Here is a 55,324-nt window from a genome sequence, read left to right as displayed (position 1 = left end):
GCCCCGCCCGGCGGGGTGCCGGACGGGGCGGGGCGGTTCGCCGAACGGAGGGGTCAGGCGGCCGGCTTGGCGGCGACGGGCTTCGCCTTGCCGCCGAACAGGCCGAAGAACACGGCGAGGGTCGGCACCAGGTAGAGCAGCCAGACCACGAGCTGCAGCACGGTCGGGTCCGGCTGGAAGTTGAACACGCCCTTGAGCAGGGTGCCGTACCAGCTGTCCTTGGGAATGGTGCTGCTGATGTCGAAGGCCACGCTGTGCAGGCCCGGCAGCCAGCCGGCCTCCTGGAGGTCGTGCACGCCGTAGGCGAGCACGCCGGCCGCGACGACCACCAGCATCGCGCCGGTCCAGGTGAAGAACTTGGCCAGGTTGATCTTCAGCGCGCCGCGGTAGAACAGCCAGCCGAGCACCACCGAGGTGAGCAGGCCGAGCGCGGCGCCGATCAGCGGGTTGTAGCCGTCGTTGGTGGCCTGCACCGCCGACCAGATGAACAGCGCGGTCTCCAGGCCCTCGCGGCCGACCGCCAGGAAGCAGGTGACCACCAGGGCCGTGGTGCCCATGGCGATGGCCGCGTCCAGCTTGCCGTGCAGTTCGGTCTTCAGGTGCCGGGCGGTGCGGCGCATCCAGAACACCATCCAGGTGACCAGCCCGACCGAGATGATCGACAGCGAGCCGCCCAGCGCCTCCTGGGCCTCGAAGGTGAGCTGCGAGGAGCCGAACTGCAGCACGGCGCCGAAGACCATGCTGAGCACCACGGCGGATGCGACGCCGATCCACACCGGCGGCAGCTTGTCCCTGCGGCCGGTCTTGACCAGGTAGGCGATCAGGATGCAGACGACCAGGCTGGCTTCGAGGCCTTCGCGCAGGCCGATCAGGTAGTTGCCGAACACGGCACTCTCCTCGGGGGGTTGAACGGGGCGGGGGATCAGCCGAAGAGCGCTTGGCCCCACCACTCCCCGGGCTTGCGGACGCCCGCCGGGCAGGCGAAGTGGGCGGAACCGACGTGCTGGATGTACTCGTTGAGCTTGTCGCCGGCCGCGAGCCGCTGCTGGAGCGGCACGAAGGCCTTGCGGGTGTCGCGCTGGTAGGCGAGGAAGAACAGGCCGGCGTCCAGGCGGCCGAGGCCGTCGGTGCCGTCGGTGAAGGAGAAGCCGCGGCGCAGGATCATCAGGCCGTTGTTGGCGTCCGGGTGGGCCAGGGCGACGTGCGAGCCGGCGGGCATCGCCTTGAGGTCCGGCGCGTCGTGCTCCTTGGCCTTGCCGTAGGGGGCGCCCTCGCCCTTGGTGCGGCCGAAGGTGTCCTCCTGGTCCTTGAGCGAGGCGCGGTCCCAGGTCTCGATGTGCATCCGGATCCGCCGGGCGACCAGGTAGGAGCCGCCGGTCATCCACTCGGGGCCGTCGCCGGGGGCGGCCCAGACGTGCTCGGCCAGCCCGGCGCCGTCGGTGCCCGCGATGTTGTGGGTGCCGTCCTTGAAGCCGAGCAGGTTGCGCGGGGTCTGGGCGTCCGGGGTGGTGGAGGAGGTCTTGCCGAAGCCGAGCTGGGACCAGCGGATGTTCACGGTGCCCATGCCGATCCGGGCCAGGTTGCGGATCGCGTGCACGGCGACCTGCGGGTCGTCGGCGCAGGCCTGGACGCAGAGGTCGCCGCCGCTGCGCAGCGGGTCGAGCTTGTCGCCCTTGAAGTTCGGCAGGTCGATCAGGGCCTCGGGGCGCTTGGCGCGGAGGCCGAAGCGGTCGACGCCGTCCTGGTCGAACAGGGTGGGGCCGAAGCCGATGGTGAGGGTGAGCCGGGAGGCGGGCAGGCCGAGGGCCTCACCGGTGTCGTCCGGCGGCGCCTCGGGCAGGCCGTCGGCGGCGCCGGTGCCGACCTCGCGGCCACCGGTCATCGCGGCGGCGGCCTTGGTCCACTCCTTGAGCATCTTGACCAGCGACTCGCGGGTCGCCTTCTCGGAGACGTCGAAGGCGGCGAAGTGCAGGCGGTCCTGGACCGGGGTGGCGATGCCGGACTGGTTCTCGCCGTAGAAGGGCACCTCGGCGCCGGTCTGGGCGGCCGCCGCCGGGGCGGGGTCGTCCTGCCGGGTGGCGGCGGCGACCGAGCCGACGGCGGCGGCGCCGAGCGCGACGCCCGCGCCGGCCCAGCCGATCACGGCCCGTCGGCTGACGGCGCCCCCGGCGGCAGCGGCCGGGGCGTTCGCGGTGCCCTCGGGGTTCTCGGGGTTCTCGGTGCCCTTGGCGTTCTCGGCGTCCATCGGCGGGCGGATCCTTCTCTGTGCTGACTCGCCGATGCCGTGGCGGCCGCTTCGGGCCGCCACGGCGTCGGTGGGGTGGGGACGGTGCTCGGGTGGGGCCGCGGTCGTTACTTGACGACCACGGCGGCGGCCAGCTTCGACAGCGGCTCGCCCAGCGAGTTGACCGCGTCGGAGAAGGTCTTGCGCTCGGCCTCGGTGACCTTGTCGTAGGAGGTGAAGGTGCCGTCGGCCTGCTTGTACTTGGCGAGCAGGGCCTGGATCGCGGTGAACTCGGAGTCCAGGGTCTTGGCCAGCTCCGGGTCCTTCTCGGCGGCGACCGGCTTCAGCAGCTCGTAGGCCTTCTGCGCGCCCTCGACGTTGGCCTGGAAGTCGGCCAGGTCGGTGTGGCTGTAGCGGTCCTCCTCGCCGGTGATCTTGTTGGTGGCGACCTCGTCCAGCAGCTCCTTGGCGCCGTTGGCCATGCTGGTCGCGGTGATCTCGGCCTCGGGGATCTTCTTCTGCCAGTCCTTGAGGTCGTTGACCAGCTGGTCGGCGAGCTTCTTCTCGTCGTCGCCGATCTTGGCGTCGGCCCAGAGCGACTTCTCCAGCTTGTGCCAGCCGGTCCACTCCTGGCCGGCCTCCAGCTTGTCCTCGCGGGTGTCGGTCTTGGGGTCGACGTCGCCGAAGCTCTCGGCGACCGGCTCGGTGCGCTCCCAGCCGGTGCGCGACGGCGCGTACAGCGACTTGGCCTTCTCCACGTCGCCGGCCTTGATCGCGGCGGCGAAGGCCTCGACGGCCGGGATGGTGGCGTCGGCCTGCTGCTGGGCGTACGTGCGGTACGCGTCGACGGCGGCGGTCAGGCGCGGGTCGGCGGCGGCGGCACTGGCGCCCTCGCCGGTCACGGTGATCTTCTGGCGGATGCCGTCGCCGACCATGCCGGGCTTGCAGGCGATCTCGTAGGAGCCGGCCTTGATCTCGGCGTTGATGGTGGCCTTGGTGCCGGGGCCGATGTTCTCGCGCTCGGTGATGATCTTGTCGCCGGCGCCGTAGACGTAGACCTCGGTGGTCTTGGCGCCCTTGTTGCTGATGTCCAGGACGACGTGGCCGGCCGGGAAGCTGGTCTTGGAGACCTCGCAGGCGGTGTCGGTCGCGTTGATCTTGACCGCGTCCGCGCCGCCCGCCTTGTCGTCCTTCTTCGCCGCACAGCCCGCCAGGGCGGCGGTCGCCACGGCGAGGGTGAGCAGCGCGGCTGCGGTGGAACGGCGACGGGCGGACATGCGGGCTCCAACGGAAAAGGGCATGGGTGTGCCAGGGCGGGGCAGGGCTGAGCACCGGTGGGGGCGTCGAACCAGCGACAACCCCGCCTTAGCTAAGGCATACCTTACGTAAAAACTTTTTTACGTCCATACCCGCCCCCGTCGGAAGCGGGCCGACCGCCCAGCCTGCCCACGCCCCGACCGGGACCCGTCAGCGCCCCGGCGTACGCCGCGCGGCCGCCCGGGCCGTCCACCGGCCCTCGTGTCGGCTGATCCGGATCGGGTGGCCGAAGGTCACGCTGATCAGCTCGGTGGTCATCACCTCGTCCACCGGCCCGGCCGCCACGCACTCCCCGTCCCGCAGCAGCAGGGCGTGGGTGGTGCTCTCCGGCAGCTCCTCCAGGTGGTGGGTGACCAGCACACTGGCCAGCTCCGGGTGCTGGTGGCGCAGCAGGTCCAGACTGTCCAGCAGCAGCTCGCGGGCGGTCAGGTCCAGCCCGGTGGCGGGCTCGTCGAGCAGCAGCAGGCGGGGGCTCGGCATCAGCGCGCGGGCGATCAGGGCCCGGCCGCGCTCGCCCTGGGACAGGGTGGTCCACGCCGACTCGGCGATCGCGCCCATGCCGAGCGTCTCGATCAGCTGCTCGGCCCGCTCCAGCACCTCGGGGCCGGGCTTGCGGTGCAACTCCGGCTCGATGGTGTTGGTGTGCCCGGTGAGCACCACCTCGCGCACGCTCAGCGGCGAGCGCAGCGGGTGCCGGGGGTTGACGTGTCCGAGGTGGGCGCGCAGCTCGCGGATGTCCACCCGGCCGAGCCGGCGGCCGAGCACGTCCACCTCGCCCCGGGTGGGGTGGGAGACCGCGCCGAGCAGGGCGAGCAGGGTCGACTTCCCGGCGCCGTTGGGGCCGAGCAGCGCCCAGTGCTCGCCCGGCTCGATGGCGAGGGTGATCCCGCGCAGCAGGTGGCGGCCGTCACGTACGACGTCCACGTCCTGGGTGCGCAGCAGCGGGCCGTCGAAGGACGGGACGGACGAGCTCATGGGGGCGGACCTCCGAGGTGCGGCGCCGGACAGGGCGCGGGCGAAGCGCCGTACCGGACGGGCCGGCGCCGACCGTCTGCGTGCAGAGTACAACCGTCACCGCACGCGGGTCCGGGCCGTCCGAGGAGTGGACGCTCCAGAACCCTGTCACCCTGCGGGAGTTGGGAGGATGATCTGGGCATTCGGAGGGGACGAGGGGAGCGCCGATGCCGACCGACGGGGAAGCGGCCGAGGACCGGGCGGCCGACACGCTGCACGGGCTGGTCGAACTGCGGGCCGGGCAGGCACCGCAGGCGGTGGCCGTCCGCTGCGGCGATGCCGAGCTGACGTACGGGGAACTGGACGCGCGGGCCGACGCCCTGGCCCGCCACCTGGCGGCGCGCGGCCTGGCCCCCGGCGGCCGGGCGGCGGTGGCCCTGGGCCGCGGCACGCAGGTGTACGTCGCGCTGCTCGCGGTGCTGAAGGCGGGCGCCGCGTACGTGCCGCTGGAGCCGAGCGCGCCGGACGCGCTGCTGCGGCACGTCCTGACCGACGCCGCCCCGGACCTGGTGGTGACCGAGGAGAGCCACCGGGTGCGGCTCGCCGACGCGGGCCCGGCGCGGATCGTCTGCCTGGACACGGCCGACCTCACCGAAGAGCCGTCCGACCCACCGGGGGCACCCGCCGGCCCGACGGACCTCGCCTGCGTCCTCTACACCTCGGGCTCCACCGGCCTGCCCGCCGGGGCCCTGGTCGAGCACCGCAACCTGCTGTCCGCGTACCGGGGTTGGCACGAGGTGTACGGGCTGTCCCCGGCGGACCGGATCCTGCAGACGTCGAGCCTGGAGTTCGACGTCTTCACCGCCGACTGGGTCCGCGCGCTGGGCTCCGGCGCCACCCTGGTGGTCGCCCCGCGCAACCTCACCCTGGACCGCCGGCGGTGACGGCCGCTCGGCGCTGACGACCTGCGCTGACGACCTGCGCTGACGACCGGTCAGCGCAGCGCCTCGAACATCCCGGCCAGCCCGTGGTGCGCGGCCGTGAGCAGCGCCTGCGCGGCGTCCAGCGCCTCGGTGCTCGGCCCGGCGAGAGCGAGGCCGACGGCGGGCTCCGGGTCGTGGCCCGCCGTCGGGATCAACGGCAGGAGGGTGACGTCGAGCCGGGCGCAGCGCGGCCGCAGCCGGTCGAGGTGGTCATGCAGCGCGCCCGGGGCGAGCCGGGCGCCGAGCGGCATCGCGTCCAGGGTGCGGACGAGGTGGCCCGGGCCCCGCACCTGGTCGAGGCGGGCCCGCAGCATGAAGGCCACGGCCGGGCCGGTGAGCCGCAGGTTGATCTCGGTGGGGGCGAGCCGGCGCTGCCGGTCGGTGACGAAGTCCACGTCGTACCAGCCCCGGTAGCCCTCGGCGGCCAGCCGCTCCCCCACCGCGAGGGCGAACCGGCGGGCCGTCCCGGCGGCGCCCCGGGGCACCGCGTCGGGGCCGACGGTGACGCCCTGGTAGCGGGTGCCGGCGACGCGCATGTCGCCGGCGCCCACCGGGTGCACGGCTCCGTCGGGGCCGACCAGCGCGTCGTAGGTGAGGTCGCGCAGCCGGGCGGCCGGGCCCGGGTCGACGTGCTCCTCCAGCAGCAGGCCGCCCCGGGCGGGCAGGAGTTCGGAGCGGACCAGGCGCCGCAGCAGGGCCCGGCCGCCGCCGGCGGCGAACAGGTCGGCCGGCTCCACCACGACGGTGCCGTAGCCGCCGACGCCGTGCGGACTCTTCAGCACGGTGGTCAGCCCCCGGGCGGCGCGGGCGGTCAGCCGGCGGGCCGCCCGGCCCCGGCCGTCCGGGCGTTCCTGCCGGGGGACGACGACGCCCGGGTGGTCGGGGGCGAGTTCGGCGAACAGGTCGTGGGCCGCCGCCTTGGACTCGTAGCGGTGCACCGCGGCCAGTTCGGGGCCCTCGCCCTGGGCGGCGGTGCGGCCCCAGGTGACCACCGGTCGACCGAGGGCGGCGATCCGCGCGGCCAGGGCCGGCCGTTCGGCGAGCGCCCGGGCGACCGTCCGCTCGGGCGCGACGCCGCCGTGCACCTCGACCGGGCCCCACTCCAGCTCCCGGGCCAGCCAGTCGGTCCACTCCGGGCCGACCTCGGCGGGCAGCACCAGCAGTGCCGGTTCGGGGCTGTAGCAGGTGGCCAGGCAGGCGTAGTGGTGTGCCTGCCGCAGCCGTCGGGCGCGCTGGGCGGCGTCCATGCCCGGGGCGAAGAACTGCTCGTTGAAGTCCGCGACGTTGCCCACGTGGACAGCCGCCCGACCGCCGGTCCAGGCCCCCACCCATCCGTCCATGGGGGCGAGCCTAGGGCCTCGTCAGGTCGTGCGTCATGCGTCGGAACGCGATCGGCCATATGCGGCACGGGTGTTGATTTCTGCTCACTTTTGATTTGAACAGGACACAACTTGGCAAAGATATGACCATTCCTCTAGCTCTACCTGACTGATCGCCGTCAATGTCGGTCGCAGCTCTTTTCCCTGCAGCTACCCCGACTGGAGTCCGAGTGAGCCCCACCTCCTCCTCCCGCCGCCCCCTCGCGGCCGGAGCCATCGCGGTCGTCGCCGCCCTCGTCGCCGTCGCCGTCCCCACCGGCACGGCCTCCGCCGCCCCCGGCATGCGCGAGGCCGCGATATCCCAGGCCCGCGCCAACGTCACCCACAACGCGGGGGTGTTCGGCTTCGGCGCCGGCCAGGACCTCGTGGTCAAGGACGTCGTCCTCGACGCCGACGGCACCCAGCACGTCCGCTTCGACCGCACCTACCAGGGCCTGCCGGTGGTCGGCGGTGACCTGGTCGTCCACCAGGACGCCCGCGGCCGGCTCAAGGACTCCTCCCGCGCGGCCGCCCACGACGCCGCCGTCGGGTCCACCGTCCCGAAGGTGCCCGCGCAGGCCGGCGCCTCCGCCGCGCTCACGGCCGCCCCCGGCGTCCAGGACGCCACCAGCACGCCCGAACTGGTCGTCTGGGCCGCCGACGGCACGCCCCGGCTCGCCTGGCGCACCACCGTCGAGGGCACCGGCGAGCACGGCCAGCCGGCCGGCAAGGTGGTCGTCACCGACGCCACCACCGGCGAGCAGATCGAGACCTACGACGCCGAGCACCAGGCCTCCGGCACCGGCCACTCCGAGTACACCGGCGACATCACGATCGACACCACCGCCCAGAGCGGCGGCGGCTACACCCTCAAGGACTCGGTCCGCGGCCACGTCACCAAGGACGCCAACAACGTCGCGGCGAGCGCGCTCAAGGCCGGCTCCGGCACCGCGTTCACCAGCACCACCAACGTCTGGGGCGACGGGAAGAAGTTCTCCACCGACCGCTCCACCGCCGCCGTCGACGCCCACGCCAACACCGCCTGGACGTACGACTACTACAAGAACACCTTCGGCCGGAACGGCATCAAGAACGACGGCAAGGGCGCCACCGTCTTCGTCCACGTCGGCACCAACTGGGACAACGCCCAGTGGTCCGACAGCTGCTTCTGCATGATGACCGGCGACGGCGACGGCAGCACCGACCCCGAGCAGGTCGACCTCGACACCATGGGCCACGAGATGACCCACGGCGTCACCAGCGCCACCGCCAACCTGCGCTACAGCGGCGAGTCCGGCGGCCTCAACGAGTCCACCAGCGACATCTTCGGCACCATGGTGGAGTGGTACGCCAACAACAAGGTGGACACCCCCGACTACCTGTTCAGCGACCAGTCCACCCCGCCGTGGCTGCGCCGCTTCGACAAGCCCTCGCTCGACGGCCGGTCGGCGGACTGCTGGAGCAGCTCGGTCGGCAAGCTCGACGTGCACAACTCCTCGGGCGTCGGCAACCACTGGTTCTACCTGGCCAGCGAGGGCAGCGGCAGCAAGACCATCAACGGCTACACCTACAACAGCCCCACCTGCAACAACTCCACGGTGGCCGGCATCGGCAACCAGAAGGTCGCCAAGATCTGGTACCGCGCGCTGACCGTCTACATGACCTCCACCACCACCTACAAGGGCGCCCGCACCGCCTCCCTGAGCGCGGCCAAGGACCTGTACGGCCTCAACAGCACCGAGTACAAGGCCGTCGCGGCGGCCTGGAGCGGCGTCAACGTCAACTGACGCGCACGGTCCGGCGCGGCGGCCCAGGCGACCTGGGCCGCCGCGCCCCCGGACCTCGCGCCCCCGGACCCCGCTCAGCCGGACGGGGCGGGGGCGGTGCCGGTCAGCAGGGCCTCGCGGACGAGTTGGACGGGGTGCCAGGCGTGGCGCTCCGTCCCGTGGAAGATCTGCTGGCGGCAGGACGCGCCGGTGGCGACGATCACGGTGTCCTCGGGTTCGGCGTTGACGGCGGGGAAGAGCCGGTCGTTCCCCACCGTCATGGACACCTCGTAGTGCTCGCTCTCGAAACCGAAGGAGCCCGCCATCCCGCAGCAGCCGGCGTCCAGTTCGACCACCTCGACGCCGGGGATCCGGTTCAGCAGGGCGATGGTGGCGGCCGTACCGACCTCGGCCTTCTGGTGGCAGTGGCCGTGGTAGAGCAGTCGGCGACCGGCCGGCCAGGCCTCGGGGCTCAGGCGGAGGCGTCCGGCGTCGATCGCCTCGGTGAGCAGTTCCTCCACCTGCCGGACCCGGCCCGCGAGATCCTTGACCACCGGGTCGTCCGGGTGCAGGGCCAGGTGCTCGTCCCGCAGCGTCATCAGGCAGGACGGCTCGCAGCCGGTGACCGGTGAGTCCGGGGCCGCCGTCGCGGCGATGGCCCGGGCGAAGTCGGCCGACTGCCGCTTGGCGTCGTCCAGCAGTCCCTTGGACAGGCTCGCGCGACCGCAGCAGCCCTGCGCCGCCAGCCGGACCCGCCAGCCGGCCAGTTCCAGCAGTTCGACGGCGGCGCGGCCGATGGCCGGCTCGGTGAAGGTGGTGAAGGAGTCGGCCAGGAAGGTCACCTCACCGAGGGGGGCCGACGGGGCCGCGCCCTCGTGCTGCCGGAACCACCGCAGCAGGTTGTCCCGCGCGAAGGCCGGCAGCGGCCTGGCAGCGGTGATCCCCAACCTCCGTTCCAGCAGTCGGCGGACGAGCCGGCTGCGCCCCGGGAGGTTGGAGAGCGGCGCGGTGGCCGAGCCGAGCCGGTTGAGCAGGCGGATGGCGCCGAACACCCGGGATCTGAGCGGCACCCCGTGCAGGTCGTGGTGGTGGGAGAGGGTTTCGGCCTTGAGCGTGGCCATGTCGACGCCGAGCGGGCACTCGCTCTTGCACGCCTTGCACATCAGGCAGAGGTCGAGGATCCCGTGCAGGCGCTCGTCTCCCAGCGCCTGCCGGGGGTCCGGCTCGGAGAGCGCCTTCACCAGGGCGTTGGCGCGGCCGCGGGTGGAGTGCTCCTCCTCCCGGGTGGCCATGTAGGAGGGGCACATCGTGCCGGTGGCGCTCTTGCGGCACAGCCCGATGTTCATGCACCGGTCGGCCGCCCCGCGCATGCCGCCGAGGACCTCGAAGGCGAGCCGGGTGCGCAGTTCGGGCGCGGGCGGCAGGGCCCGGTCCCGCAGGTGGTCCGTCATCGCGGGGGCGTCGACGATCTTGCCGGGATTGAAGAGGTTCCGGGGGTCGAAGAGCCGCTTCGTACCGCGCATCGCCTCGTAGAGGTCCCGCCCGAAGAGCAGCGGATTGAACTCGCTGCGGGCCAGGCCGTCGCCGTGCTCGCTGGAGTTGACACCGCCGTACTCGGTGACCAGGTCCCGGATCTCCTCCGCGACCGCCCGCATGGTCGTCACCTGGGCGGGGTCGGTCAGGTCCACGAAGGGGCGGATGTGCAGGCAGCCGACCGAGCAGTGCCCGTAGAAGCCGGCCGACAGGCCGTGCCGGTCCAGCACCTCCTGGAAGCGGCGGGTGTAGTCGACGAGGTGGACCGGGTCGACGGCGGTGTCCTCGACGAAGGCGAGCGGACGGCGGGTGCCCTCGCCGGCGGCCATCAGCAGGCCCAGGCCGGCCGAGCGGACCTTGAGCAGGGCCTCCTGCTGCTTCGCGGTCACCGCGTGCAGGGTGTGGTAGCCGTGGCCGTGCCGGGCCCACCGGGCGGTGAGCCGCTGGAGCCGGCCGCGCAGTTCGCCCTCGTCGTCCCCGCTGAAGCTGACGAACAGCAGCGCCCCGGGATCGCCGGCCAGGATGCCGCCGAGCGGGGCGTACTCGATCTTCCGCCGGGAGAGTTCGAGGATCGTCCGGTCCATCAGCTCCACCGCGGCGGGTTCGCAGGCGAGGGCGTCCGCGGTCGCGTCGACGGCCCCGGCGACGGAGGTGAAGTGGCCGACGGCGATGACCGTGTGCGCGGGCCTGGGCACCAGGTCGACCAGGGCCCTGGTGGCGATGACGAGGGTGCCCTCCGAGCCGACGACGAACTTCGCGAGGTCGAAGGGGGCGTCCTCCGCGCCCTCGGCGCCCTCGGCGCCCTCGCGGACGAGCCGTTCCAGGCGGTACCCGCCGGAGCGGCGCCAGAACTCCGGTGTTCCCTCGGCGATGGCCCGGGCGTTGGCCCGGACGATCCGCGGGAGTTCGCGGTAGACGGCACCTTCGAGGGTCGGCAGGGCGGCCCGCCGGCGGTGCTCCGCCGCGTCGACCGGGGCGAGGTGGGCCCGACTGGCGTCGGAGAGCACGACGTCGAGCTCCCGGACGTGGTCGATGGTCATCCCGTGGCGCAGCGACCCGCTGCCGCCCGAGTTGTTGCCGATCATGCCACCGATGGTGGCCCGGTTGGCGGTGGAGGTGTCGGGGCCGAACACCAGGCCCGACGGCGCCGCCGCGCGGTTCAGTTGGGCCTGGACGACGCCGGGTTCCACCAGGGCGGTACGGGCCTCGGGGTCCAGTTCCACGATGCGGTTCAGATGGCGGGACAGGTCCAGGACCAGCCCGGGCCCCACGGTCTGCCCCGCCAGGCTGGTGCCCGCGCCGCGCGGCACCAGCGGTACGCCGTGTTCGGCCGCCGCGGCGACCGCGGCCTGGACGTCGTCGGCGTGCCGGGGCAGGACCACGCCGACCGGGGTGATCGCGTACATGCTCGCGTCCCGGGAGTACAGGTGCCGGGTGTAGTCGTCGAAGCGGACCTCGCCGTCGAGGTCGCGGCGGAGCCGGTGCTCCAGCGCGCGGGTGTCGCCGTGGCGGGTGCCGCTCTCGGGTCGGGCGGCGCGCTCGGGGCCGCGGCCGGCCGTCGAGGCGTCGGAACTGCTCGCTGTCATGTCCGGTTGACTCCTGTGTCTGGGGGTGCCGGGGCGTTCACGGGCGACGGAGCACGTCGAGCGCCGCACCGAGGCCGGCCGGGTCGATCGGCACCCCGGCGAGTTCCAGGCCCAGCTGCACCCCGGCGAGGGTGCCGATGAGGGTCAGGTCGTTGAGGTGGCCGAGGTGGCCGATCCGGAAGACCCAGCCGGCGAGCCTGCCCAGACCGGCGCCGAGCGACATGTCGAAGCGCTCCAGGACGAGTTCGCGGAACCGGTCGGCGTCGTGGCCCTCCGGCAGCAGGACCGCGGTGAGCGAGCCGGAGTACTCGCGTTCGTCCGCGCACAGGACCTCCAGGCCCCAGCCGTGGACGGCGGCCCGGGTGGCGGCGGCGTGCCGGGCGTGCCGGGCGTGGACGTTGTCGTGGCCCTCGGCGTCGAGGATCCGCAGGGCCTCGTCCAGGCCGTAGAGCAGGTTGATGGCGGGGGTGTAGGGGAAGGCACCGTTCCGGTTCGCCTCGATGACCGGCGCCCAGCTCCAGAACGACTTGGGCAGCCCGGCGGTGCGCGAAGCGACCAGCGCCTTGCGGCTGACCGCGTTGAACCCCAGCCCGGGCGGCAGCATCAGGCCCTTCTGCGAGCCGGACACCGTGACGTCGACGCCCCACTCGTCGTGGCGGTAGTCGAGGCAGCCGAGCGAGGACACCGCGTCGACCAGCAGCAGCGCCGGGTGGCCCGCCTCGTCCAGGGCCCGGCGCAGTTCCGCGATCCGGCTGGTCACGCCGGTGGAGGTCTCGTTGTGGACGACGCACACCGCCTTGATCGTCCGGTCGGCGTCCTCGGCGAGTCGCTGCGCGAGCACCTCGGGATCGGCACCGTGGCGCCAGTCCCCGGGGACCAGATCCACCTGGAGGCCGAGGTCCTGGGCCATCTCCCGCCAGAGCGCGGCGAACTGTCCGGTCTCGAAGCAGAGCACCCGGTCGCCGGGGCTGAGGGTGTTGACCAGGGCGGCCTCCCAGGCGCCGGTCCCCGAGGCGGGGTAGATCACGACCGGGCCCGAGGTGCCGAACACCGGCCCGATCGACTTGAGCAGACGCAGCGTCAGTGCCGCGAACTCGGGCCCCCGGTGGTCGGTCGTGGGCGCCGCGATCGCCCGCAGCACGGGGTCGGGGACGTTGGTGGGGCCCGGGATCTGGAGGAAGTGGCGGCCGGTACGGAAGGACATACGCGTCGAACCCCCTTAAGGGTTGTGCCGTCTGACGGCACGTCGTATCGTGGAGCGGCATAGTGGAGCGTAGGCGCCACCTTCGAAGGGGGTCAAGGATGCAGAACGTGCTCAACGCGCTGCGGGTACTGGAGGAGGTCGCCGCGCGCCAGCCGATCGGCGTCGCGGAGCTGGCGCGGGCCATGGACCTACCGAAGAGCTCCGTGCAGCGGGCGCTGCTCACCCTGCACACGGCGGGGTGGCTGCGCCAGGCCGGCGGGGCACCCACGCGGTGGCTGGTGACCGCCAAGGCGCTGCAGGTCGGCCGGCAGGCCACCGGTGAACTGGGCCTGCGCGACGCCGCCGTGCCGGTGATGGAGGAACTGCGCCGGCAGACCGGCGAAACGGTCCACCTGGCCGTGCCGGAGGGCGGCCGGGTGATCCTGGTGGAGCGGCTGGAGACCAGCCAGCCGGTGCGGATCGTCCTTCCGCTCGGGCAGGACCTGCCCGCCCACGCCTCCGCCAACGGCAAGGCGGTGCTCGCCGCGAGCCCCGCCGAGGCGCTGGAGAGCTATCTCGCCGAGGGGCTGGCCCGGTACACCGACACGACGATCGTCGAACCACGGCGGCTGCTGGACGAGTTGGCGGAGGTCCGGCGCCGGGGCTACGCGACCAACAGCGGCGAGTGGCGCTCCGACGTCTCAGCGGTCGCCGCGGCGGTCATCGGGGGCCTCGGGCTGCCGGTAGCGAGCATCAGCGTCAACGTCCCCGCCAGCCGGGCCACCGACGAGTCGCGGGCGGAGCACGGAGCCCTGGTCAACGCGGCGGCGAAGCGGCTCGGCGTCGTGCTCGGAGCGCGCGGGTGACGGCGAACTCGGCCTCCCCGAAGCTTTTCTGACGATGCGTCAGGATCGGCACTCCCGATCCGGAGCCCGCACCCCGCCCCCTTGACGGCGGTATCGGCGCATCCCATGCTTGGCGCCTGATGGAACTCGGGTTCCATGATGCGAAAATGTGCGTGCGCCGATCGTCCGTACCCGGGTGGATCGAGCGTTCTCGCCGTCGCGGTCATCGCCGACTGGAGAAAGCGAGACCCACCCGTGTATCGCCAAGTCCCAGACCCGCTCGGACACCCCGCTCTCGCCGCCCTGCTCGCGGCGACCCCCCTCCTCGTCCTCCTGGTCCTGCTCGGCCTGGTGCGACTGAAGTCGCACTGGGCCGCCCTCGCCGGGCTCGCCACCGCCTTCCTGATCGCCACCGCCGGCTACGGCATGCCGCTCGGCCAGGCCGCCGACGGCGCACTGGAGGGAGCCGCCTTCGGACTGTTCCCGATCGTGTGGATCATCCTCGGCGCGGTGTGGATCAACCGCCTCCAACGCGCCTCCGGACACTTCGACGTCATCGGAAGGACCTTCTCGTCCCTCTCCGGCGACATCCGGATCCAGGCCGTGCTGATCGCCTTCTGCTTCGGGGCGATGATCGAGTCCCTCTCGGGATTCGGCACCCCCATCGCGGTCACCTCGCTCATCCTGCTCGGCCTGGGACTGGACCCCCTGAAGGCCGCCGCCGTCGCGGCCTTCGCCAACACGGCGCCGGCGGCCTTCGGTTCGGTGGGAAACCCGATCCAGACCCTGGCCAAGGTCACCTCCCTCCCCGGGGCCGACCTCGGCGCCATGGTCGGCCGCCAGTCCGCCGTCATCGCGGCCCTGGTGCCGTTCGTCCTGCTGCTCCTCCTCGACGGACGCCGGGGGCTCCGGGAGGTGTGGCCGGTGGCCCTGGCCGCCGGAACCGGCTTCGCCGTCGGCCAGTTCCTCTGCTCGAACTACCTCACCTACCAACTCACCGACCTGGTGGCCTCGCTCACCTCGCTCGCCTCGGTCATCGTGCTGCTCAGGATCCGGGCGCGACGGCACGGCCCCGCCGCCGAAACGCGGCCCCGCGTGGAGCGCGCCCCCCGCCGGGACACCCTGCTGGCCTTCCTCCCGTACGCGATCATCACCGCGCTGTTCGCCCTGGTGTCCTACGGCGGGCCCGTCGCCGGCTTCGTGAAGGACCAGGACGTCTCCTTCCCCTGGCCCGGGCTCCACGTGACCAGCCCGAGCGGCCGACCCGTGGCGGTCACCACCTTCGACTTCGGCTGGCTCGGCGCGGCCGGGACCCTGCTCCTCGCCACCGGCGTCCTGACCGCGCTCATCCTGCGGGTGCCGGTACGGCGGGCACTGCGCTGTTACCTGGACGCGCTGCACCAGATCCGCTGGGCGGCCCTGACCATCGCCTGCGTCCTCGCCCTCTCCTACCTGATGAACCTCTCCGGGATGGCCGTCTCCATCGGCACCTGGCTGGCGGGCCTCGGCGGTGCCTTCGCCCTGTTCTCCGGCTTCACCGGCTGGTTCGGCGTGGCCCTCACCGGATCCGACACCTCCTCCAACGCGCTCTTCGGTGCGATGCAGGTCTCCGCCGCCCAGCACATCGGACTGTCCCCCCTCCTGGCCGCCGCGACCACCAGCACCGGCGGCGTCCAGGGCAAGGCCGTCGCGATGCAGAACCTGGTCATCGCCGCCAGCGCGGTCGGGACGTACGGGCGGGAGGGGGAGGTCCTCCGCAAGATCATCGGCTGGAGCCTGGCCGTCCTGGCCGTCCTCTGCCTCCTCGCCTGGCTCCAGTCCACCCCGGTCCTCGGCTGGATGGTGCCGTGAACGAGTCGCCGCCGCGCCGACCGGGCCGGTCGGCGCGGTGGCCCGGCTCGGCGGATCGGCCCAGGCCAGGGGTCAGCCCAGGCCAGGGGTCAGCCCAGGCCAGGGGTCAGCCCAGCCAGGGGTCAGCCCAGCCAGGGGTCAGCCCAGGCGGCGGATCGGCTCGCCGGCCAGGTAGGCCGCGATGTCCTCGACCGCCTCGCCGTAGTAGCGGCGGTAGTTGTCGCGCGACACGTACCCCAGGTGCGGGGTGGCCAGCAGCCGGGGCGCGGTGCGCAGCGGGTGCTCGGCGGGCAGCGGCTCGACGTCGAAGACGTCCACGGCGGCGCCCGCGATCCGGCCCCCGGTGAGCGCGGCCAGCAGCGCGTCCTGGTCGACGATCGCCGCCCGGGAGGTGTTCACCAGGTACGCCTCGGGCTTCATCAGCGCGAGTTCGGCCTCGCCGAGCAGCCCCCGGGTGCGCTCGCCCAGGGCGAGGTGGATCGAGACGAAGTCGGCGCCGCTCAACAGCTCCTCCTTGCCGGCGGCCCGGCGCACGCCGACCTCGGCGGCCCGCTCGTCCGTGAGGTTCTGGCTCCAGGCCAGCACGTCCATGCCGAAGGCCAGTCCGACCCGGGCGACCAGGCCGCCGATCCTCCCCAGGCCCAGCAGCCCGAGCACCCGCCCGTGCAGGTCGGCGCCGACGGTGCTCTGCCAGGGACCGCCCTCGCGCAGCACCGTGCTCTCCGGCACGATGCCGCGGGCCAGGCCGAGCAGCAGCGCCCAGGTCAGCTCGACCGGCGGGGTGGAGGAGCTGGCCGTCCCGCAGACCGTCACGCCGTGCGCCTCGGCGGCCGCGTAGTCGATCACCGAGTTCCGCATGCCCGAGGCGACCAGCAGCCTGAGCCTCGGCAGCCGGGCGAACAGCGAGGCCGGGAACGGCACCCGCTCGCGCAGGGTCACGACGAAGTCGAAGTCGGCCAGCGCCGCGGCGAGTTCGTCCTCCGACCCGAAGTGCTCGGAGAAGGCGGTCACCGCCACCCGGTCGGAGACCGGCGACCAGTCGACGATGCTGGTGGCGACGCCCTGGAAGTCGTCGAGGACGGCGCACCGAAGAGTCCGAAGTGTCATGCCCGCACTCTCCCAGACGCCGACCGGCGCCCGGCGTGCCAGGCCCGGTCCGAGCCGCGGGTCTGCGAGCTTGGCCCCGGGGGTGGACCACCGGCACCGGAGCACGGGGAGGCGCGCGATGGCCAAGCCCCGTCACGCCACGGCGGGCTGCCCGGTCGGCCTGGCCCTCGTCCCGGCGGCGAGCGCCAGGCCGAGCAGGCAGCCCGCCACCAGACCGGCGCCGTGGTTGTTCCGCAGCGCGCACAGGAACAGACCGGCCGCGGGGATGAGCAGCAGGTACCAGGTGCCCTTGAAAGTGAGGCCCAGGGTGTTCCCGCGCAGCAGGCAGGTGACGGCCAGGGCGCCGAGCAGGCCGCAGACGGCCACGGAGTCGCCGCCGCCGCGCGGCGACCAGCCGGCCAGGCTCACCACGTGGGCGAGGACGCCGCTGACGAGGAAGACGGCCAGGGTCCGCCACCACCCGAGGACCGACTCGGCGACGGCGCCGACCACGAGCAGGGCCGGCAGGTTCATCGCGATCTGCGTGATCCCGGAGGACTGCACCAGCAGGGCCGTCCCGGCCCGCCACCACTGCCCGTCGGACAGCGCTCCCGGCTGCCGCATCAGATCCTCGACCAGGGCGGGCACCGCGTACTGGAGCACGGCCATCACCGCCATCACCGCGAACAGTGTGAGGGTGGCCCGGGGCCGGCGCGCCAGGGCGCCCCGGACCACGGCGAGCACCTCGCCCGGCCCGGCGCCCGCCGGGGCTCCTGCTCCCGGGCCGGCTGCGGAGCCGACTCCCTGACCGACGTTGGAGCCGGCCAGTACCAGCGCCTGAAGTCCCACGCTGACCACCACGGCGGCGCTCGCGTACAACCCGATCTCGTGCGGCGACATCGCCGACCCCCGTTCACCCGACCCTGGGCGCTCCCGCCCCGTCGACGCGCCCCATCATCCCGGTCGGGCGGGGCCCCGGACCAGGGAGGGTGATCATGGACTCGGCATGACGGTTGTCACAGTCCCGCCAGGTCCGCCGTCATCTCCGCCCCCGTGGATTCCCCGGGGATTCACACATTCCCGAATCGCTGGCGGTCGGGGCAGTGCAGTGGCGATCATGACGGCATGACCTCCGACACCACCCCCGCCGCCGTCACCGCTGCCGCCGTCACCGCTGCCGCCTCCGGCAGTTGGACGCTCGGCGACCGCACCGTCCACCGGATCGGCCTCGGCACGATGCGCCTGCCGCAGACCGGCCGGGCGCTCGTCCCCGACGCCGTACCGCGCGACCGCGAGCAGGCCGTCCGGGTGCTGCGGCGCGCCGTCGAACTGGGCGTCAACCACCTCGACACCGCCGCCTTCTACTTCTCCCCACTGCGCTCCGCCAACGAGCTGATCAACCGGGCGCTCGCGCCGTACGCCGACGACCTGGTGATCGCCACCAAGGTCGGCCCGGGCCGCGGGCTCGACGGCGAGTGGGTGGAGCACGCCCGCACCCCGGAGCGGCTGCGCGGCCAGGTCGAGGAGAACCTGCGCCAACTCGGCCGCGACCACCTCGACCTGGTGAACCTGCGGATCGTCGGCACCGACTCGATCGCCGAACGCTTCGGCGCCCTCGCCGAGTTGCGGCAGGCCGGGCTGATCCGCCACCTCGGCCTCTCCAACATCCACCCGCACCAGCTCGCCGAGGCACAGGCCGTGGCGCCCGTCGTGTGCGTGCAGAACCCGTACGGCATCGGCGCCTCGCCCGAACAGGACGCCGTGCTGCGGCTCTGCGGCGAGCAGGGCATCGCCTTCGTCCCGTTCTACGCGATCGCCGGAGCCGGGCGGGAGTCCGGCACGGGCGGAGCCGAACCCGCCCAGGTCCGGGCGGTGGCGCAGGCGCGCGGGGTCGGCCCGGCCCAGGTCCGCCTCGCCTGGACGCTCCACCAGGGCCCGCACGTCCTGGCCATCCCCGGCACCGGCGACCTGGCGCACCTGGAGGACAACATCGCCGCCGGGGCGCTGCGCCTCTCCCCGGAGGAGTTGGCACTGCTCCAGGAGGCGCACACGGGCTGATCCGGAACCGGGCAGGGCCGCGACGGCGTCGATCCGGGACGAGCCCAGGATCACCGGCGAGCACGAGAGCACGCACGCCGACACGAACGAAGGAGTCCCGGAGCATGGCCGAGTCCGCCACCCGCTACCTCTACCTGACCCGCCACGGCGAGGCCGCGCCCGACGGCAGCGGGCTCACGGCCGACGGACGCCGACAGGCCGTCCTGCTCGGACGGCGGCTGGCGGACCGCCCCATCGCAGCCGTGCACCACGGACCGCTGCCCCGGGCCGCGCAGAGCGCCCGGCTGATCGCCGAGCAGTTGGGCGGCGGGCGGCCGGGCAACGAGCCGTTGGGCGGCGGCTGGCAGGCCGGCGCGGTCCCGACGGTCTGCGAGGAGGCCGGCGACTACGTGCCGTACGTCCCGGAGCGGCACGAACTGCCCGCCGACAGCGCCGACTACCTGCTGGACTTCCTCGCGCAGTCCACGGCGGAGGAGCGCGCCCGCGGCCCGGAGCTGGCGCGCCGGGCCGTCCAGCGGTTCACCGGTCCGGTGGCGGGCGGCGAGGACCGGCACGAACTGGTCGTCACCCACGCGTTCCTGATCGGCTGGCTGGTCCGGCACGCCCTCAGCGCCCCTGCCTGGCGCTGGCTCGGCCTCAACTCCTGCAACGCGGCGCTGACCGTCATCCGCTACACACCCGGCCGCCCCTCCTACGTGCTGCTCCACAACGACATGCGCCACCTGCCCGACGAACTGTGCTGGACCGGCTTCCCGTCCGAGGCCCGGTGCTGAGGCCCGGTACTGAGGCCAGGCGCTGAGGCCCGTCGACAGGAATATGCAGACCGGTCTATTGTTTTCCGCATGGGAGTCAAGGGTGAGGAAACCCGGGCCCGGCTGATCGCCGGCACCCGGACGCTGATCGAGGCACAGGGCTACTTCGGGACCGGCCTCAACCAGATCGTGGCCGCGACGGGCGCACCGCGCGGCTCGCTCTACTTCCACTTCCCCGAGGGCAAGGACCAACTGGTCGCCGCCTCCCTCGTCCAGGCCGGACAGGAGGTCGAGGACCTGCTCGCCGCGCTGGCCGCCGAGGGCGCCGACAGCGGAGCGCTCACCGAGCGGCTCACCGAGGTCTTCGCCGAGCGACTGGCGGGCTCCGACTACACCAAGGGCTGCCCGATCGCGACCGTCGCCCTGGAGGTCGCCGGCACCAACGAGCCGCTGCGCGCCGTCTGCGCGGAAGTGTACGAGAGCTGGCAGCGCGTGCTGGCCGGCCGGCTGGAGGCCGAGGGCTTCCAGCCGGCCGAGGCCGCGACGGCGGCCGGGCAGGCACTGGCGCTGATGGAGGGCGCGGTCCTGCTCGCGTCGGTCCGGCGCAGCCGCGAGCCGCTGGACCACGCGCTGCACGCCGTCCGCCACCTGCTCGGCGCCAAGCCGGCCGCCCGCACCGCGTAGGGCGTCGCGGGCGGAGCCGCCGCCGACCGGTGCGCGGCTCCGCCCCTTCCGACCCTCCCGATTCCTTGTGCCCGAATCTCCCGTGCCCGAAGTCTCCTCGCGCCCAATAAATATGCAGACCGGTCTACAGATTCCAGCTTCAGGAGTTGCCCCATGCCGCCCCTCCCGCCATCGCCCCGCACCCTCGTCCTCGGCGCCACCGGCTTCCTCGGCCGCTGGCTCGTCCTCGAACTCCTCACCCGCGGCGAGCCCGTGGCCGCCGCCGTGCGCGGCGTCGGCCGCGACACCGAACTACGCCGCTGGCTGCGCACCCACGGCGCCGACGACACCGCGCTGACCACCGTCGCCGCCGACCTCACCCATCCCGGCCTCGGCCTCTCCCCCGAGGACGACGCCCGGCTCACCGAGGTCCGCGACGTCCACAACCTCGCCGCCCGCTACCAGTTCGGCCTCACCCGCGCCCAGGCCGAACCCGCCAACGTCCACGGCGCCCTGCACGCCCTCCACTGGTCCGCCACCCGGCCCCGGCTGCGCCGCCTGGTCCACCTCTCCGGCTACCGCGTCGGCCGCGACCCGCAGCCGCTGTACCCGCCCAGTCCCCGCGCCACCACCGCCGCCTACGCGTGCCTCGGCGCGTACGAGGCCTCCAAGCTGCTCGGCGACGCCGCCGTCCGGGTCACCGCACCCCGACTCGGCGTCCCGCTCACCACCGTCAACCCCAGCAGCGTCATCGGCCACTCGCGGACCGGCGAGGCCGGCCAGTACCTCGGCCTGGCCCAGCTCGTCCGCCAGTTGCACCGCGGCCGCCTGCCGCTGCTGCCCGGCACCCGCCGCACCTTCCTGCCCGTGGTCACCGTCGACCACCTGGCCCGCTTCCTCGCCGCCGTCCCCGCGCACGACAGCGCCACCACCCCCGCGCCCGACGGCTCCGCCCTGATGGCCCACACCGTCCTCGACCCCGCCACCCCCGTGCTCCCGGACCTGATCGCGCTCATCGCCGCCCACCTCGGCGTCCGCCCGCCCCGCGGCCTGGTCCCCGTCGCCATCGTCCGCCGCCTCCCCCGCGCCCTCACCGGCGCCGACCCGGAGACCCTCGGCTTCCTCTCCGAGGACCGCTACGACACCACCTCCGCCGACCGCCTCGCCACCGCCGCCGGCCTCGTCCACCCGCCCCTCGCCCCGGCCCTCCGGCGCTGGGCCGACCGGCTGGTCGCCGAGGACTTCGGCGCCCCGTCCCGGTGAACCACGGCGCGCCGTGCGGGTCCATGACGAGCGCGGAGCGGCCCGGCTGGCCGGTCGGCCGGCCAGCCGGTGGCGAACTGCCGCTGTCAGCCTTGGGGTGAGACTCCATCCGGAAGGCGCCCGTGAGCAGGATCCACCGTCAGCCCTCGTGCACCGGCAGGGTCCGGAGGAAGTCGTCGAGGAGCTCGTTGAAGGCGTCCGGGCATTCCATGTTGGGGTAGTGGCCGGTGCCGTCGACCGTCGCCGTACGGCCGTCGGCGACGCTGCGGACGAGGCGTTCGGCCATGCCGAGGTGGTCGTCGGAGTCGATGCCGCCGTTGATGGCCAGCACCGGGACGCCGATCTTCGCCGCCCGCGCCCAGGTGTCGGTGACGGGCACCTGGTGGTCGGGTTCGGTGGGGGTGTGCTTGGCGAGGGTTCGCCGGGTCATGTCCTTCAACGTGCGCACGATGTCCGGGTCGACGTCGTCGAGGGTGCGGTGCGGGCCGGCCGCGAGCCGGGTGAACGCCGTGATCCAGCCTTCGAGGTCGCCCGCGGCCATGGCGCGGGCCTCCTCGGCCTCGATCTCGCCGAGCCACGGGTCCTCGAACTCGGGTTCGCTGGTGCCGACGCCGCTGACGACCAACGCCTCGACCACGTCCGGGTGTTCGAGCGCGGTGTCGACGGCGATGGCGCCGCCCATCGACAGCCCGACGAGGATCGCGGGGCCGGTGCCGAGGTGGCGCAGCAGGGCCGCGAGGTCGTCGGTGTGCCGGAACGGGCCGGTCGCGTTGGAGGATCCGCCGTGGCCGCGGGCGTCCGGCGCGATCACCCGGTAGTCGGCCGCGAAGGCGGCGATCTGGTCGCTCCACATGCGGTGGTCGAGCAGGCCGCCGTGCACCAGCACCAGGGGTCGGCCCGACCCGATGTCACGGTAGGCGAGGTGGCTGCGGCCGTCGTCGAACGAGAACACGTCAGATGCGTCAGTCATGACAACCAAGTTGTCATCCCCCGCGAGGATTGGCAACCCAGGTGCCATGATGACGGGGTGACCGATACCGATGCCCCGCTCCCGCCCGACGTCCTCGCCCACCGGCTCATGGACGTGTTCGACCTGGTCGGCCCGCTGTACCGGCGGGTGCTCCGCAAGGTGGAACTCGCGGCTCCCATCGAGGGGCTGTCCGTCGGCGTGCGCGCCGTGCTGCTCCTGCTCGCGGAGCACGGGCCCATGACCGTCCCTCAGATGGGCCGCGCACAAGCGCTGAGCAGGCAGTTCGTGCAGCGCATGGTCAACGACGCGGTAGCCCTGGACCTGGTCGAGATCACCCCGAACCCCGCCCACCAGCGGTCCTCGCTGATCCGGCTGACCGACCACGGCAGGGCCGCCGTCTCCGCCGCGAGCGCCCGCGAGCACGCCCTGCTCCGCCAGGTCGGCGGCGAGCTGACCGACGCCGACCTGACCGCCTGCGTGCACGTCCTCACGCAGATGCTCGAACTCTTCGACAACGTCGACGTGAACTGACCCCCGTACCGCGCAGGCGCGGCCCGGACGGCAGGAGAGCGGCCTACCCGAAGACCAGGCTCGTCCAGCGGACGCCGGACCGGCCGTGCAGGTCGCCGCGTTCGGCGCGGTGGAGCAGTCGCAGGCCCCGGGCGGCGGCGAGCGCGACGGTCTCCTCGGGCGGGACGTCGAACATCCGGCGGCCCGGCGGGACGGGGCCGTGGCGCAGGGTCAGGGCGAGGCGCCCGCCCGGGGCCAGCAGCCGACCGAGGGCGGCCATCGCCAACGGCCGCTCGGCGGGGGCGAGATGCATCCAGACGGCGGTCAGCAGGACCAGGTCGAAGCGTTCGGCGCCGGCGCTCAGCCGCGGCAGCTCGGGCAGCGCGTCGGCGACCCAGCGCACGCCGGAGCCCACGTGCAACCGCTCGGCGACGGAACGGAGTTCGGCGGTCGGCTCGACGGCCACCACCGGATGGCCGAGGGCGGCGAGGGCGGCCGCGTCGCGCCCGGTGCCGGCCCCCACGTCGAGGACGGCGGCGGGCGGGGGCGGGTAGCTGTGCAGCAGGTCCGCGTGGACCTCGGCGAAGGTCACGCTCTCGTACTGGACGGCGAGTTCCTCCGCCGCCTCGGCGTAACCGGCGGTGCTCGAAAGCCCGTCCATCCCTTTCACGTCCTCCACCCCGCCCATCCCTTTCACGTCCTCCACCCCGCCCACCCCTTTCACGTCCTCCACCCCGCCCAACTCGTCCACCCCGATCATGCCTTCCGGTCCCGGACGACCACCGCGTCACCGGCCGCCGCCGCGTGGGCGAAGAAGTCCCGCAGCTCCCGCAGGTCGGCGACCACCCGGGACGCCCAGGTCTCGGACCACGGCGTCGGGTACCCGAGGCGCGCGACCGTCCGGGCCAGCACGGTGTCCTGCTGGCGCACGAGTTCGCCGAGCGCCGAGTCGCGCAGGAAGGTGAAGGCGGCCGCGACCTGCGCGGGGCTCAGCACCAGCGGATCGGTCTGCGCGGCGTCGGGTTCACGGCGCTCGCCGCCGTACACGGGCAGGCGGGCGGCCGGGTCGGGGTGCAGGCCGTTCTCGGTGAGGGCCAGTTCCATCAGCCGGGCGGTGCTCCGCACGCCCAGGAGGAGCCCGGCGGAGGCCAGCTGGTCGTAGCGGACGTCCTGCCGGTCGGGGACGAGCTCGCCGAGTTCCGCCGGCGAGCAGGTGTCGACCTCCTGGCCGGGCAGGCGGCGCCAGAAATGATCCACGCTCACCCGGACAGCGTAACGAAAGCGCGGCTCACGCCTCGCCGGGGTGCCAGAGGGGCCACTCCCAGGGGCGATCCGCCCAGTGGACGCGGACCGGATCTCGCGGGTCGAGGTCCGGGAAGAGCTGGCGGATCCGGGGCTCGAACTCCTCGGGGGCGAGCGGCTCCCAGCCGTGGCCCTCGAAGTGGACCAGGCGGTAGCGGCTGTCGGTCCGGAAGTCGGCCACCTCGACCAGGTGCTTGGACGTGCTGTTGGTCTCCATGCCCCCCAGCATGTGGCGCGGCGGCAATCGGCGCCCCTCCAGACCCCTCTTCCGGGTCATGTCCCGGCGTCGGCGCGCTCGTTGAGCACGGGGAAGGCATGACGGGGGATTCGGTGGGGGGTTCGGCGCTGGAAGGACGACAAGATGACTGGGCAGCCCACCGGAGGACAGTGGCAGTGGCCGCAGGACGCGTGGCAGCCACCCCCGGTACCCACCGGGTTCGCGCCGGCCCCCGTTCCGGCGCCCGCACCGGCGTCGCGGCGGTCGCGGAAGGTGTGGGCCGCCGCGACCGTCGGGACCGTCGCCGTCCTCGCCGCCGTCCTGGCGATGTGCGGGCCGGGGTCGGGAGACGAGCTGGACGTGGTGGCCCTGCCGCACGCCTCCCCCTCCGCGTCCGACCCCGCGGCGCCGGACCCGCCCGCGTTCTCCCCGCTCCCCACCACGCCCGCGCCGTCCCCGCTGCCGCCGCCCACGCCACAGGGCGCCGGACCGGCCCTGGCCACGGCCACGGCGGCGGCCGCGCCGAACGAGGACGAGCCGGCCGACGCTCAGCACGCGGCGACCGCGCACCCGAAGCCCGGCCGCACCGCGCACCCCTCGCCGTCGGCCCACGGCGCCTCCCCCGCCGGCGCCACCCCGGCGGCTCCGGCCCCCGGCGCGGCGCTGCCCACCCTCGGCGCGGGCGGCATCTGCGACCAGGCCGAACGCGTCGGCCGCTGGCCCGCGGGCTCGGAGCAGGCCCGCCTCTGCCACAGCATCTACGGCTGAAAAATCGCCTGCGGCACCCGTACCCGCACGACGAGGGCGCCCCGCCGGACCGATCCGGCGGGGCGCCCCAGGCGGTGGAGCCGCGCTACCCGGCCGCCTCCAGGATTCCCTTGTCCAGGCGCGGCGCCAGGACGCGGGCCAGGGTGTCGGTGATGTGGCCGGTGTCGCGGTACAGCACCACACCTTCCAGCACCGCCGGGCAGTCCGGTCCGCTGCCGGGGCACAGCAGCGGGCCCAGGTCCAGAGTGCGGACGCCGTAGCGGGCGGCAAGGCCGCCGTCGAGCATCGGGTCCGGCTCGAAGGCGGTGTCGCGCGGGAAGAAGCAGGCGTCCGAGCGGCCGTCGGATGCGGCGAGGCAGGTCGGGATGTCCTTGCCGGGCATCGGGGTGTCGCCGAGGTAGGCGAGCGGGGCGCCGACGGCGGCGAGGCGGTCCAGGGTGCGGGTCCAGCCCTGGGTGCGTTCCTCCTGGCTGCCGTAGCGGTTGAGGCCGGCCATCAGGACGAGGCGCGGCCTGGGCCCGGAGGTGAGCCGGGTGAGGGTGTTCTCGCGCCAGCGGTCGCACTCCTCGAAGGTGCGGCCGAGGACGTTGTTGCGCACGGTGAGGGTGGCGAGCGGGCAGCCGGGCTTGACCAGGACCTCCAGGGCCCAGTGTCGCTGCTCGGCCATCGCGAGTGCGGAGGATATCCACTGGCCGGCGTGCGAGTCGCCGAGCAGCACGATCCGGTCGGGGCTGTCCTCGGCGCCGAACAGGCAGCGCGGGCTGCTGTCGGCGTTCAGCGGGATCTCGCAGCCCTTGCCGGGCGGGAAGTCCTCCCGGGCGCGGGCCAGCGAGGGGGTCAGGCCGAGCACCCGCGCGCCGGGGGCGAGCAGGGTGGGGCCGGTCGGGGCCCCGGCCGGGGCGGCGGAGGGGGTGTCGGCGGTGCCACCGAGGGCGCGGACCGTGCCGCCGCCGAGGGCGAGGGCGGCGATCAGCGGGATGACGAGCGCGCTGGCGCCGACCGCGAGGCCCCGGCGCGGCGCCGGGCTGCTGCCGTAGCGCAGCGGCTGTTCGACGAGCCGCATGGTGAGCCAGGCGGGCAGCGCGCTGGCTGCGGCGAGGGCGGCCAGGGTGGTCCAGGGCAGGGCGCCGTAGCGGGCCTGGGCGATGGTCAGCACCGGCCAGTGCCAGAGGTACCAGGCGTACGACAGGCGTCCGGCGGCGCGCAGCGGGCGGCTGTCGAGGAGGCGCCCGGCGTCGGTGGCGCCGAGCGCGCGGTGGGCGGGGCCGGCGAGCAGGACGGCGGCGGCGCCGAGGACGGGCACCAGCGCGGCGGTGCCGGGGAAGGGGGTGTTCCGGTCGTAGAGCAGGATCGACGCGAGGACGGCGGCGGCGCCGGCCCAGCCGAGCAGTCGCAGCGACCAGGCCGTCCCGCGCCGCTGCGTGCGGCCGGCCAGCGCGCCGGCGAGCAGCGCCGCGCACGCGCCGGCCGCGAACTCCCAGAGCCGGCTGCCGGTGGAGAAGTAGGCGAGCGGCGCCGAGGTCGCCGTCCACCGGACGCACAGCAGCAACGAGACCGCGCCGATGGCCGTGGTGGCCAGGGTGATCGCGACGGTGCGGCGGCGACCGTGCAGGAAGCGGGCGAGGCCGAGCAGCAGAACGCCCCACAGCAGGTAGAACTGGTTCTCCACGCCGAGTGACCAGAAGTGCTGGAGCGGGCTCGGGGCGTGTTCGGCGGCCAGGTAGTCGGTCTGCTGGCCGACGAAGCGCCAGTTGACGAACTGTCCGGCGGAGGCCATCAGGTCGCGGGCGAGGTCGGTGCCGCGCAGCGGGTCGAGCAGCGCGCCACCGGCGACGGCGGTGGCGACCAGGACGGTGGCGGCGGCGGGCAGGATGCGGCGGGCGCGGCGGGCGGCGAAGTCCCACAGGCCGATCGGGCGGCCGAGCAGCAGTCCGGTGATGAGGAAGCCGGAGATGACGAAGAAGACGTCGACGCCGACGTAGCCGCCGGCGAAGCCGGGAACGGCGGCGTGGTAGGCGAGGACGGAGAGGACGGCGACGCCGCGCAGGCCCTCGATGTCGGGGCGGAAGCCGGTGCGCCGCTGGGTCTGCGGCGGTGCGACGGCTTCTGCGGAGGGGCGCCGCTCGGGCGCGGCCTGCCGGTCCATTCGGACGACGCCGGGCAGCAGCTCGGCCGAGGCGGTGGCGGCAGGGGAGGAAGGGGACGACGACGGTGGTGGTACGGCCGTTGACACGGCGGTGCTCCTCGCAGGGGCAGGCAGCGGGTGGTCGGGACCGCCGGGCCGATGGGGCGGCCGGGCGGCGCATCCGCGCCGGTGGGGCGACGCGCTGGGAAACGCGGTGGATCCGAACGAAGTTGATGGGTCGTCAGACATCGACTTTGACGTCAGGAGTTGATGGAGCGGAATCGACGAGCTGAGTTGACGGAGCGTCAGAAGATCAGCGGATCGGCCCAGCCGGAGGCCAGCAGCCCGCAGAGCAGCAGCACGGCGGTGACGGCGACGGCCTCCGCGTGGCCGAATCCCAGGTCGGACCGGCGCCGCACGGGCGGGGCGACCTCTCCGACGGCGGCCCCGTTGCCACCGCGCAGGAGCGGCCACAGGGACCGGATCAGCGGGATCATGGTGTACGCGGTGAGCGCGAGCAGCGCGGTGAGCGCCCAGTAGGGCTGCCAGCCGTACAGCACGGCCGCGCGCACGAGTCCGGCGATGCCCGCGAGGACGACGAACCCCAGCCAGCCGACGCCGATCCGGGCGACCGCCTTGGCCAGTGAACTGCCGCCCGACACGGCGCCGGTGGGCACCCAGTCGGCACTGCGGCGGCGCAGCGCGTGCGCGATGGCGACCACGTGGCAGAGTCCGCCGAGGAGTTGGACCCGGGTGACCTCGAAGCGCCAGCGGGTGCGGGACATCGCGGGCAGCAGGACGAGCGAGACCCAGATCGGCGGCAGGAACGGCAGCACCTGCCACGGCTGGATCTCACCGGGGGCGAAGAACAGCATGATCAGGGCCGGCAGCGGGACGGCGAAGACGTTCACCGCGCTGGTGACGTAGCCGAGGATGCCGTTCCAGAAGCAGAGCCGGGCGGAGCGAGGGAGCGGTCCGCGGCGGAAGTCCGGGTCGCGGACGAGCGCCAGGGAGCCGAGGCACCAGCGGTACTGCTGGCTGATGAAGGCCGGGAGGCCGGTGGGCGACATGCCCTTGGCGACCAGGGCGGGCACGTACCGGGTGGTCCACCCGGCGCGGGCGAGCGAGAGGCCGGTGTAGAGGTCCTCGCTGTGGTCGATCTCGGCGAAGCCGCCGACGCGCATGAGTGCGGCGCGGCGGTAGAGGGCGTTGGTGCCGCAGCAGACGGTGCCGTCCTGCGCGTCCCGGGAGGGCTGGATCCAGCGGTAGAAGATCTCCTGGGTGGCTCCCGCGGCGCGTTCGAGCCAGGACATGTCGGCGTCCGTGTCGAAGCACTGCGGGCTCTGCACGATGCCGACCTCGGGGTTGTCGAGGTAGGGCACCAGGTGGTGCAGGAAGTCGGGGCGGGGGCAGAAGTCGGCGTCCAGGACGGCGACGATCTCGCCGTTGCCCTCGGCCAGGCCGTGGTTGAGGTTGCCGGCCTTCTTGAACCGGCCGCGGTCGGGGCGGGCCCGGTACTGGAAGCCGTAGGACTCGGCGAGTTCGCGCACCTCGGGGCGGGCGGCGTCGTCGAGGACGATGACGGTCAGCGCGCCGGCCCACTGGACGGCGGCGGTGTGGCGGTAGGCGTTCTCCAGGACGGCCAGCGGCTCGCCGGCGGTCGGCAGCAGCAGGTCGACGCTCGGGTGGCGGGCGGGCTGCCAGGCGCGCATCAGCAGGTCGTGCGAGTCGCGGGTGTAGCGGCGGGCGCGCTGGCCGTCGGTGAGCGAGAGCAGCCAGGTGGCCGCGTTGAGCACGGTGAGCACCAGGAAGGGCCAGAGCAGCGGCCGGCTGAGGGCGAACAGGCCGAGGGTGGCGGTGGCTCCCGCGTAGGAGAGGGTGGCGCAGAGCAGCACCCAGCGGCGCTGCGGGCCGAAGTACCAGTAGAGCTCCTCGTCGTCGGGCGGGCTGGGCAGGCGGAGGTCGGGGTCCGCGGGGATCCGGCGCGGGCCGGCCTCGGGCGCGGGCATGGCGGTGCCATGGAGTACGGGCATGCGGAAGTGGCCCCCCTGGGCATGGGACGGAACGTGGCCGTTCGCCCTCAGCCTCTCACATTGGCCTAGACCAATCATGAACGAGGTATGACATCTCCGCATCGCCCCTGGTCAGTGACTTGACATGGCATCACGTACCGACGAACCGTCAAGCGATCATGGATTCGACCCCGAGCACCGCCGGCCCGCACCCCGTCGGTCAGGCCTCCTCCAGCGACCCGTTCAGCGCCTTCGTCAGCTCCTTCGTCAGCTTCTCGAACCGCAGATCAGGGCGCAGCGGGACACCGAAACGCTCGTCACCGTACGGGAACGGGGTGAAGACCCCGGTCCGGCGGAAGCCGCGCCGCTCGTACCACGCGATCAGGTCGGCGCGCTGCTCGATCACGGTCATCTCCAGCTCGCCCACGCCCCACTCCTCGCCGGCCAGCCGCTCGGCCTCGGCGAGCACGGCCCGGCCGAGGCCGCCGCCCTGGAGCCCGGGGCGCACCGAGAACATGCCGAAGTACGCGCGGTCCCCGCGGTGCTCCAGCTGGCAGCAGGCGACCAACTGGCCGTCCCGCTCGGCGACCAGCAGCACCCCGTCGGAGCGGCCGATGACCTCGGCGACGCCCTCGGCGTCGGTGCGCTGGCCCTCCAGCAGGTCCGCCTCGGTGGTCCAGCCGGCCCGGCTGGCGTCGCCGCGGTAGGCGGACTCGACCAGCTCGACCAGCGCCGGTACGTCGGCGAGGGTGGCGGGGCGGAAGGCGGGCTGCCCGGTGGGCCGGGCGTGGCTGGGGATGGTCTCGGACATGGCGGGTCCTCATTCTGCGTGCGGTGGAACCGCCCGCCGCTCGTGCCTGCGGCGTGGCGCGGGCCGTCCCTGGTGACCGGCCTGCGGGCATCGTGCCACAGCCCGCGAACCGGCCCCGAGACCCGGGACCTGCGGCGACGGCCCCCACAGGCCCGGCCGGCGGGGCGCGGGCCCGGCCGCCGTCCACCCCGGGCACAGCTCCGCCGTCGCGGCCTACGCGCCGCGCCCCGGCGTCAGCGGATGACGGGCAGGACCGCCGTGGTGCCGCGACCGGCCGCCCCCTCGATGAAGGCCACCGGGTCGGCGACCTCGGCGAGCAGGGTGCGGGTGAAGTGCAGGGCGCCGTCGGACGGTGGCGGGCCGCCGATCGCCGCGATCAGGTCGAGCAGGTGGACGGTCGCCTCCATCAGCGCCACCTCGCCGAGCGCGCCGACCGTCACCGAGCCGAGCAGCGGGTGGGCCACCGCGGCGGTGGGCGACAGGTCGGCGATGCCGGCCAGGGCCGCCGGGCCCTCGGCCCCGAACCGGGCGACCAGCTCGGCCGGTTCGGCCGCCGCGGCGGTCTGCTTCGCCGCCTCGGCGACCTGCTCGGCGGCGGTGTGCGCGATCCCGCCCGGCCGGTTGTAGGCCCGCAGGATGCCGACCCCGGTGGTCACCTCGGCTGGGCCGTCCACCAGGGCCCCGCGCAGCCCGGCGAACATCTCCGGCACCGGCGCCACGTGCGCGTACAGATCCCGGACGGTCCAGCCGGGCAACCGGGTGGCGAGCCCCCACGACGCCTCGTCCAGGGCCGCGCCGCGTTCCGCCCAGGAGGCCCAGGCCTCGGCCAGCAGGGCGGGAACATCGTCGGTCTGACGCGTCATCGGTCCTCCTCGGAGCACATGGCAACTGAGTTGTCATCCTACCGGCCGCCGGCCGAGGACGTCCGGAAAGTCGAGGACTGGCCGGTCGGCCCGGCGGATCAGATCCGGGCGCCGAGCATCCGCAGCACCAACTCGCCGTAGCGACCACCGAGTTCATCCGGCGTCTCGGTGGAGCGGTCGGTGAACCAGCGGGAGACGTCGATGCCCAGCGAGGTGACCGCGCGGGCCGCCGTCCGAACCTCGGACACCTGGAAGACACCGGCCCTCACGCCCGCCTCGATCAGCGCGCTGACCTCGCGCTCGATGTCCAGCCGCAGCGCCGCGACCACCGCGTAGGCGTCCTCGGGCAGCGCGTGCAGTTCGTAGTTGACCACCCGGCCGACCGTACGGGCCCGGGCGTGCCAGGCGGTGAACTCCTCGACCAGCCGGCGCATCCGGTCCACCGGGCCGCCCTCGCCGGACGCCGCCGCCCGGACCAGCTCCAGCGTGGCCGCGTGCCCGGCCTGGCTGATCTCCGCCAGCAGCGCGGCCTTGGACTGGTAGTGGATGTACAGCGCCGCCGGGCTCATCCCGGCGGCGGTGGCGATGTCCCGGGTGGTGGTGGCGTGGAAACCGCGCTCCGCGAAGGACTCGACGGCCGCCTGGAGCAGCCGGTACGCCGCCTCGGGGCGGGAGTCGGCGCCGCCGGGCAGGGTGCGCCAGAGGTCGGCGATGGGCGTGCTGGTCATGGCGCCATCCTCCCAGAGAACTCGTACACACATTCCCGCCGCCCGGTCGACGGACTGTTGACAGGCTCCCGCACCGACACCATGCTGAGCAAGCGCTTAGTCAGCCGATGGGCCGGCACACCCGCCGACCAGGCACCCCCGCCGAACCGGCGTCTCCGTCCACCCGGCACCCCCGTCGAACGTTCCGTGCGAAAGGCAGGACCCTCCGTGGCGCACTCCTTCAAGGGCCGGGTGGCCGTCGTCACCGGATCGAGCCGGGGCATCGGCCTCGGCATCGCACGCGAGCTGGTCGCCCGCGGCGCCAAGGTCTGCCTGACCGCCCGCAACCCCGAGCCGCTCGCCGAGGCCGTCCACGACCTGGGCGGGCCGGAGAACGCCATCGCCGTCGCCGGGAAGACCGACGACCCGGTCCACCAGGAGGAGGCCGTCGCCCGCACCCTGGAGGCCTTCGGCCGGCTCGACCACCTGGTCAACAACACCGGCATCAACCCTCTCTACGGCCCGGTCCTCGACACCGACGAGGCCGCCGCCGCCAAGATCCTCGCCGTCAACGTGCTGGCCCCGCTGGCCTGGACCCGCCGCGCGCACGCCGCCTGGATGGGCGAGCACGGCGGCTCGGTGGTCAACGTGGCCTCCGTCGCGGGCATCCGCTCCTCGCTCGGGATCGGCATGTACGGGGTCAGCAAGGCCGCACTGATCCGGCTCACCACCGAACTCGCCGCCGAGCTGGGCGGCCAGGGCATCCGGGTCAACGCCGTCGCCCCCGCCGTGGTCAAGACCAGGTTCGCCGAGGCCCTGTACGAGGGCCGGGAGGAGCAGGTCGCCGCCGCCTACCCGCTCGGCCGGCTCGGCGTGCCCGAGGACGTCGCGGGCGCGGTCGCCTTCCTGCTCTCCGCGGACGCCGCCTGGATCACCGGCCAGACCCTGGTCGTCGACGGCGGCGTCACCCTCGGCGGCGGCCTGTGAGCGGCGCGGCGGACGCGGAGGCAGAGGGCCAGGAGGCCCCGGCAACGGACACAGCGGACACGGACGCTCCGGCGACGGACTTCGCCGGCCAGGGCGTGGTCGTGACCGGCGGCGGGCGCGGCATCGGCGCCGCCCTGGCCCGGGCCTTCGCCGCGGCCGGCGCCCGGGTGGTGGTCAACGACCTGGACGCCGGCGCCGCCCGCGCCGTCGCCGGGGACTGCGGCGGCACCGCCGCCCCCGGGGACGCCGCCTCCCCCGAGGGGCTGGCCGCCCTGGTCGGGCAGGCCCGGGCCGCGCTCGGCGAGATCGACGTGTGGTGCGCCAACGCGGGCGTCGCCCCGGTCGGCGGGGCCGACGCGCCCGCCGCGGCCTGGGCGAGCGCCTGGGAGGTCAACGTCCTCGCCCACGTCCGGGCCGCCGACCTGCTGCTCCCCCGCTGGCTGGAGCGCGGCGGCGGTCGCTTCCTCGCCACGGTCTCCGCCGCCGGGCTGCTCACCATGTTGGGATCGGCCCCGTACGCGGTCACGAAGCACGGCGCGCTCGCCTTCGCCGAATGGCTCTCCGCGACGTACCGCCACCGCGGCGTCCGGGTGCACGCGCTCTGCCCGCAGGGCGTGCGCACCGACATGCTCGCCTCGACCGGTGCGGTCGGCGAGGCACTGCTCGCGCCCACCGCGCTGGACCCGGAGGACGTCGCCGACGCGGCGCTGGCCGGGCTGCGCGAGGGCCGCTTCCTGATCCTGCCGCACCCCGAGGTCGCCGAGTACTACCGGGTCCGGGCCACCGAACCGGACCGCTGGATCAACGGGATGAACCGGCTCCAGCAGGGGCTGGAGAGGAGCGAGGCGCTGTGAGGGCCTGGCAGGTGGAGCGGCTCGGCGAGCCGGGCGAGGTGATGCGGCTGGCCGAGGATGTGCCGCGGCCGGTGGCCGGGCCGGGGCAGCTGCTGGTCCGGGTGCGGGCCGCGGCGGTCAACTTCCCGGACGCGCTGATGGTGCGCGGCCAGTACCAGGTCCGCCCGCCGCTGCCGTTCACGCCCGGCGTGGAGCTGTGCGGCGAGGTGGCGGACGGCGCGCGGCGGGGCGAGCGGCTGATCGGCAACCCGGTGCTGCCGCACGGCGCCTTCGCCGAGTACGCGCTGCTGGACGCGGCCTCCGCCTTCCCCGCGCCCGGGGCGCTGGACGACGCCGAGGCGGCCGCGCTGCACATCGGCTACCAGACCGCGTGGTTCGCCCTGCACCGCCGGGCCCGGCTGGCGGCCGGCGAGACGCTGCTGGTGCACGCGGCGGCGGGCGGCGTGGGCAGCGCGGCGGTCCAGCTGGGCCGGGCCGCCGGGGCCCGGGTGGTCGCCGTGGTCGGCGGCCCCGCCAAGGCGCAGGCGGCCCGGGCGCTCGGCGCCGACCTGGTGGTGGACCGGAAGGCCGGGGACTTCGTCGCCGCCGTCAAGGAGTTCACCGGCGGGCGCGGCGCGGACGTGGTCTTCGACCCGGTCGGCGGGGACGCCTACACCGGCTCCGCCAAGTGCGTCGCCTTCGAGGGCCGGATCGTGGTGGTCGGCTTCGCCGCCGGCCGGATCCCGGCACCGGCGCTCAACCACGCGCTGGTGAAGAACTACGCCATCCTCGGCCTGCACTGGGGCCTCTACAACACCCACGACCCGCAGGCCGTCCGCGCCGCCCACGACGAACTGACCCGGCTCGCCGCCCAAGGGGTGGTCCGCCCCCTGGTGAGCGCCCGGGTGCCGCTCACCGGGGCCGCCGACGCCGTCCAGCTCGTCGCCGACGGGCGCAGCACCGGCCGGATCGCCGTCCTCGGGGACTGACGGCAGGCTCGACGGGAGCGCGGTGCGGTGGTCGGCGGATGTTGCCCTACCGCGCGTACTCCATCTCCGGGAAGCGCGCCGAGGGCCCGTCCAGCAGGTGGTCGTCGTGTCCGCGCAGCCAGCGGTCGAGGAAGGACGCGACGTAGGAGCGGGTGGCGAGCACCGCCCGGTCGGGGCGGATGTCGCCGACGTCGGCGCTCAGCCGCTCCGGGGTGATCGCGCCCTGCCGGGCGAGCTGGGGCAGCAGGGACTGCGCGTCGGTGTAGGAGCCGTGCCGGGAGCCGTTCAGCGTGACGTCGGCGTGCCAGCCGGTGCTGTGCTGCCAGAGGGCGTCCCAGCCGGGCTGCCGGTGGTGGTCCCCGGAGTCCTCGTTGCGGGTGCCCATCAGCAGGAACGGGCGGTCCAGGCCGTCCTGGGCGACGCTGGGCAGGTACACCCCGGTGTGACCGTCGGGGCCGGGGAAGTGCAGTTGGCCGTCCAGGTTGACGCCGGCCGCGATGCGCGGGTCGTCGTGCATGGTCTGGAGGGCGGTGAAGCCGCCCGCCGAGTGGCCGACCATGCCGATCCGGTCGAGGTCCAGCGAGGCGGCGAGACCGGCCGGCAGCCGTGGGTCCAGGCGCAGGCCGCCGAGTTCGTCCAGCACGAAGCGGGTGTCGTCGACCCTGGTCCGCATCGACTCGCGCAGCACCGCGCCGATGTCCAGGCCGGGCTGTCCGACCAGCGCGGGGAACACGGAGGTGGCCAGCTCCCCGTCGGGGAAGGCGACTTCGGAGGCCTCGTAGGTGTGGTCCAGCGTGACCACGACGTAGCCGCGCGAGGCCAGGTCCTCGACCAGCCCGGTGCCCCAGGTGCGCGGGTCGCCGAGGCCGGCCGAGTACAGCACCACCGGGCGCGGGCCGCCGGGCAGGGCGGGGGCGTCGGGCCGGGCGTGGGTGCGGATGCCCGCCCAGTCGGTGCGGCCGGGCGTGGCGCCGTGGTTCGCCTGGCCGATGCTGCCCTCGGTGCCGAAGTGTTCGCCGGCGGCGGGCGCCATGTACCGGGCGCGGTCGGCGCCGGTGGCCGGGCGGGCGGTCGGGTACCAGAGGCTGATCATCAGCTCGCGGCGCTGCCCAGGCTTCCAGGGGTCCTCCCGCCCGGCGTCGGTCAGGTGCAGCGTGGTGGTGCCGATCGGGTACGGCCCGGTGGGCTCCGGCAGCCAGGCCCGGGCCTGCCGCTCGCCGCCGCCGTCCGCCCCAGGCGCCGGTGCTGCCGCCACCACCCCGGGGGCGCCGACCACTCCGAGCACCGCCGTCGCCGCCAGCAGTACCGCCGCCGCGGCCCGTCCCCGCCCGCCCATGATGTCTCTCCTCGTCCCCGTCGACCTGCCGGCCTTCTGATCTGCCGACCTGCTGATCAGGACAGTACGGGCGGGGGCGGGCCGCAGCCGTCATACCCAGGAGCCAACCCGCCCCTGAGTACTCCGGTATGACACCCCTACGGGTGCCGCCGCAGCTCCCGCCGGGCCAGCGAGCGCTTGTGCACCTCGTCCGGGCCGTCGGCCAGCCGCAGGGTGCGGTTGCCGGCCCAGAGCTGCGCGAGCGGGGTGTCCTGGCTGACGCCCGCGGCGCCGTGCGCCTGGACGGCCTTGTCGAGGATCCACTCGACGGTGCGCGGGGTGGCGATCTTGATCGCCTGGATCTCGGTGTGCGCGCCCCGGTTGCCGACGGTGTCCATCAGCCAGGCGGTCTTGAGCACCAGCAACCTCAACTGCTCGATCCTGACCCGGGATTCGGCGATCCAGTCCTGCACCACGCCCTGCTCGGCGAGCGGCCGGCCGAAGGCGACCCGCCCGTTCACCCGGCGGCACATCAGCTCCAGGGCGCGCTCGGCGATGCCGATCGCGCGCATGCAGTGGTGGATCCGGCCGGGTCCGAGCCGGGCCTGGGCGATGGCGAAGCCCGCGCCCTCCTCCCCGATCAGGTTCCCGACCGGGACGCGGACGTCCTCGAACAGCACCTCGGCGTGGCCGCCGTGGTCCGCGTCGTCGTAGCCGAAGACCGTCATGCCGCGCCTGACGGTGACGCCGGGGGTGTCGCGCGGGACGAGCACCATGCTCTGCCGGCGATGCGGTTCGGCGGCCGGGTCGGTCTTGCCCATCACGATGAGGATCCGGCACTGCGGGTTCATCGCCCCGGTGATGTACCACTTGCGGCCGTTGACGACGTACTCGTCGCCGTCGCGCTCGATCCGGGTGGCGATGTTGGTGGCGTCCGAGGAGGCGACCTCGGGCTCGGTCATCGCGAAGGCGGAGCGGATCTCGGCGTCCAGCAGCGGGCGCAGCCAGCGCTCGCGCTGCTCGGCGGTGCCGAACTGGGCGAGCAGTTCCATGTTGCCGGTGTCGGGGGCCGCGCAGTTGAGCGCGGGCGGAGCCAAGTGCGGGCTGCGGCCGGTGATTTCGGCGAGCGGTGCGTACTGGAGGTTGGTCAGGCCGGCGCCGCCCTCCCCGGGGAGGAAGAGGTTCCACAGGCCCTGTTTGCGCGCCTCGGCCTGGAGTTCGGCGACCACGGGCGGGATGCTCCAGGCCTCGCGGGCCGGGTCGGCGAGCTGCTGCGCGAGGGCCGCCTCCGCCGGGTGCACGTGCTGGTCCATGAAGGCCAGCAGCTGCTCGCGGAGTTCGTCGGTGCGGGCGTCGTAGGCGAAGTCCATCGGTCAGTGCTCCTTGAGGGTGCTCAGGCCGTACCGGGCGAGGATCGGGGCCATCTCGCCGGCCCGCTCGAAGCCCGCGCCGAGGGTGCGGCCCTGCTGGTAGCGGTAGTGGATGCCCTCGGCGACGACGGCGAGCTTGAAGGAGGCGAAGGCGACGTACCAGTCCAGGTCGGCGGCCTGGCGGCCGGTCAACTCGGCGTAGTACGCGACCAGTTCGTCCGGCTTCGGGAAGCCGGGGGCGGTCGCGGCGGAGGGGATGATGCCGCCGCCGACGCCGGCGACCTCGGTGTACATCACCAGCAGGCCGACATCGGTGAGCGGGTCGCCGAGGGTGGACATCTCCCAGTCCAGCACGGCGGTGATCGCGTCACCGTCGCCGACCAGCACGTTGTCCAGCCGGTAGTCGCCGTGCACCAGGGCGGGCGCCGGGGAGATCGGCCGCCGCTCGGCGAGCAGGGCGTGCAGCCGCTCCACGTCGGGCAGTTCGCGGCTGCGGGAGTTCGCCAACTGGGTGGACCAGCGCCTCAGTTGGCGCTCCAGGTAGCCGTCGGGGCGGCCGAAGTCCGCGAGGCCGACGTCGGCCGGGTCGATCCGGTGCAGGGCGGCGAGGGTGTCGACCAGCCGTCGCCCGAGCGCGTGGACCCGCTGCTCGCCGAGGGCGGCGAACGGGGCGAGGGCCCGGTGCGCGAGGCCGGGGACGAACTCCATCAGGTACCAGGGGGCGCCGAGCACCTCCGTGCCGGGATCGAGCAGCAGGGTGCGCGGGACGGGCACGTCGGTGTCGCGCAGGGCGGTCATGACGCGGTACTCGCGGCCCATGTCGTGCGCGGTGGCCAGGACGTGTCCGAGCGGCGGGCGGCGCAGCACCCAGCGGCCGGTGCCGTCGGTGAGGACGTAGGTGAGGTTGGAGCGGCCGCCCTCGATGAGGTCGGCCCGCAGCGGGCCCTGGACGAGCCCGGGCAGCTCGCGGTCCAGGTGGGCGCGGAGGCGGGCGAGGTCCAGCCCGGGCGGCTCGGCGGGGGTCTCGGGCATCGGGCAGCTCCTCGGGGTGTGGCCTCGTTGACTAAGCGCTTGCTTAGCATTCAGCCGGACGCCGCCCGCTGTCAATGCCACCCCGCACGCCACGAGCCCTGGAAAGCGCCCTGGGGCCTCTGGGACCACGAGCGCCACGAACACATCCGCGCGCCCGGCTCCTCGAACCGGATCAGGCGCTTCTGCACCATCGCCGCCGAGGCATTCCAGCGGCACCTGGCCTCCGCCACCCCATAACCCAGCGCCCCGCGCCGCAACTGCTCCGCCGGACCGCCACAATGGCGCCATGAGGATGATCCACACCCTGGCCGGCGCCCTGCTGCTCCTGCTCATCGTCGGCAGCATCCTGCGCACGCTGGTCGTCCCGCGCGGGCTGTACTCGGCGCTGGTGCAGCGCCTCTGGCGGGTGCTGCGGACCGTGCTCCGGCTCTACGCGACTCCGTTCCGCGGCTACTACGCGCAGGACCGGGCCCTGACCTGGCTGGCACCGCTGATCCTGCTCGGCATGCTCGGGGTGTGGCTCAGCGGCATGCTGCTCGCCTACACCCTGCTGCTGCACGGCACGTCCGAGCTCAGCTGGTCGGTGGCCATCCGGGAGGCCGGGTCCAGCCTCTTCACCCTCGGCTACGCCAGCGGCGAGCGCCTGCAACTCTCGGCGATCGACTTCATGGCCGCCGCCAGCGGGCCGCTGGTGATCGCCCTCCAGATCGCCTACCTGCCCACCCTCTACGCCGCCTACCAGCGGCGGGAGACCGAGGTGACCCTGCTCCAGTCCCGGGCCGGCGAGCCCGCCTGGGGCCCGGAGCTGCTGGCCCGGCAGTCCCTCGTCGACACCGAGACCGCGCTCCCCCAGCTCTACCGGGACTGGGAGCGGCTGGCCGCCGACATCGGCGAGAGCCACTCCAACTACCCGGTGCTGCTGTCGTTCCGCTCCCCGCAGCCGAACCGCAGCTGGGTGGTCGGCCTGATCGCGGTGCTGGACGCGGCCGCCCTCCACCTGTCGCTCTGCCCGCGCTCGGCCCCGCCCGAGGCCCGCCTGGTGCTGCGCGCGGGCTTCACCGCGCTGCGCGACATCGGCCGCTCCGTGCGGATCGACTTCGACCCGGACCCGGACCCGGACGTCCCGATCCGCCTGACCTACACCGAGTACATCGGCGCCGTCGCCATGATCACGTCCGCCGGTTTCCCCCGCGAGCGCCCGGTCGACGAGGCCTGGCAGCACTTCCACGGCTGGCGCGTCAACTACGAGGCGCTGGCCTACGAACTCGCCCGCCGAGGCGACGCCGTCCCCGCCCTGTGGACCGGGCCGCGCGACTTCCACGCCCCCGTCATCCCTCCGGCCCGCCCCACCGACCGCCGCCCGGGCCCGACCAACCCCACCCTGCCGCCGGTCTGACCTCCGTCGACGGGCGTCAGACCGCGACCGGTGCGCCCGTGGCCAGGGAGTGGTCGGCGCCGGCCAGGATTTCGACCACGCGCAGGCCGAACTCCGCGTCGCAGGGGTGCGGTTGGCCGGTGGCGGCCGAGGCCTGGAGGGCGTCCAGGGCGCGGTGCAGGGCGGCGGCCGGGCCCTCGCCGCGCTCGGGCAGGTGGGCGATGCCGTGCTCGCCGCGCAGTTCCAGGCCGGCGCCACCGGCGCCGACCGGCGCGGTCAGGCTCAGCGCCAGGGTGCTGGAGGCGCCGTCGGCGTGCCGCAGCACCAGGTGGACGGTGTCCAACGGGCCGGCCACCGCCGTGACCTGCGTCGCGTCGCCGAGCACCGGCAGCAGCACCGACAGCGCGTGCGGGCCGACGTCCCACAGCGCGCCCTTCTCCTCGCGCCACGGCGAGGCCGCGTACGGGCTGGTGCTGCCGGGGGCGAACACCGAGCCGAGCCAGTCCGAGCGGCCGGTGAACCAGCCGCCCAGCGCCGCCTGCTGCTCGATCCACGGGATCTGCTCCCCGCCGAAGCGGACGGTGAAGAAGACCACGGAGGCGACCCCGTGGGCCCGGACGGCCTCGGCCACGGCCTGCGCGTCCGGCACGGTCAGCGCGATCGGCTTGTCCAGCAGCAGGTGGCAGCCCGCCTCGGCGGCCCGAACCGCGAGGCCCGCCTGCACGGTCGGCGGCAGCGCGATCGAGACCGCGTCCACCTCGGCGAGCAACTGGTCGAGGTCCGCGTACCCGGGGACGCCGTACGCCCCGCCGAGGGCCGTGGCCGCCTCGGGCCGGCGGGCCCAGACGCCGGTGAACTCCAGCCCGGGGTGCTCGGCGAGGACGGGTGCGTGCACCCGCTCCGCCCAGGGGCCGGCGCCCAGCAGTCCGATCCGCACGATGTCTCCGTTCCTCCGTGGTACTTGAAAAGGTTCAGCCCTGTACGCGGGCCAGCGTGAAGCCGTCGTAGCCCTTGCTGCCGACCGTCTGCACCGACGTGGCGGTGACCCTCGGCTCGGCGGCGATCAGGTCGTGCAGGGCCCGGGTGCCGACCACGGCCGGGTCGGTGCTGTCCGCGTCGGCGACGGCGCCGCCGCGCACCACGTTGTCGACGATGATCAGCGAGCCCGGCCTGGTCAGCTGGAGCGCCCGCCGGAAGTACTCGGGGTTGCTGGGCTTGTCCGCGTCGATGAAGACCAGGTCGAAGGGCTCCACGCCCTGCTCCACCAGCGCGGCCAGCGAGTCGGCGGCCCGGCCGAGCCGCACCTCGGCGACCTTCTCCAGCCCTGCGCGCGCGATGTTTCCCCGGGCGACCTCGGCGTGCTTCGGGTCGATCTCCAGGGTGATCAGGGTGCCGTCCGCGGGCAGCGCCCGGGCGAGCCAGATCGCGCTGTACCCGCCGAGCGTGCCGACCTCCAGGATCCGCCGCGCGCCCTGGGTCAGCGCCAGCAGGTGCAGCAGCTTGCCCTGGTTGGGGGCGACGGCGATCTTCGGCAGCCCGGCCGCGTCGGCGGCGGCGGCCGCGGCGTCCAGCGCCGGGTCGTGCCCCACCAGCTGCTCGGAGAAGTACGCGTCCACGGCATCCCACGTCGACTGGGTCATCGGGCCCTCCAGTTGTGCATGATCGGCAGGTACCCGCCGATGCTACTCCGGGGGCCCGACAGCCCCGCCGTGCTCAGTGCAGACGCCTCGTCACTCCGCTTACTCCGCGACGGGCGCCTTGGCGGCGGTCGCCGCGGCGGCCGCCTCCTCCGCCTCGATCTTGGCGTGGGTCTTGGCGGCCCGGCGCTTCATGAACCAGGCCGAGGCGCCGCCGATCAGCACCGCCGCGGCCAGGCCCGCCCAGGAGAACCGGGACAGCCAGGGCTCGATGCTCTTGCCGACCTTGTAGACCAGCAGTGTCGTGCCGCCGGCCCAGACGATGCCGCCGAGCACGTTGGCGATCAGGAACTTCCAGTACGGCATCTTCAGCGCGCCGGCGAGCGGCCCGGCGAAGATGCGCAGCAGGGCGATGAAGCGGCCGAAGAAGACCGCCCACATCCCCCACTTCTGGAAGGAGCGCTCGGCGGTCGCCAGGTGGGACGGCCCGAAGTGCTTGGGGAACTTCCGTCCGAGCTTCTCGAACAGCGGCTTGCCGCCCTTGCGGCCGATCGAGTAGCCGATCGAGTCGCCGATGATCGCCCCGAGGATCGCGACCACCGCGATCCACTCCGGGCTCACCACACCCTTGACCGCCATCAGGGTGGCCGTGACCAGCGCGATCTCGCCGGGCAGTGGGATGCCCAGCGACTCCAGCCCGATGATCAGGCCGACCAGGGCGTACACCGCGGTCGGTGGGACGCTCTCGATCCAGGCGTCGATGTGCAAGGCCAGTACCTCCGTGGCAGGTCGGAGCCGGCGCGGCCCTCAGCGGTGCCGCACGCCGGTTCCGGCAGTTGTCCGATGGCGGCAACGCGGCCGCTTCCCCATAAGGGCAGCCTAACGTGCCGGGCGGCCTGTCCCCCCGGCCGATCACCCGTGGTTACGACGTGCGGTGGTGCCCCATGGTTCCCGCGTGACCAGCCGTTCTTCAAGATCCGGCAAAGCGAAGTGCGACCACGGACGGCCGCGCGTTCACCCGGCGCACGAGCGGCAGCAGGGCGCGGAGCAGGCCCCGCCCGCCCTCCGGGTACACCTCGCGCACGTCGGTCACCGCCGGGTGCGCGGTGGCCAGCTTGCCGCGCTCGTCCGCGTCCATGCCGAACGGCATCGGCGGGGCCTGGTAGTGCCGGGTCCGCAGCTTGCCCTGGACGGTCCGGGCGCTGAACCAGCGCGGCACCGCGTCCAGCACCATCGACCCGCCGGGGAACCGCTCGGCGCAGGCCGCGATCAGTGCCCGCACCTCCTCCGGCCGCAGGTACATCAGCAGGCCCTCGGCGCAGATCATCACCCCGTGGGCCGGATCCACCTCGTCCATCCAGCCCGGGTCGGTGACCGGGCAGGCGAGGATCCGGCGCCGCTCGTCCGGCGGCAGCAGCCGCTCCCGCAGCGCGGCCGTCTCCGGCAGGTCCACCGACAGCCAGTCCGCCCGGCCGTTGTCGACCCGCCACGCCTGGGTCTCCAGGCCGTCCCCGAGGCCGACCACGGTGCCGCGCGGGCAGCGGGTCAGGAAGTCCGCCACCTCACGGTCGAAGCAGGCCGCCCGCAGCGCCTGCAACTGGCTGACCAGCGCGCCCTCCCCGAAGCGCTCCGCGAACGGGAAGTCGATCCGATCGACCAGCTCGACCGCCTTCGGGTCCTCCAGCACCGTGTCCGGCCGACGTGCCTCCACCGCGCGGTGCCACAGCGTCCACAACGCCGTCTCCGGCACCTCCGCCAACTCCGGCCGCTCCCCGCCGTTCATCGCTCACTCCTTCGGATGTGCTCCGCGCTGGACCTGCTCCGCGCCGGACGTGTTCCGCGCTCGGCGTGCTCCACGCTCGACGTGCTCCACGCTCCGGCCCGAACCCGCCGATTCTGACACCCCGGACGCGGGGACGCTCGGGCCGCCGCGCCGCTCAGCCGATGCTGAACGCGCCGTCCGGCGGGGGCGGGGAGTCGGTGGCGTCGGCGTCCGTGACCGGGGCGGTGCGGCCGACCAGGGCGGCCAGGTCGGCGCCGTCGGTGAGGCGGGCCGGGAAGATGTCGCCGGCCAGCAGCCGGGTGAGCTCGGCGGCCGGGAGCGGCGCCGTCGAACCGGCGAGCAGGATGTTGCCGTACCGGCGGCCGCGCAGCACCGGGGCCTCGGCGACCAGGCAGGTGTACGGGAACACCGCGCCGACCGTCGCGGCCTGGGCCCGGGCGAAGGCCAGCGGCGGGCCGTCGGCCAGGTTGGCGGCGTAGCAGCCGCCGGGGCGCAGGGCGGCGGCGGCCAGCCGCAGGAACTCCACCGAGGTGAGGTGGGCGGGGGTGCGCGAGCCGTGGAAGACGTCCGCGATGACCAGGTCCCGGCTGCCGGGCGGGGTCTCGGCGAGGGCGGCGCGGGCGTCGCCGACGGTCGCGGTGATGTCCGCGCCGGGCCCCTGCCAGGGCAGGTGCTCGGCGACCAGGTCGAGCAGCGGCCCGTCCACCTCGACCACCCGCTGGCGCGAGCCGGGGCGGGTGGCGGCGAGGTAGCGGGGCAGGGTGAGCGCGCCGCCGCCGAGGTGCAGCACGTCCAGCGGCTGCCCGGCGGGGGCGAGGGCGTCGGCGAGGTGGCCGAGCCGCCGGGTGTACTCGAACTCCAGGTGGGTCGGGTCGGCGAGGTCGACGTAGGACTGCGGGGTGCCGTCCAGGGTGAGCAGCCAGCCGCCGTCCCGGTCGAGGTCCGGCATGAGCTTGGCGAAGCCGAGGTCGGTGTGGCGCCCGACCGGCACCGGCTCGTCTGTCACCGGCTCGTCCGTCACCGGCTCGTCCGTCACGCGCTCTCCCCCACGGCCTGGGCGTCCACCGGCCGGACGTCCGCCAGTCGGACGTCGAGGTAGGCGGCGAGCCAGCGGTCCAGTTCGGCGAAGGCCTGGGTGCGGGCGGCCTCGCCCGAGAGCACCAGGTCGTGCATGCCGCCCTCGATCCGGACGATGGTGACGTGCCGGCCCAGTCGCGGGCCCTGGCCGGCGATGTCGTCGGCGCGCAGCACGGCGTCCGCGTGGTGCAGGGCGTTGTGCCACTTGGTGGTCGCGATCGACTTGGTCGACGCCATCAGCAGCACCGGCACGTCGATCCCGAGCCCGTGCCGCAGCTGCCGGTGGCCCTGGTGGATGGCGGCCAGCCAGCCCGCGTACAGCGGGAAGCCCTCGGCGGGCTTGAGGGCGAGGTCGAAGTCCCACTCACCCCGGTGGTCCTTGTGCAGGCTGTGCGTGTAGTGCGGGTTGAGCGTCGACGGCAGCACGCGGGTGGGCGCCAGTCGGCCGATCGCGGTGACGGCCGGGCCGCCGACGGTCCGCACGGCGGGCGCGGCCGGCATCGACAGGAACGGGCTGTTCAGGAACAGCCCCTCCACCAGGCCGCGCCCCGAGCGCCGCCCCGCCCACAGCGCGCCGATCAGCCCGCCGGTGGAGTGCCCGTTCAGCAGCAGCCTCCGGTGCCCATCCACCTCGCGGATGATCCGCACCGCCTCGTCGATCTCCTCGTCGTACTCGGCGAGGTCGCGCACGAAGTTCGGCGACTGGTGCGGGCGCAGGGAGCGGCCGTACTTGCGCAGGTCCAGGGCGTAGAAGGAGAACCCGAGCGCGGCGAAGTGGTCGGCGAGGTTGGTCTGGAAGAAGTAGTCGTTGTACCCGTGGATGTACAGCACGGCCCGCTCCGCCCCCGGCACCAGACGGCGCACCAGCGTCGCGCAGACCTCCCCCTCGGCGTCCGGCCGCAGCGTCAGCTCGGCCGTCTCGTAGGGGGCACCCAGGATGTCTTCCCGAAACTCCATCTGCGCCGCACCCGTCCTCATGCTCGACCTGCCGTCCGTCGCAGGTGCTCTTGATCCAGGACCCCGACAATACCGGCCGGTAGCCCGGGGCTGCCTGTCGGGCGGCGCTCTGCGGGGCACCGGTGTGACCCGGCCGTCCGCGCCTCCTGATCGCTCCCCGTGCGCCTGCTGTGCGCCGGTGGTCATGTGGAACGCTACCCGGACAGATCCAACTCCGGTTATCACGCAGGCGAGTTGAGGAGAACACATGCCGCAGGCCGGCCACACCGATCCGTCGCTGTACCGTTCGGCCGCCGAGGCGATCGCCGCGCCACCGGAGACGCTGGCGTACGTCGCCGGGTTCGACCGGGCCGGGGAGCGGCCGGACGCACTGCTCACCGTGGACACCGATCCGGCCTCGGCGAGCTACGGGAAGGTCCTCAACTTCGCCGAACTGCCGACGCTGGGCGACGAGTTGCACCACTTCGGCTGGAACGCCTGCTCCAGCGCACTGGCGCACGCCTGCCACGAGAACCCCGAGCGGCGCTACCTCCTCCTCCCGGGCCTGCGCTCCTCGCGGCTGCACGTGATGGACACCCGGCCCGACCCCGTCCGGCCGCGCCTCGTCAAGACCGTCGAGGCGGCGGAACTCGCCGCCAAGGCCGGCTACTCGCGCCCGCACACCCTGCACTGCGGGCCGGACGGGGTGTTCCTGTCCTGCCTGGGCAGCGGGGACGGGAACGACGGGCCCGGCGGGGTGGCGCTGCTGGACCACACCACCTTCGAGGTGCTGCGCGCCTGGGAGACGGAGCGCGGGCCGCAGCACTTCGCGTACGACGTCTGGTGGCACCTGGGGACGAACGTGGGGGTGACCAGCGAGTGGGGCACGCCCTGGATGGTGGAGGGCGGGGTCGTCCCGGAGCTGCTGCTGGGCCGCAAGTACGGGCACGCGCTGCACTTCTGGGAGCTGGACTCGGGGCGGCACCTGCAACGGGTCGACCTCGGCGACCAGTACCAGATGGTGCTGGAGCTGCGCCCGGCGCACGATCCGCAGGCGGAGTGGGGCTTCGCCGGGGTGGTGACCAACGTCGAGGACCTGTCCGCCTCGGTCTGGCTCTGGTACCGGGAGGGCCCGGCGTTCACTGCGCGCAAGGTGATCGAGATCCCCGCCGAGCCCGCCAAGACGGAGGACCTGCCGCCCGCGCTGCAACCGTTCGGCGCGGTGCCGCCGCTGATCACGGACATCAACCTGTCGGTGGACGACCGCTGGCTGTACGTGTCCGCGTGGGGCACCGGCGAGCTGTTCCAGTACGACGTGTCGGATCCGTTCCACCCCAGACTCGCCGACTCGGTGCGGCTGGGCGGGGTCGTCGCCCGCACCCCGCACCCGGCCGCGCCGGAGCGCCCGCTGAGCGGCGCCCCGCAGATGGTCGAGATCAGCCGGGACGGGCGCCGACTCTACCTCACCAACTCCCTCTACGGCGCCTGGGACGACCAGTTCTACCCGGACGGCATCGAGCCGTGGATCGTCAAGCTGGACGCCGACACCGAGGCGGGCGGGTTGAGCGTCGACGAGCGCTTCTTCCCGCACGGCGCCGACTTCCGGGGCCTACGGGTGCACCAGACCCACCTCGCGGGCGGCGACGCCTCCTCGGACTCCTACTGCTACCGGTAGGACGTCCAGCGGCCCGTACGGCCGACCGGTAGGACGTACCACTACCGGTAGGCCGTACGGCTAGCGGGCGAACGCCTGGTCGTAGCGGACCTGGGCCAGGGGCAGCCCGGCGGCGAGCAGTTCGGAGCGGACGGAGGCGACCATGCCGGCCGGGCCGCTGACGCAGGCGAGGTGCTCGCGCCAGTCCCCGGCGCCCGCGACGGCGTCGGCGAGCCGGCCTGCGGTGACCGGGGTGAGCGCCAGCCAGGGCTTGTGCAGGCCGAGTTCGGAGAGCGCGGACCAGTCGTAGAGGTCGCCGCGGTCCCGGGCGCCGACGAACAGGTGGACGCGGCGGCTGCGCGGGCGCCGGGCGGCCTGCTGCTCGACGATGGCCTTCATCGGGGCCAGGCCGGTGCCGCCGGCGACCAGCAGCAGGTCGCGGGTGTCGTCCTCGGGCAGCAGGCCGCCGCGCGGCGGGCCGAGGCGCAGCCGGTCGCCGACGGCGGTGCGTTCGACGAGGGCCGCGCTGACCCCGTCCGGCCCGGTGCGCCGGACGTGGAACTCCAACTCGTTGTCGGTGCGCGGCGCGCAGCCCATCGAGTACTGCCGCCAGGTGTGCGGGAGCGTCGGGTGCTCGACCGTGCCGTACTGTCCGGCCCGGTACGGGTAGGGCTCGCCGGTGCGCACGCGCAGGACGGCGAGGTCGGGGCGGCGGCGCTCGTGGCCGGTCACCACGGCGTGCCAGTACGGGGGTTCGGTGAGCGCGGAGTCGGCGCCGGCCGTCATCGCCGCGACGGCGAAGCGCAGCATCCGGACCCAGGCCGCTTCCATCTCCTCGGTCCACCGGGCGGCCGTCCGGTGCCGGATCGCCGCGCACAGGGCCTCCTCGAAGGCCTCGTAGTGGACCGGCCGGACGCCCAGTTTGCGGTGGTCGCGCCCGAGTTGGCGCAGGGTCGAGGCCAGGTCGGCCGGGTGGTGGAGGTGGTCCACCAGGTGGCGGAGGATCCGCTCCAGGTGGGCCTGCTGGAACTCCATCGAGGCGGGGAAGAGCGGACGCAGGTAGGGGCGGCGGCGGAACATCACCGCGTAGAGGTGGTCGATCAGTTCGGAGAGCGGTTCGAGCAGGCCGAGGTCGCGCCGGATCAGCCGTTGGTCGGCGGCGCCGTCGTAGCCGCCTGGCCCGCCGGTGCCGCCGTACGCGCCGGTGCCGACGCCGACGCCGGCCGGATCTGGACCGAACGGCGAGGCGGGGGTGAGGAGTTGGCGGCGTAGCCGCATCGCGTGGTGGCGGGCGATCAGCCGGTCGTACTCGGCGGTGGTGCCGCTGGTGGTGTTTCCGCTGGTGGTGGTGTCCATGACCCGTCCAGTCAATCGCCGCCCGGTTACCGGCGAGAAGGGTCGATGGCCCCGATCGGACCCGGGACCATCGACCCCTTGACGGGAAGACCCGGTGGGAGGGCCCGGCGGGGAGGCCTCGCGGGAGGGCCCGACGGGGAGGCCCGACGGGAAGGCCGGGCAGGGAGGCCCCGCGTCGCTACCGGGCGGGATCGGCCGGGGTCGCCTCGGCGGGCTCGGGGTGGAACTCGGTGGCCGCCCAACTGGCCAGCAGGCGCAGGGATTCGGCGGAGCTGGAGCCGGGCTCGGCGTGGTAGGTGACGAGCACCTGGTCGACGTCCCCGGCCGGGCGCAGCGTCTCGTACTGGAGGTTGAGCCGGCCGACCACCGGGTGGTGCAGCCGCTTGGTGCCGTGGCCCTTGTCCTGGATGCTGTGGGTGGCCCAGAGGCGGCGGAAGTCGGCGCTCTTGAGGGAGAGTTCGCCGATCAGCGAGGCGAGCCTGGGGTCGTCCGGATCCCGTCCGGCGTCCAGCCGCAGCATGCCGACGACGTCGGTGGCCTTGCCGTCCCAGTCCTCGTAGAGCTCGCGGGAGGCCGGTTCGAGGAAGAGCTGCCAGGCCATGTTGCGCTGCTCGGGCGGCATCGCGGCGAAGTCGCCGAGCAGGGCGGTGCCGAGCCGGTTCCAGCCGATGATGTCCAGGCGCCTGCCGAGGACGTACGCGGGCACGCAGTCCATCGCGTCCAGGAGCTGCTGGAGCGCGGGCCGGACCCGCTGCGGGCGGGCGGCGGCCCGGCCGGGGCGACGGCGGGCGGGCCTGGTGAGCCGGCCGAGGTGCTCGCGCTCGGCGGGGCTGAGCCGCAGCACGCGGGCGATGGCGTCCAGGACGGCGGCGGAGACGCTCTCGCCGTGGCCCTGTTCGAGCCGGGTGTAGTAGGCGGTGCTGACTCCGGCGAGCAGGGCCAGCTCCTCGCGGCGCAGGCCGGGCACCCGCCGCCGGGTGGTGCTGTCCGGCAGGCCCACGTCCTCGGGCCGCAGCCGGGCGCGGCGGGATCGGAGGAACTCGCTGAGTTCGGTGCGCTGGTCCATGTCTGCAGTATGCGGGGGATCCGGGCGGCGGGGGCGGGGGGAAGGGTGATACCGCCGTGCGTACGTTCCGTGGTCGTACGTCCGGGGTCCCTAGGCGTGGCGTACGTACGAAAGGCTCTGGTCTGGCTGGTCGCGCCGCACCGACGCAGGCTGGAAGCATGACGAACTCGACGAACGCAACGACGACGAGCACCACCGAGGGCACCACCCGCACGGTCGCCGCCTACGCCGCGGCGCGGCCCGACTCCCCGCTGGAGAAGACCACCGTCACCCGCAGGGCGGTGGGCGAGCACGACATCGTGATCGACATCAAGTTCTGCGGCATCTGCCACTCCGACATCCACCAGGTCGGCGAGGACTGGGGCACCGGCATCTTCCCGATGGTCCCGGGCCACGAGATCGCGGGCGTGGTCACCGAGGTCGGCCCGGGCGTCACCCGCTGGCAGGCCGGCGACCGGGTCGGAGTCGGCTGCATCGTCGACTCCTGCCGGGAGTGCGACAACTGCCGGGCCGGCCTCCAGCAGTACTGCACCGGCCAGGGCGGCACCGTCTTCACCTACAACAGCGTCGGCCACGACGGCCTGCCGACCTACGGCGGCTACTCCTCGAAGCTGGTCGTCGACGAGGCGTACGCGCTGCGCATCCCCGACAACCTGCCGCTGGACGCCGCCGCGCCGCTGCTGTGCGCCGGCATCACGCTGTACTCGCCGCTCGCGCACTGGGGCGCCGGGCCGGGCAGGAAGGTCGCGATCGTGGGCCTCGGCGGGCTCGGCCACATGGGCGTGAAGCTCGCCCACGCCATGGGCGCGGAGGTCACCGTGCTCAGCCAGTCGCTGCGCAAGCGCGAGGACGGGCTGAAGCTCGGCGCCGACCACTACCGGGCCACCTCCGACCCGGCCACCTTCACCGAACTCGCGGGCACCTTCGACCTGATCGTCAACACGGTCTCCGCCGACCTCGACCTGAGCGCCTACCTCGGCCTGCTGCGCACCGACGGCACCATGGTGCAGGTCGGCGCGCCGGAGAAGCCGGTCACGGTGAACGCGCACGCGCTGCTCTCCGGCCGCCGTTCGCTGGCCGGTTCGATGATCGGCGGGCTGCCGGCCACCCAGGAGATGCTGGACTTCTGCGGCGAGCACGGCATCACCGCGGAGATCGAGCTGATCCGCGCCGAGCAGGTCAACGAGGCCTACCAGCGGGTGCTGGCCGGCGACGTCCGGTTCCGCTTCGTGATCGACGCCGCGACGATCTGACCGTCACGGCCCGACCCCGCACTCCCCCGTGCCCCGACGCCCCGCCCCCTGGTGCTCTCCCATCACCAGGGGGCGGGCGCCGTCGGGGCGCCTCGGGCTAGACCCCGGCCGGGTCGGCCCCGGCCCCGGCCGTGCCCGCTCGGGACGACCGGCGTTCCTGGCGCCGGTCCTCCCGCCGCTGCCGCCCCCGGCGCAGCGGCTGATCGGGCAGCCAGCCGAAGGTGAGGCAGGCGCCCACCAGTCCGAGCAGCATCCCGATCACGAAGCCGCCCAGGTTGGAGGTGAGCCAGCTCGCCAGCGCGGCGAGCACGGCGAGGACGGAGTAGAACAGCCGCTGGGCCGGGTTGAACAGGATCAGCAGGCCGCACAGCACCATCACCGCCGGCACCAGGTAGCCCGCCAGCCCCTGCATCCCGATGTGCAGGACGACGGGCAGCGGGGCACGCAGGGTGAACAGGATCTCGGCGCCGCCGAACAGCACAAGCAGCCCGCCCCAGAACGGCCGCTGGCCCCGCCAGTCGCGTTTGACCGGTCGGGTGGTGGCGGGAGCGGGGGCGGGAGCCGTCCCCACGGCCCCCTCCGCGACGCCCTCGCCGGAACCGGCCGGCTCCGGTACGGACTCCGTCATGGTCAGCAGCCCTGGGAGCTGAAGCTCAGCCGCAGGTTGGGCAGTTTGAACCCGACGGCGGTGCTCGCGTAGTTGTGCTGCTTGAGGTGCGTCAGCACGACGGTGTCGGCCTGCTGCCCGAAGACGCCCGGGTTGCCCTTGCCCGCGTTGCCGGCCTTGGTGTAGGTGCTGGCGTCGCCGCCGATCTCGATGTTGGTGAACTCCGCGTCACCGGACAGCATGTCGGAGTCGGTGGTGAGGTCGGTGGCGGAGACGGGGGTGCCGGCGTCGCCGGCGTGGATCACCAGGTTGACGCCACCGAGGTCCACGCTCTGGCACAGGTTGGTGATCTCGGCCTTCTTGATCGCCGAGACCGCGACCAGCACCTGACCGCCGGTGGAGCCCTGGTTGGGGCTGTCGGGGATCATCGAGTCCAGGCTGCCGAACTGGGCGAAGCCCTTGCCGTCGAGCTTGTCCGCGGTGATCGTGAACGGCATGCCGCTGATGGAGAACTGGGCGGCGAGTACGCCCTGGGCGGTGAGGGCCATCAGGACGGCGCCCGCCGCGACGGCCGGAACGGCCATCCAGGCGCTGCGCTTGAGCCGTACCCGCCCTCTCCTGGTGCCGGTCGGCGTCTCCGGGGTCTCGGCCGCGGCGGCGGCGTCCTCGGACATGGCCATGTGTGCTCCCTGTTGGGTGGGTGGGATGTGCAGGCACTGGCACGGTGCCCTGGCGCGGACAGCGTTCCACGGCCTGACCGGGCCGCCCGCCCCTCGGCAGCGGGGCGGGCACGGTCAGGCCGCGCTTTGAGTAACTGGGAAGCTACTGCCCGGTAGTGGCCGGGTCAATACGGGTGCACGAAGGATCTTCACCGATCGGCAACCCGAGCCGGACGGCCGCCTGCGCCGGGCCGAGGAAGGGCGCGAGGCAGAACATGCTCAACACCGGCAGGAGTTCCGGAAGTTGAACCGTCCGACCGGAGTCGATCCGCCGGTAGAGCGCGCTGTAGACCCCGCCCACCACGGCATCCACCAGCTCCACAACCCGCACACCGCCCAGCGGTTGGGGCACCTCGGCGAAGAACGCCCGGAACCGGGTGAGGAGTTGGTCCCGCTCGCGGCGGCCGGCCGGTCCGACCGCCTCGATCTCGATCACCGCCATGGTCGCGAAGGCCGGTGTCCCCGCCAGCAGATGGAGCATCGCGCCGAGCGCCTGCCGGATCCCGGCGCACCAGTCGGACTCCGCCGCGAAGGCCGCCGCCATCCGCCGGAGCACCACCCCGGTGCCGTGCCGGTGCGCGGCCAGGAAGGCGTCCTCCTTGCCGCTGAACAGCTCGTAGAAGACCGGCCTGGTCACCCCGGCCGCGCGGCAGATGTCGCTGACCGTGGCGTGCTGGTAGCCGCGCGCGGCCACCGTCTGGACCAGTCCGTCGAGCAGCCGCTCGCGCTGGGTCGCGGCCACCACGCCCGGGGGCAGCCGGCTCGGGCCGCGCTTGATGGACCGGGCTGGGTCACGACCGGCCCGCGCGCCCGGCAGCAGGATCACGTCGGCACTTCGGAGGTGTTTCCGTTCCATCACCAACTCCTGTTACCTGTATTGACATTGACGCAACATCGGGTTTACAACACTGACAGGTTTCCAACCGGTGGGCGACCCTGTCACCACCGGACGACCTCCAGGGGCTCCGGCGGCCCCGGGCGAGCAGCCCGGGCCACGGGACCACGAGCGGACGCAGGCCCGCGGCGGTGGCAGCCGCCGACGTGCACTCCTGCACTCGCAGCGCACGTCCGCACCTTCACACCGCTGTGCCGTACGAGCGGGCCCGTGGCGCCGGGCCCGCCGCACCACGGCCCCGCGAAGCCCCCGGCACGCCATGCCCACGCACCTCCCCCGCCGTGCACGCCACCACACCCGCACCGCGGGCCACCCCCACCCGTCTCCGCACGGAGAGAGGTCACCCTCATGCGCTTTCGCCGCACGCTCGGTACCGCGGCCCTCGCCGCCCTCGCCTTCACCTGCGCCGCCGTCGCACCCGCCCAGGCCGACGGCTCCGCGGTGCTGACCACCGGCAGCAGCAGCGGCCCGGACGTCGCCGTCGGCGACGTCCTCACCGCCAGTCTGGTCTCGGGCACCACCGCCACCTTCTACAGCAGCGCCAGCGGAACGAGCGGCATCAGCTGTGCCAACTCGGCCTTCTCCGCCACCGTGACGGCCAACCCGGCCGCCCCCGGCAGCGCGGTCGAGCAGCTCAACACCCAGACCTTCGGCTCCTGCTCCTCCAACGTCCTCGGCGTCACCGGCGTCAAGAGCATCACCGTCAACAACCTGCCGTTCACCAACACCGTCGGCGACGGCCCCGGCAACCCGGTCGCCCTCACCCCCGGCGCGGCCGGCGCGATGAAGACCACGGTCGTGCTCAGCACCATCCTCGGCAGCGTCAACTGCGTCTACCAGACCACCACCGGCATCTCCGGCACCACCTCGAACACCGGCAACACCATCGGCTTCACCTCCCAGCCGTTCAACCTGGTCTCCGGCTCGGGCCTGTGCTTCTCGACCGGCTACTTCAGCGCCACCTACGGCCCGGTCACCGACACCTCGGTGGCGGGCAGCCCGCTCATCTTCGTCAACTGACGACCCGAGGGGCCTTCGTCGACTGACGTCCGGCCAGACGTCGTCAACTGACGGCCGACCGGCGGGAACAGACGAGCGGCGTACGGCGACCGCGGTCGCCGTACGCCGCTCCGGCGCGCCCGCACGCCCGCACGCCCGCCAGGTGATCCAGAAGCACGCCCCGCCGCCGGCCCGGCTCAGCCCTCGCCACCCGCCGAACCCCCCGAGACGGCGAAGTGACCGGCCGGTAGGGTGCTGCCGCACGGACACGGCCGACAGGAACGGGACGGGCAGATGAGCGGCAGCGGCGACGGCACGGGGTTCTTCGCATCGGTGGCGGACACCGCCGACCAGCTGGCCGCCACCGGCTACCTGGCCTCCACCGCCGTGGCCACCACCGTCTTCCTCGCCGACCGGCTCGGCAAGCCGCTGCTGGTCGAGGGCCCGGCCGGGGTCGGCAAGACCGAACTCGCCAAGGCGGTGGCCGCGATCGGCCGGGCCCGGCTGGTCCGGCTCCAGTGCTACGAGGGCATCGACGAGGCCCGCGCGCTCTACGAATGGAACCACGCCAAGCAACTGCTGCGGATCACCGCCGGCCGCGACGAGGGCTGGGACCAGGCCCGCACCGACATCTTCGGCGAGGAGTTCCTGCTCACCCGCCCGCTGCTCACCGCCATCCGCGGCGACGAGCCCACCGTGCTGCTGATCGACGAGATGGACAAGGCCGACGTCGAGGTGGAGGCGCTGCTGCTGGAGGTCCTCAGCGACTTCCAGGTCACCGTGCCCGAACTCGGCACCATCGCCGCGAGCCGCCGCCCCTTCGTGCTGCTCACCTCCAACGCCACCCGTGAACTGTCCGAGGCACTGCGTCGACGCTGCCTCTTCCTCCACCTCGACTACCCGGACGCCGAGTTGGAGCGGCAGATCGTCCGGCGCAAGGTGCCCGGCCTGGACGACACGCTGGCCGCCTCGCTGGTCCGGGTGGTCGGCGCGCTGCGCGCGATGGACCTGCGCAAGGCGCCGTCCGTCGCCGAGACCATCGACTGGGCCCGCACCCTGCTGGCCCTCGGCGCGGACACCCTCGACGAGGCGGTCGTCCAGGACACCCTCGGGGTGATCCTCAAGCACCAGGACGACATCCGGAAGGCCGCGCAGAAGCTCACCCCCGCATGACCACCGCCCCGCCCCCGGCCGACACCGCCGCCCGGCTCACCGGCCTGGTCCGCGCGCTGCGCGGGCACGGCCTGCGGATCGGCCCCGCCGAGACGGTCGACGCGGCCGCCGTCCTCGACGTCCTCGGGCTCGCCGACCGCGAGCAGATGCGGGCCGGCCTGGCCGCCGCGCTGCTGCGCTCGGACACCCAACGGGCCCTCTTCGACGCCACGTTCGACCTGTTCTTCCCGCTCGGCGTCGGCACCCCCGAGGCCGTCCGCGCCGACCCGCCCGCACTCCCGGACGACCCCCGGCCACCGCGCCCCGGCCGCCCCGACCCGCTGCGCGACGACCTGCGCGAGCGCCTCGCCGCCGCCCTGGCCGCCGACGACCGGGCCGCCCAGGCCCGGCTGGCCGGCGAGGTGGTGGAGGCCTTCGGCCGGTACGGCGCCGGTGCCACGCCGGCCTCGGACGGCTGGTCGGCCCACCAGGCGCTCGGCCGGCTCGCCCCCGAGACCCTGCTCGCCCGGATCCTCGCCGCCCTGCGCGAGCAGGCCACCGCCCCGGACCTGTCCGACCGCG

51 protein-coding genes and 1 pseudogene (1 of these 52 running past the window's edge) are annotated in these 55,324 nt (G+C 73.9%); 20 read left to right on the top strand and 32 right to left on the bottom strand.

What is annotated here, in order from left to right:
* Positions 1-53 precede the first annotated feature (53 nt).
* The 4 genes from efeU to AB0P03_RS19600 form a co-directional block, all read right to left on the bottom strand.
* Positions 54-887 carry an iron uptake transporter permease EfeU gene (efeU, locus tag AB0P03_RS19615; RefSeq protein ID WP_363629891.1) on the bottom strand — a complete coding sequence of 278 codons (834 nt, stop codon included), beginning with the start codon at positions 885-887 and terminating at the stop codon, positions 54-56.
* A 35-nt stretch (positions 888-922) separates the two neighbouring features.
* Entirely contained in the window at positions 923-2,245 is a 1,323-nt protein-coding gene (efeB, locus tag AB0P03_RS19610; protein WP_363589518.1) for an iron uptake transporter deferrochelatase/peroxidase subunit, read from the bottom strand.
* A gap of 107 nt (positions 2,246-2,352) precedes the next feature.
* Positions 2,353-3,501, bottom strand: a complete 1,149-nt coding sequence (gene efeO, locus AB0P03_RS19605) for an iron uptake system protein EfeO (RefSeq protein WP_363629889.1) — start codon at positions 3,499-3,501, stop codon at positions 2,353-2,355.
* Between the two features lie 190 nt (positions 3,502-3,691).
* Positions 3,692-4,516: an ATP-binding cassette domain-containing protein gene (locus AB0P03_RS19600; RefSeq protein ID WP_363589514.1), complete on the bottom strand. Its 825-nt coding sequence runs from the start codon at positions 4,514-4,516 to the stop codon at positions 3,692-3,694.
* A 206-nt stretch (positions 4,517-4,722) separates the two neighbouring features.
* Between AB0P03_RS19600 and AB0P03_RS19595 the strand changes: the two genes are divergently transcribed.
* Positions 4,723-5,439: an AMP-binding protein gene (locus AB0P03_RS19595; protein WP_363589512.1), complete on the top strand. Its 717-nt coding sequence runs from the start codon at positions 4,723-4,725 to the stop codon at positions 5,437-5,439.
* A gap of 50 nt (positions 5,440-5,489) precedes the next feature.
* On the opposite strand, the gene AB0P03_RS19590 is transcribed toward AB0P03_RS19595, so the two are convergent.
* A complete protein-coding gene (locus tag AB0P03_RS19590; protein WP_363629887.1) occupies positions 5,490-6,818 on the bottom strand; it encodes a hypothetical protein in 1,329 nt (442 codons plus the stop codon).
* Between the two features lie 209 nt (positions 6,819-7,027).
* On the opposite strand from AB0P03_RS19590, the gene AB0P03_RS19585 reads away from it, so the two are divergent.
* The gene (locus AB0P03_RS19585; RefSeq protein ID WP_363589508.1) at positions 7,028-8,623 is read left to right on the top strand and encodes a M4 family metallopeptidase; all 1,596 of its coding nucleotides are present in this window, start codon (positions 7,028-7,030) and stop codon (positions 8,621-8,623) included.
* Positions 8,624-8,697: 74 nt separating this feature from the next.
* On the opposite strand, the gene AB0P03_RS19580 is transcribed toward AB0P03_RS19585, so the two are convergent.
* A complete protein-coding gene (locus tag AB0P03_RS19580; RefSeq protein WP_363584858.1) occupies positions 8,698-11,721 on the bottom strand; it encodes an FAD-linked oxidase C-terminal domain-containing protein in 3,024 nt (1,007 codons plus the stop codon).
* Between the two features lie 37 nt (positions 11,722-11,758).
* Positions 11,759-12,925: an aminotransferase class V-fold PLP-dependent enzyme gene (locus AB0P03_RS19575; RefSeq protein ID WP_363584856.1), complete on the bottom strand. Its 1,167-nt coding sequence runs from the start codon at positions 12,923-12,925 to the stop codon at positions 11,759-11,761.
* Between the two features lie 98 nt (positions 12,926-13,023).
* Between AB0P03_RS19575 and AB0P03_RS19570 the strand changes: the two genes are divergently transcribed.
* Both AB0P03_RS19570 and AB0P03_RS19565 read left to right on the top strand, forming a co-directional pair.
* Positions 13,024-13,770 carry an IclR family transcriptional regulator gene (locus AB0P03_RS19570; RefSeq protein WP_363584854.1) on the top strand — a complete coding sequence of 249 codons (747 nt, stop codon included), beginning with the start codon at positions 13,024-13,026 and terminating at the stop codon, positions 13,768-13,770.
* Positions 13,771-14,004: 234 nt separating this feature from the next.
* Positions 14,005-15,600 (top strand): L-lactate permease, encoded by a 1,596-nt coding sequence (locus AB0P03_RS19565; RefSeq protein WP_363629885.1) that lies wholly within the window; start codon positions 14,005-14,007, stop codon positions 15,598-15,600.
* A 138-nt stretch (positions 15,601-15,738) separates the two neighbouring features.
* Here AB0P03_RS19565 and AB0P03_RS19560 read toward each other — a convergent pair whose 3' ends face one another.
* Both AB0P03_RS19560 and AB0P03_RS19555 read right to left on the bottom strand, forming a co-directional pair.
* Complete coding sequence (locus AB0P03_RS19560; protein WP_363584850.1) at positions 15,739-16,707, bottom strand: D-2-hydroxyacid dehydrogenase family protein; 969 nt, start codon at positions 16,705-16,707, stop codon at positions 15,739-15,741.
* Between the two features lie 132 nt (positions 16,708-16,839).
* Positions 16,840-17,586, bottom strand: coding sequence for a rhomboid family intramembrane serine protease (locus AB0P03_RS19555; RefSeq protein ID WP_363584848.1), 747 nt, complete (start codon positions 17,584-17,586; stop codon positions 16,840-16,842).
* A gap of 225 nt (positions 17,587-17,811) precedes the next feature.
* Between AB0P03_RS19555 and AB0P03_RS19550 the strand changes: the two genes are divergently transcribed.
* From AB0P03_RS19550 to AB0P03_RS19535, 4 genes are all read left to right on the top strand, one after another.
* Positions 17,812-18,744 (top strand): aldo/keto reductase, encoded by a 933-nt coding sequence (locus AB0P03_RS19550; RefSeq protein ID WP_363584846.1) that lies wholly within the window; start codon positions 17,812-17,814, stop codon positions 18,742-18,744.
* 104 nt (positions 18,745-18,848) lie between these two features.
* Positions 18,849-19,517 (top strand): histidine phosphatase family protein, encoded by a 669-nt coding sequence (locus AB0P03_RS19545; protein WP_363584844.1) that lies wholly within the window; start codon positions 18,849-18,851, stop codon positions 19,515-19,517.
* A gap of 69 nt (positions 19,518-19,586) precedes the next feature.
* Positions 19,587-20,180: a TetR/AcrR family transcriptional regulator gene (locus tag AB0P03_RS19540; protein WP_363584842.1), complete on the top strand. Its 594-nt coding sequence runs from the start codon at positions 19,587-19,589 to the stop codon at positions 20,178-20,180.
* Positions 20,181-20,333: 153 nt separating this feature from the next.
* Positions 20,334-21,422: an SDR family oxidoreductase gene (locus AB0P03_RS19535; RefSeq protein WP_363629883.1), complete on the top strand. Its 1,089-nt coding sequence runs from the start codon at positions 20,334-20,336 to the stop codon at positions 21,420-21,422.
* A 139-nt stretch (positions 21,423-21,561) separates the two neighbouring features.
* Here AB0P03_RS19535 and AB0P03_RS19530 read toward each other — a convergent pair whose 3' ends face one another.
* Positions 21,562-22,392: an alpha/beta hydrolase gene (locus AB0P03_RS19530; RefSeq protein ID WP_363584838.1), complete on the bottom strand. Its 831-nt coding sequence runs from the start codon at positions 22,390-22,392 to the stop codon at positions 21,562-21,564.
* Between the two features lie 57 nt (positions 22,393-22,449).
* Between AB0P03_RS19530 and AB0P03_RS19525 the strand changes: the two genes are divergently transcribed.
* The gene (locus tag AB0P03_RS19525) at positions 22,450-22,923 is read left to right on the top strand and encodes a MarR family winged helix-turn-helix transcriptional regulator (protein ID WP_363584836.1); all 474 of its coding nucleotides are present in this window, start codon (positions 22,450-22,452) and stop codon (positions 22,921-22,923) included.
* A gap of 43 nt (positions 22,924-22,966) precedes the next feature.
* Here AB0P03_RS19525 and AB0P03_RS19520 read toward each other — a convergent pair whose 3' ends face one another.
* From AB0P03_RS19520 to AB0P03_RS19510, 3 genes are read right to left on the bottom strand one after another with little or no spacing between them, the layout of a single operon-like run.
* Entirely contained in the window at positions 22,967-23,662 is a 696-nt protein-coding gene (locus AB0P03_RS19520; protein WP_363629881.1) for a class I SAM-dependent methyltransferase, read from the bottom strand.
* Complete coding sequence (locus AB0P03_RS19515) at positions 23,659-24,165, bottom strand: hypothetical protein (RefSeq protein WP_363584832.1); 507 nt, start codon at positions 24,163-24,165, stop codon at positions 23,659-23,661. Before AB0P03_RS19515 ends, AB0P03_RS19520 begins: the two co-directional genes overlap by 4 nt.
* A 25-nt stretch (positions 24,166-24,190) precedes the next feature.
* A complete protein-coding gene (locus AB0P03_RS19510) occupies positions 24,191-24,421 on the bottom strand; it encodes a hypothetical protein (RefSeq protein ID WP_363584831.1) in 231 nt (76 codons plus the stop codon).
* Between the two features lie 144 nt (positions 24,422-24,565).
* Between AB0P03_RS19510 and AB0P03_RS19505 the strand changes: the two genes are divergently transcribed.
* Positions 24,566-25,189 carry a hypothetical protein gene (locus AB0P03_RS19505; protein WP_363629879.1) on the top strand — a complete coding sequence of 208 codons (624 nt, stop codon included), beginning with the start codon at positions 24,566-24,568 and terminating at the stop codon, positions 25,187-25,189.
* Positions 25,190-25,274: 85 nt separating this feature from the next.
* Here AB0P03_RS19505 and AB0P03_RS19500 read toward each other — a convergent pair whose 3' ends face one another.
* The 5 genes from AB0P03_RS19500 to AB0P03_RS19480 form a co-directional block, all read right to left on the bottom strand.
* Complete coding sequence (locus AB0P03_RS19500) at positions 25,275-27,422, bottom strand: acyltransferase family protein (RefSeq protein WP_363629877.1); 2,148 nt, start codon at positions 27,420-27,422, stop codon at positions 25,275-25,277.
* A 197-nt stretch (positions 27,423-27,619) separates the two neighbouring features.
* Complete coding sequence (locus AB0P03_RS19495; RefSeq protein WP_363584825.1) at positions 27,620-29,347, bottom strand: cellulose synthase catalytic subunit; 1,728 nt, start codon at positions 29,345-29,347, stop codon at positions 27,620-27,622.
* 199 nt (positions 29,348-29,546) lie between these two features.
* Complete coding sequence (locus AB0P03_RS19490) at positions 29,547-30,137, bottom strand: GNAT family N-acetyltransferase (protein WP_363584823.1); 591 nt, start codon at positions 30,135-30,137, stop codon at positions 29,547-29,549.
* Between the two features lie 233 nt (positions 30,138-30,370).
* Positions 30,371-31,000, bottom strand: a complete 630-nt coding sequence (locus AB0P03_RS19485; protein WP_363629875.1) for a maleylpyruvate isomerase N-terminal domain-containing protein — start codon at positions 30,998-31,000, stop codon at positions 30,371-30,373.
* Positions 31,001-31,098: 98 nt separating this feature from the next.
* Positions 31,099-31,728 (bottom strand): TetR/AcrR family transcriptional regulator, encoded by a 630-nt coding sequence (locus AB0P03_RS19480; RefSeq protein WP_363584819.1) that lies wholly within the window; start codon positions 31,726-31,728, stop codon positions 31,099-31,101.
* Positions 31,729-31,935: 207 nt separating this feature from the next.
* Here AB0P03_RS19480 and AB0P03_RS19475 point away from each other — a divergent pair, with 207 nt between their 5' ends.
* The 3 genes from AB0P03_RS19475 (at position 31,936) to AB0P03_RS19465 (ending at position 34,516) form a co-directional block, all read left to right on the top strand.
* Positions 31,936-32,694 carry an SDR family oxidoreductase gene (locus AB0P03_RS19475; protein WP_363625491.1) on the top strand — a complete coding sequence of 253 codons (759 nt, stop codon included), beginning with the start codon at positions 31,936-31,938 and terminating at the stop codon, positions 32,692-32,694.
* Positions 32,695-32,789: 95 nt separating this feature from the next.
* The gene (locus tag AB0P03_RS19470) at positions 32,790-33,548 is read left to right on the top strand and encodes an SDR family oxidoreductase (RefSeq protein ID WP_363629903.1); all 759 of its coding nucleotides are present in this window, start codon (positions 32,790-32,792) and stop codon (positions 33,546-33,548) included.
* Complete coding sequence (locus tag AB0P03_RS19465; protein ID WP_363629873.1) at positions 33,545-34,516, top strand: NADPH:quinone oxidoreductase family protein; 972 nt, start codon at positions 33,545-33,547, stop codon at positions 34,514-34,516. The genes AB0P03_RS19470 and AB0P03_RS19465 overlap by 4 nt, the downstream gene beginning before the upstream one ends.
* 46 nt (positions 34,517-34,562) lie before the next feature.
* Here AB0P03_RS19465 and AB0P03_RS19460 read toward each other — a convergent pair whose 3' ends face one another.
* The 3 genes from AB0P03_RS19460 to AB0P03_RS19450 form a co-directional block, all read right to left on the bottom strand.
* Complete coding sequence (locus AB0P03_RS19460; RefSeq protein ID WP_363629871.1) at positions 34,563-35,852, bottom strand: esterase; 1,290 nt, start codon at positions 35,850-35,852, stop codon at positions 34,563-34,565.
* Positions 35,853-35,989: 137 nt separating this feature from the next.
* Positions 35,990-37,201, bottom strand: coding sequence for an acyl-CoA dehydrogenase family protein (locus tag AB0P03_RS19455; protein ID WP_363584811.1), 1,212 nt, complete (start codon positions 37,199-37,201; stop codon positions 35,990-35,992).
* A gap of 3 nt (positions 37,202-37,204) precedes the next feature.
* The gene (locus tag AB0P03_RS19450) at positions 37,205-38,233 is read right to left on the bottom strand and encodes a phosphotransferase family protein (RefSeq protein WP_363629869.1); all 1,029 of its coding nucleotides are present in this window, start codon (positions 38,231-38,233) and stop codon (positions 37,205-37,207) included.
* Positions 38,234-38,272: 39 nt separating this feature from the next.
* Between AB0P03_RS19450 and AB0P03_RS19445 the strand changes: the two genes are divergently transcribed.
* Positions 38,273-38,470, top strand: coding sequence for a hypothetical protein (locus AB0P03_RS19445; protein WP_363629867.1), 198 nt, complete (start codon positions 38,273-38,275; stop codon positions 38,468-38,470).
* A 49-nt stretch (positions 38,471-38,519) separates the two neighbouring features.
* Positions 38,520-39,629: a hypothetical protein gene (locus tag AB0P03_RS19440; RefSeq protein WP_363629865.1), complete on the top strand. Its 1,110-nt coding sequence runs from the start codon at positions 38,520-38,522 to the stop codon at positions 39,627-39,629.
* A 16-nt stretch (positions 39,630-39,645) separates the two neighbouring features.
* Here the strand turns inward: AB0P03_RS19440 and AB0P03_RS19435 are convergent, their stop codons facing one another.
* The 6 genes from AB0P03_RS19435 to AB0P03_RS19410 all read right to left on the bottom strand — a co-directional run bounded on the left by AB0P03_RS19435 (position 39,646) and on the right by AB0P03_RS19410 (position 45,062).
* Entirely contained in the window at positions 39,646-40,545 is a 900-nt protein-coding gene (locus AB0P03_RS19435; protein WP_363629863.1) for a Gfo/Idh/MocA family oxidoreductase, read from the bottom strand.
* Positions 40,546-40,579: 34 nt separating this feature from the next.
* Positions 40,580-41,248 carry an O-methyltransferase gene (locus AB0P03_RS19430; RefSeq protein WP_363629861.1) on the bottom strand — a complete coding sequence of 223 codons (669 nt, stop codon included), beginning with the start codon at positions 41,246-41,248 and terminating at the stop codon, positions 40,580-40,582.
* 99 nt (positions 41,249-41,347) lie between these two features.
* Complete coding sequence (locus AB0P03_RS19425; protein WP_363584801.1) at positions 41,348-42,013, bottom strand: DedA family protein; 666 nt, start codon at positions 42,011-42,013, stop codon at positions 41,348-41,350.
* 202 nt (positions 42,014-42,215) lie between these two features.
* The gene (locus tag AB0P03_RS19420) at positions 42,216-43,028 is read right to left on the bottom strand and encodes a class I SAM-dependent methyltransferase (protein WP_363584799.1); all 813 of its coding nucleotides are present in this window, start codon (positions 43,026-43,028) and stop codon (positions 42,216-42,218) included.
* Positions 43,029-43,182: 154 nt separating this feature from the next.
* Positions 43,183-43,977 (bottom strand): fused MFS/spermidine synthase, encoded by a 795-nt coding sequence (locus AB0P03_RS19415; RefSeq protein WP_363584866.1) that lies wholly within the window; start codon positions 43,975-43,977, stop codon positions 43,183-43,185.
* A gap of 83 nt (positions 43,978-44,060) precedes the next feature.
* Positions 44,061-45,062 (bottom strand): alpha/beta hydrolase, encoded by a 1,002-nt coding sequence (locus tag AB0P03_RS19410; RefSeq protein WP_363629859.1) that lies wholly within the window; start codon positions 45,060-45,062, stop codon positions 44,061-44,063.
* Positions 45,063-45,309: 247 nt separating this feature from the next.
* Here AB0P03_RS19410 and AB0P03_RS19405 point away from each other — a divergent pair, with 247 nt between their 5' ends.
* Entirely contained in the window at positions 45,310-46,716 is a 1,407-nt protein-coding gene (locus AB0P03_RS19405) for a selenium-binding protein SBP56-related protein (RefSeq protein ID WP_363629857.1), read from the top strand.
* 60 nt (positions 46,717-46,776) lie between these two features.
* Here the strand turns inward: AB0P03_RS19405 and AB0P03_RS19400 are convergent, their stop codons facing one another.
* Both AB0P03_RS19400 and AB0P03_RS19395 read right to left on the bottom strand, forming a co-directional pair.
* Positions 46,777-48,051, bottom strand: a complete 1,275-nt coding sequence (locus AB0P03_RS19400; protein ID WP_363629855.1) for a globin domain-containing protein — start codon at positions 48,049-48,051, stop codon at positions 46,777-46,779.
* 178 nt (positions 48,052-48,229) lie between these two features.
* Positions 48,230-49,117, bottom strand: coding sequence for a helix-turn-helix transcriptional regulator (locus AB0P03_RS19395; protein ID WP_363584791.1), 888 nt, complete (start codon positions 49,115-49,117; stop codon positions 48,230-48,232).
* Positions 49,118-49,275: 158 nt separating this feature from the next.
* Here AB0P03_RS19395 and AB0P03_RS19390 point away from each other — a divergent pair, with 158 nt between their 5' ends.
* Positions 49,276-50,370, top strand: a complete 1,095-nt coding sequence (locus AB0P03_RS19390) for an NAD(P)-dependent alcohol dehydrogenase (protein ID WP_363584789.1) — start codon at positions 49,276-49,278, stop codon at positions 50,368-50,370.
* Between the two features lie 97 nt (positions 50,371-50,467).
* Here AB0P03_RS19390 and AB0P03_RS19385 read toward each other — a convergent pair whose 3' ends face one another.
* From AB0P03_RS19385 to AB0P03_RS19375, 3 genes are all read right to left on the bottom strand, one after another.
* Positions 50,468-50,998, bottom strand: coding sequence for a DUF6114 domain-containing protein (locus tag AB0P03_RS19385; RefSeq protein ID WP_244293257.1), 531 nt, complete (start codon positions 50,996-50,998; stop codon positions 50,468-50,470).
* A 2-nt stretch (positions 50,999-51,000) separates the two neighbouring features.
* Complete coding sequence (locus tag AB0P03_RS19380) at positions 51,001-51,657, bottom strand: DUF6230 family protein (protein ID WP_363584787.1); 657 nt, start codon at positions 51,655-51,657, stop codon at positions 51,001-51,003.
* Positions 51,658-51,799: 142 nt separating this feature from the next.
* On the bottom strand, positions 51,800-52,552 hold the full coding sequence (locus tag AB0P03_RS19375; RefSeq protein ID WP_363584785.1) for a TetR/AcrR family transcriptional regulator: 753 nt from the start codon (positions 52,550-52,552) through the stop codon (positions 51,800-51,802).
* 387 nt (positions 52,553-52,939) lie between these two features.
* Between AB0P03_RS19375 and AB0P03_RS19370 the strand changes: the two genes are divergently transcribed.
* From AB0P03_RS19370 to AB0P03_RS19360, 3 genes and pseudogenes are all read left to right on the top strand, one after another.
* A complete protein-coding gene (locus tag AB0P03_RS19370) occupies positions 52,940-53,611 on the top strand; it encodes a Tat pathway signal sequence domain protein (RefSeq protein ID WP_363584783.1) in 672 nt (223 codons plus the stop codon).
* 273 nt (positions 53,612-53,884) lie between these two features.
* Entirely contained in the window at positions 53,885-54,763 is an 879-nt protein-coding gene (locus AB0P03_RS19365) for a MoxR family ATPase (RefSeq protein WP_363584781.1), read from the top strand.
* Positions 54,760-55,324, top strand: a pseudogene (locus AB0P03_RS19360) (VWA domain-containing protein); its annotated part runs 458 nt beyond the window's last position; the annotation flags it as partial. The gene AB0P03_RS19365 and the pseudogene AB0P03_RS19360, both read left to right, overlap by 4 nt.

Source organism: Kitasatospora sp. NPDC088779 (assembly GCF_040685395.1).
Classification (GTDB): Bacteria; Actinomycetota; Actinomycetes; order Streptomycetales; family Streptomycetaceae; genus Kitasatospora.
The sequence above is the reverse complement of the archived record's forward strand: the minus strand, read 5'-3'. Positions and strand labels throughout refer to the sequence as shown.

Excerpts from the sequence above, each read along its gene's own strand:
- efeB (WP_363589518.1), bottom strand. The coding sequence starts at position 2,245 with ATGGACGCCGAGAACGCCAAGGGCACCGAGAACCCCGAGAACCCCGAG.
- efeO (WP_363629889.1), bottom strand. The coding sequence starts at position 3,501 with ATGTCCGCCCGTCGCCGTTCCACCGCAGCCGCGCTGCTCACCCTCGCC.
- AB0P03_RS19600 (WP_363589514.1), bottom strand. The coding sequence starts at position 4,516 with ATGAGCTCGTCCGTCCCGTCCTTCGACGGCCCGCTGCTGCGCACCCAG.
- AB0P03_RS19595 (WP_363589512.1), top strand. The coding sequence starts at position 4,723 with ATGCCGACCGACGGGGAAGCGGCCGAGGACCGGGCGGCCGACACGCTG.
- AB0P03_RS19590 (WP_363629887.1), bottom strand. The coding sequence starts at position 6,818 with ATGGACGGATGGGTGGGGGCCTGGACCGGCGGTCGGGCGGCTGTCCAC.
- AB0P03_RS19580 (WP_363584858.1), bottom strand. The coding sequence starts at position 11,721 with ATGACAGCGAGCAGTTCCGACGCCTCGACGGCCGGCCGCGGCCCCGAG.
- AB0P03_RS19575 (WP_363584856.1), bottom strand. The coding sequence starts at position 12,925 with ATGTCCTTCCGTACCGGCCGCCACTTCCTCCAGATCCCGGGCCCCACC.
- AB0P03_RS19570 (WP_363584854.1), top strand. The coding sequence starts at position 13,024 with ATGCAGAACGTGCTCAACGCGCTGCGGGTACTGGAGGAGGTCGCCGCG.
- AB0P03_RS19560 (WP_363584850.1), bottom strand. The coding sequence starts at position 16,707 with ATGACACTTCGGACTCTTCGGTGCGCCGTCCTCGACGACTTCCAGGGC.
- AB0P03_RS19555 (WP_363584848.1), bottom strand. The coding sequence starts at position 17,586 with ATGTCGCCGCACGAGATCGGGTTGTACGCGAGCGCCGCCGTGGTGGTC.
- AB0P03_RS19550 (WP_363584846.1), top strand. The coding sequence starts at position 17,812 with ATGACCTCCGACACCACCCCCGCCGCCGTCACCGCTGCCGCCGTCACC.
- AB0P03_RS19545 (WP_363584844.1), top strand. The coding sequence starts at position 18,849 with ATGGCCGAGTCCGCCACCCGCTACCTCTACCTGACCCGCCACGGCGAG.
- AB0P03_RS19540 (WP_363584842.1), top strand. The coding sequence starts at position 19,587 with ATGGGAGTCAAGGGTGAGGAAACCCGGGCCCGGCTGATCGCCGGCACC.
- AB0P03_RS19535 (WP_363629883.1), top strand. The coding sequence starts at position 20,334 with ATGCCGCCCCTCCCGCCATCGCCCCGCACCCTCGTCCTCGGCGCCACC.
- AB0P03_RS19530 (WP_363584838.1), bottom strand. The coding sequence starts at position 22,392 with ATGACTGACGCATCTGACGTGTTCTCGTTCGACGACGGCCGCAGCCAC.
- AB0P03_RS19520 (WP_363629881.1), bottom strand. The coding sequence starts at position 23,662 with ATGATCGGGGTGGACGAGTTGGGCGGGGTGGAGGACGTGAAAGGGGTG.
- AB0P03_RS19510 (WP_363584831.1), bottom strand. The coding sequence starts at position 24,421 with ATGGAGACCAACAGCACGTCCAAGCACCTGGTCGAGGTGGCCGACTTC.
- AB0P03_RS19505 (WP_363629879.1), top strand. The coding sequence starts at position 24,566 with ATGACTGGGCAGCCCACCGGAGGACAGTGGCAGTGGCCGCAGGACGCG.
- AB0P03_RS19495 (WP_363584825.1), bottom strand. The coding sequence starts at position 29,347 with ATGCCCGTACTCCATGGCACCGCCATGCCCGCGCCCGAGGCCGGCCCG.
- AB0P03_RS19490 (WP_363584823.1), bottom strand. The coding sequence starts at position 30,137 with ATGTCCGAGACCATCCCCAGCCACGCCCGGCCCACCGGGCAGCCCGCC.
- AB0P03_RS19485 (WP_363629875.1), bottom strand. The coding sequence starts at position 31,000 with ATGACGCGTCAGACCGACGATGTTCCCGCCCTGCTGGCCGAGGCCTGG.
- AB0P03_RS19480 (WP_363584819.1), bottom strand. The coding sequence starts at position 31,728 with ATGACCAGCACGCCCATCGCCGACCTCTGGCGCACCCTGCCCGGCGGC.
- AB0P03_RS19460 (WP_363629871.1), bottom strand. The coding sequence starts at position 35,852 with ATGGGCGGGCGGGGACGGGCCGCGGCGGCGGTACTGCTGGCGGCGACG.
- AB0P03_RS19455 (WP_363584811.1), bottom strand. The coding sequence starts at position 37,201 with ATGGACTTCGCCTACGACGCCCGCACCGACGAACTCCGCGAGCAGCTG.
- AB0P03_RS19450 (WP_363629869.1), bottom strand. The coding sequence starts at position 38,233 with ATGCCCGAGACCCCCGCCGAGCCGCCCGGGCTGGACCTCGCCCGCCTC.
- AB0P03_RS19440 (WP_363629865.1), top strand. The coding sequence starts at position 38,520 with ATGAGGATGATCCACACCCTGGCCGGCGCCCTGCTGCTCCTGCTCATC.
- AB0P03_RS19430 (WP_363629861.1), bottom strand. The coding sequence starts at position 41,248 with ATGACCCAGTCGACGTGGGATGCCGTGGACGCGTACTTCTCCGAGCAG.
- AB0P03_RS19420 (WP_363584799.1), bottom strand. The coding sequence starts at position 43,028 with ATGAACGGCGGGGAGCGGCCGGAGTTGGCGGAGGTGCCGGAGACGGCG.
- AB0P03_RS19415 (WP_363584866.1), bottom strand. The coding sequence starts at position 43,977 with ATGCCGGACCTCGACCGGGACGGCGGCTGGCTGCTCACCCTGGACGGC.
- AB0P03_RS19410 (WP_363629859.1), bottom strand. The coding sequence starts at position 45,062 with ATGGAGTTTCGGGAAGACATCCTGGGTGCCCCCTACGAGACGGCCGAG.
- AB0P03_RS19405 (WP_363629857.1), top strand. The coding sequence starts at position 45,310 with ATGCCGCAGGCCGGCCACACCGATCCGTCGCTGTACCGTTCGGCCGCC.
- AB0P03_RS19400 (WP_363629855.1), bottom strand. The coding sequence starts at position 48,051 with ATGGACACCACCACCAGCGGAAACACCACCAGCGGCACCACCGCCGAG.
- AB0P03_RS19395 (WP_363584791.1), bottom strand. The coding sequence starts at position 49,117 with ATGGACCAGCGCACCGAACTCAGCGAGTTCCTCCGATCCCGCCGCGCC.
- AB0P03_RS19390 (WP_363584789.1), top strand. The coding sequence starts at position 49,276 with ATGACGAACTCGACGAACGCAACGACGACGAGCACCACCGAGGGCACC.
- AB0P03_RS19385 (WP_244293257.1), bottom strand. The coding sequence starts at position 50,998 with ATGACGGAGTCCGTACCGGAGCCGGCCGGTTCCGGCGAGGGCGTCGCG.
- AB0P03_RS19380 (WP_363584787.1), bottom strand. The coding sequence starts at position 51,657 with ATGGCCATGTCCGAGGACGCCGCCGCCGCGGCCGAGACCCCGGAGACG.
- AB0P03_RS19375 (WP_363584785.1), bottom strand. The coding sequence starts at position 52,552 with ATGGAACGGAAACACCTCCGAAGTGCCGACGTGATCCTGCTGCCGGGC.
- AB0P03_RS19370 (WP_363584783.1), top strand. The coding sequence starts at position 52,940 with ATGCGCTTTCGCCGCACGCTCGGTACCGCGGCCCTCGCCGCCCTCGCC.
- AB0P03_RS19365 (WP_363584781.1), top strand. The coding sequence starts at position 53,885 with ATGAGCGGCAGCGGCGACGGCACGGGGTTCTTCGCATCGGTGGCGGAC.